Source organism: uncultured Rothia sp. (genome assembly GCF_963544205.1).
GTDB lineage: Bacteria > Actinomycetota > Actinomycetes > Actinomycetales > Micrococcaceae > Rothia.
The window spans coordinates 1-57671 of the sequence record NZ_CAUUDY010000005.1; the positions used below are offsets into that span (position 1 = coordinate 1).

The 57671-nt window shown below is 59.6% G+C and carries 41 protein-coding genes and 3 tRNA genes (1 of these 44 running past the window's edge); 11 read left to right on the forward strand and 33 right to left on the reverse strand.

The features are described from left to right. Positions 1-192: 192 nt before the first annotated feature. The 10 genes from RWZ58_RS04030 to RWZ58_RS04075 form a co-directional block, all read right to left on the reverse strand. Positions 193-933, reverse strand: a complete 741-nt coding sequence (locus tag RWZ58_RS04030; RefSeq protein ID WP_239661576.1) for a sirohydrochlorin chelatase — start codon at positions 931-933, stop codon at positions 193-195. Between the two features lie 83 nt (positions 934-1016). Next, on the reverse strand, positions 1017-3701 hold the full coding sequence (locus tag RWZ58_RS04035; protein ID WP_314657592.1) for an HtaA domain-containing protein: 2685 nt from the start codon (positions 3699-3701) through the stop codon (positions 1017-1019). Positions 3702-3896: 195 nt separating this feature from the next. Beyond that, the gene (locus RWZ58_RS04040; protein WP_314657594.1) at positions 3897-5516 is read right to left on the reverse strand and encodes an enoyl-CoA hydratase; all 1620 of its coding nucleotides are present in this window, start codon (positions 5514-5516) and stop codon (positions 3897-3899) included. Between the two features lie 337 nt (positions 5517-5853). Further along, positions 5854-7683, reverse strand: coding sequence for a hypothetical protein (locus tag RWZ58_RS04045; protein WP_314657596.1), 1830 nt, complete (start codon positions 7681-7683; stop codon positions 5854-5856). 480 nt (positions 7684-8163) lie between these two features. Further along, the gene (locus RWZ58_RS04050) at positions 8164-9957 is read right to left on the reverse strand and encodes a propanediol dehydratase (RefSeq protein ID WP_314657598.1); all 1794 of its coding nucleotides are present in this window, start codon (positions 9955-9957) and stop codon (positions 8164-8166) included. Between the two features lie 298 nt (positions 9958-10255). Further along, positions 10256-12223 (reverse strand): adhesin, encoded by a 1968-nt coding sequence (locus RWZ58_RS04055; protein ID WP_314657600.1) that lies wholly within the window; start codon positions 12221-12223, stop codon positions 10256-10258. A gap of 553 nt (positions 12224-12776) precedes the next feature. Next, positions 12777-13784, reverse strand: a complete 1008-nt coding sequence (locus RWZ58_RS04060) for an NADP-dependent oxidoreductase (protein ID WP_314657602.1) — start codon at positions 13782-13784, stop codon at positions 12777-12779. A gap of 242 nt (positions 13785-14026) precedes the next feature. Further along, the gene (locus RWZ58_RS04065) at positions 14027-15820 is read right to left on the reverse strand and encodes an LPXTG cell wall anchor domain-containing protein (protein ID WP_314657604.1); all 1794 of its coding nucleotides are present in this window, start codon (positions 15818-15820) and stop codon (positions 14027-14029) included. A 537-nt stretch (positions 15821-16357) separates the two neighbouring features. After that, positions 16358-17158, reverse strand: coding sequence for an SDR family oxidoreductase (locus tag RWZ58_RS04070; RefSeq protein WP_303962118.1), 801 nt, complete (start codon positions 17156-17158; stop codon positions 16358-16360). Between the two features lie 138 nt (positions 17159-17296). Beyond that, positions 17297-17611 (reverse strand): penicillin-binding protein, encoded by a 315-nt coding sequence (locus RWZ58_RS04075; RefSeq protein WP_296546439.1) that lies wholly within the window; start codon positions 17609-17611, stop codon positions 17297-17299. A 202-nt stretch (positions 17612-17813) separates the two neighbouring features. Here RWZ58_RS04075 and RWZ58_RS04080 point away from each other — a divergent pair, with 202 nt between their 5' ends. From RWZ58_RS04080 to RWZ58_RS04095, 4 genes are all read left to right on the forward strand, one after another. Next, positions 17814-18128 (forward strand): hypothetical protein, encoded by a 315-nt coding sequence (locus RWZ58_RS04080; RefSeq protein ID WP_314657606.1) that lies wholly within the window; start codon positions 17814-17816, stop codon positions 18126-18128. A gap of 19 nt (positions 18129-18147) precedes the next feature. Beyond that, positions 18148-20880, forward strand: a complete 2733-nt coding sequence (gene valS, locus RWZ58_RS04085; RefSeq protein ID WP_314657607.1) for a valine--tRNA ligase — start codon at positions 18148-18150, stop codon at positions 20878-20880. Positions 20881-21646: 766 nt separating this feature from the next. Continuing rightward, complete coding sequence (locus tag RWZ58_RS04090) at positions 21647-21853, forward strand: hypothetical protein (protein WP_314657608.1); 207 nt, start codon at positions 21647-21649, stop codon at positions 21851-21853. 277 nt (positions 21854-22130) lie between these two features. Continuing rightward, positions 22131-23696: an LssY C-terminal domain-containing protein gene (locus tag RWZ58_RS04095; protein ID WP_314657609.1), complete on the forward strand. Its 1566-nt coding sequence runs from the start codon at positions 22131-22133 to the stop codon at positions 23694-23696. A gap of 141 nt (positions 23697-23837) precedes the next feature. Here RWZ58_RS04095 and RWZ58_RS04100 read toward each other — a convergent pair whose 3' ends face one another. The 9 genes from RWZ58_RS04100 to RWZ58_RS04140 all read right to left on the reverse strand — a co-directional run bounded on the left by RWZ58_RS04100 (position 23838) and on the right by RWZ58_RS04140 (position 31583). After that, entirely contained in the window at positions 23838-24479 is a 642-nt protein-coding gene (locus RWZ58_RS04100; RefSeq protein ID WP_314657610.1) for a DsbA family protein, read from the reverse strand. A 185-nt stretch (positions 24480-24664) separates the two neighbouring features. Further along, the gene (clpX, locus tag RWZ58_RS04105) at positions 24665-26032 is read right to left on the reverse strand and encodes an ATP-dependent Clp protease ATP-binding subunit ClpX (protein ID WP_314657612.1); all 1368 of its coding nucleotides are present in this window, start codon (positions 26030-26032) and stop codon (positions 24665-24667) included. Positions 26033-26387: 355 nt separating this feature from the next. After that, positions 26388-27077, reverse strand: a complete 690-nt coding sequence (locus RWZ58_RS04110; RefSeq protein ID WP_399549467.1) for an ATP-dependent Clp protease proteolytic subunit — start codon at positions 27075-27077, stop codon at positions 26388-26390. A gap of 5 nt (positions 27078-27082) precedes the next feature. Then, a complete protein-coding gene (locus RWZ58_RS04115; protein ID WP_005505718.1) occupies positions 27083-27736 on the reverse strand; it encodes an ATP-dependent Clp protease proteolytic subunit in 654 nt (217 codons plus the stop codon). A 341-nt stretch (positions 27737-28077) separates the two neighbouring features. Continuing rightward, positions 28078-29379 (reverse strand): trigger factor, encoded by a 1302-nt coding sequence (gene tig, locus RWZ58_RS04120; RefSeq protein WP_314657615.1) that lies wholly within the window; start codon positions 29377-29379, stop codon positions 28078-28080. Positions 29380-29486: 107 nt separating this feature from the next. Next, positions 29487-29561: transfer RNA gene (locus tag RWZ58_RS04125), tRNA-Pro, on the reverse strand. 391 nt (positions 29562-29952) lie between these two features. Then, positions 29953-30026, reverse strand: a tRNA-Gly gene (locus RWZ58_RS04130). A 62-nt stretch (positions 30027-30088) separates the two neighbouring features. Next, positions 30089-30973, reverse strand: a complete 885-nt coding sequence (locus tag RWZ58_RS04135) for a DNA-formamidopyrimidine glycosylase family protein (RefSeq protein WP_314657618.1) — start codon at positions 30971-30973, stop codon at positions 30089-30091. Between the two features lie 118 nt (positions 30974-31091). Further along, on the reverse strand, positions 31092-31583 hold the full coding sequence (locus tag RWZ58_RS04140) for a ribose-5-phosphate isomerase (protein ID WP_005505713.1): 492 nt from the start codon (positions 31581-31583) through the stop codon (positions 31092-31094). Between the two features lie 375 nt (positions 31584-31958). On the opposite strand from RWZ58_RS04140, the gene pepN reads away from it, so the two are divergent. Both pepN and RWZ58_RS04150 read left to right on the forward strand, forming a co-directional pair. Then, complete coding sequence (pepN, locus tag RWZ58_RS04145) at positions 31959-34508, forward strand: aminopeptidase N (protein ID WP_314657620.1); 2550 nt, start codon at positions 31959-31961, stop codon at positions 34506-34508. Between the two features lie 211 nt (positions 34509-34719). Then, complete coding sequence (locus RWZ58_RS04150) at positions 34720-35877, forward strand: SGNH/GDSL hydrolase family protein (RefSeq protein ID WP_314657622.1); 1158 nt, start codon at positions 34720-34722, stop codon at positions 35875-35877. A 132-nt stretch (positions 35878-36009) separates the two neighbouring features. On the opposite strand, the gene RWZ58_RS04155 is transcribed toward RWZ58_RS04150, so the two are convergent. Continuing rightward, entirely contained in the window at positions 36010-36615 is a 606-nt protein-coding gene (locus RWZ58_RS04155; protein ID WP_313969281.1) for a peptidase, read from the reverse strand. Between the two features lie 274 nt (positions 36616-36889). Next, positions 36890-37738 carry a hypothetical protein gene (locus RWZ58_RS04160; protein WP_049327793.1) on the reverse strand — a complete coding sequence of 283 codons (849 nt, stop codon included), beginning with the start codon at positions 37736-37738 and terminating at the stop codon, positions 36890-36892. Between the two features lie 206 nt (positions 37739-37944). On the opposite strand from RWZ58_RS04160, the gene RWZ58_RS04165 reads away from it, so the two are divergent. Continuing rightward, positions 37945-38853, forward strand: a complete 909-nt coding sequence (locus RWZ58_RS04165; RefSeq protein ID WP_314657625.1) for an acyl-CoA thioesterase II — start codon at positions 37945-37947, stop codon at positions 38851-38853. Positions 38854-39004: 151 nt separating this feature from the next. On the opposite strand, the gene RWZ58_RS04170 is transcribed toward RWZ58_RS04165, so the two are convergent. Together RWZ58_RS04170 and ettA are read right to left on the reverse strand one after the other, a co-directional pair. Beyond that, the gene (locus RWZ58_RS04170; RefSeq protein ID WP_314657627.1) at positions 39005-39580 is read right to left on the reverse strand and encodes a DUF308 domain-containing protein; all 576 of its coding nucleotides are present in this window, start codon (positions 39578-39580) and stop codon (positions 39005-39007) included. A 258-nt stretch (positions 39581-39838) separates the two neighbouring features. Then, complete coding sequence (gene ettA / locus RWZ58_RS04175) at positions 39839-41518, reverse strand: energy-dependent translational throttle protein EttA (protein WP_314657629.1); 1680 nt, start codon at positions 41516-41518, stop codon at positions 39839-39841. Positions 41519-41611: 93 nt separating this feature from the next. Between ettA and RWZ58_RS04180 the strand changes: the two genes are divergently transcribed. Further along, positions 41612-42034, forward strand: a complete 423-nt coding sequence (locus RWZ58_RS04180; RefSeq protein WP_314657631.1) for an MmcQ/YjbR family DNA-binding protein — start codon at positions 41612-41614, stop codon at positions 42032-42034. Between the two features lie 698 nt (positions 42035-42732). Here RWZ58_RS04180 and RWZ58_RS04185 read toward each other — a convergent pair. From RWZ58_RS04185 to ffh, 8 genes are all read right to left on the reverse strand, one after another. Then, positions 42733-43020, reverse strand: coding sequence for an antibiotic biosynthesis monooxygenase family protein (locus RWZ58_RS04185; RefSeq protein ID WP_314657633.1), 288 nt, complete (start codon positions 43018-43020; stop codon positions 42733-42735). 209 nt (positions 43021-43229) lie between these two features. Continuing rightward, entirely contained in the window at positions 43230-44162 is a 933-nt protein-coding gene (gene trmD, locus RWZ58_RS04190) for a tRNA (guanosine(37)-N1)-methyltransferase TrmD (protein WP_314657635.1), read from the reverse strand. 3 nt (positions 44163-44165) lie between these two features. Next, positions 44166-44804, reverse strand: a complete 639-nt coding sequence (rimM, locus tag RWZ58_RS04195) for a ribosome maturation factor RimM (RefSeq protein ID WP_314657638.1) — start codon at positions 44802-44804, stop codon at positions 44166-44168. A gap of 178 nt (positions 44805-44982) precedes the next feature. Then, complete coding sequence (locus RWZ58_RS04200) at positions 44983-45228, reverse strand: RNA-binding protein (protein WP_005505691.1); 246 nt, start codon at positions 45226-45228, stop codon at positions 44983-44985. A 2-nt stretch (positions 45229-45230) separates the two neighbouring features. Then, a complete protein-coding gene (rpsP, locus tag RWZ58_RS04205; RefSeq protein WP_049358453.1) occupies positions 45231-45653 on the reverse strand; it encodes a 30S ribosomal protein S16 in 423 nt (140 codons plus the stop codon). A 272-nt stretch (positions 45654-45925) separates the two neighbouring features. Continuing rightward, a complete protein-coding gene (locus tag RWZ58_RS04210) occupies positions 45926-46411 on the reverse strand; it encodes an NUDIX hydrolase (protein WP_303937102.1) in 486 nt (161 codons plus the stop codon). 12 nt (positions 46412-46423) lie between these two features. Beyond that, positions 46424-49267 carry a hypothetical protein gene (locus RWZ58_RS04215; protein ID WP_314657641.1) on the reverse strand — a complete coding sequence of 948 codons (2844 nt, stop codon included), beginning with the start codon at positions 49265-49267 and terminating at the stop codon, positions 46424-46426. 115 nt (positions 49268-49382) lie between these two features. Further along, complete coding sequence (ffh, locus tag RWZ58_RS04220; RefSeq protein ID WP_049342095.1) at positions 49383-50963, reverse strand: signal recognition particle protein; 1581 nt, start codon at positions 50961-50963, stop codon at positions 49383-49385. 327 nt (positions 50964-51290) lie between these two features. On the opposite strand from ffh, the gene RWZ58_RS04225 reads away from it, so the two are divergent. After that, a tRNA-Leu gene (locus RWZ58_RS04225) sits at positions 51291-51373 on the forward strand. 210 nt (positions 51374-51583) lie between these two features. Here RWZ58_RS04225 and pyk read toward each other — a convergent pair. Further along, entirely contained in the window at positions 51584-53047 is a 1464-nt protein-coding gene (gene pyk / locus RWZ58_RS04230; protein WP_314657644.1) for a pyruvate kinase, read from the reverse strand. Positions 53048-53569: 522 nt separating this feature from the next. Between pyk and RWZ58_RS04235 the strand changes: the two genes are divergently transcribed. Then, positions 53570-54142: a flavodoxin domain-containing protein gene (locus RWZ58_RS04235; RefSeq protein WP_049354549.1), complete on the forward strand. Its 573-nt coding sequence runs from the start codon at positions 53570-53572 to the stop codon at positions 54140-54142. Positions 54143-54766: 624 nt separating this feature from the next. Beyond that, the gene (locus RWZ58_RS04240) at positions 54767-56650 is read left to right on the forward strand and encodes a GH25 family lysozyme (RefSeq protein WP_314657646.1); all 1884 of its coding nucleotides are present in this window, start codon (positions 54767-54769) and stop codon (positions 56648-56650) included. A 935-nt stretch (positions 56651-57585) separates the two neighbouring features. Here the strand turns inward: RWZ58_RS04240 and adhP are convergent. Continuing rightward, a protein-coding gene (gene adhP, locus RWZ58_RS04245; RefSeq protein ID WP_080974471.1) for an alcohol dehydrogenase AdhP crosses the window boundary here: on the reverse strand, positions 57586-57671 show its 3' end. The gene runs 955 nt beyond the window's last position; 86 of the gene's 1041 nt are visible here — the last part of the coding sequence; its start codon lies off the right edge, out of view; the stop codon is at positions 57586-57588.

Here is a 57671-nt window from a genome sequence, read left to right on the forward strand (position 1 = left end):
CAAGGTCTACCCCGTAGAGGTCCGCGACGGCGACGTCTACCTCAAGACCGCCTAAACGCTCAACACTTCTCTCTCAAAGACAGCAACACAAAAACCTCGGGAACATAACGTCCCGAGGTTTTTTGTATGGGTTTTCAGAAGCCTCTCATCAGGCGAGTGAACAGCGAGCGCACTAGCCTGATTTTAAGTCATCTAGGCGGCATCCAGCTGCGCAATAGCGGCATCCATGCGGTCAATAAAGCACTCCGCCACCACGGCAGCAGAAGCGCCACCCTGCGCGTTCACCAGCGGCGCGGCAACCTTCACCGGCACACCGGTCGACTCAGCATCACGGCGCATCTTACCGGCGAAGAACCCCTCCGCCAGCAGGTAGGTCGCGGCAAACTTAGGCTGATGCTCAGCAACCACCTCGTGGAACTTCGGATCAATCGCGGCAACGAAGCCGTGATGCACCGGGGTGTTCAGTTCCTCAGCCAGCAGCTCAGCGGCACGGCTCATGTCCGCACGACCATCAGCACGAGAAGAACCGGCAGCACCCTGAACCACAGGGCCGTCGCCGGGAGTCCAGCCAGCTTCCTCCAAACGGGCGCGGGTCAGCGCGGCAAGGCGCGCATCCGGGCCCAGAGACTCACCAATACTAATACGCTCAATACCGCTATTGCGTGCGGCACGGCGCAAATCCACCTGAGTGTGGAAGCCAGTCGACAGCAGAATCGGCACAATAACGCAGGGCTCATCATTGGGCAGAGAGGCTGCGGCATCATCAACGCTGGGAGATTCCACATCCACATATGCGGCGTGGATACGGTACTCCACGCCGTCGTTACGCTGGGCAAGCAGGAACTTAATCTGCTCACGAATCAGCGTGATAGCCTCGCGACCGGCGACCGAGTCGGTGCCGTGCGAGGTTGCGATTACATTCAGAATAGTCATATTTCCATTGTATGAAAGGAACACCCCGCTCCCCCACTCATGAACACGAGTGGCGAAGCGGGGTGTTGCACGAAGGCTAAATCTTAGCTCTTGCGGCGGCGAGCCACGACCAGTGCGGTACCTGCAGCCAGGGTGATAGCACCAGCTGCTGCGGCGAACATAGCGCCGGATGCGCCGGTCTGTGCCAGCTTCGAGGAGGAGCTACCGGAGGTCGAGGAACCACCTGCGGAAGAACCACCGTTAGAGGAACCGCCGTTGGAGCCACCCTTGTGGCCGGCTGCGTTCTGGTCAGCGGTGCTGCTCTCAGAAGCGGAAGCGCTCGCGGATGCAGACTCGCTTGCAGAAGCGCTCGCGGACGCGGATGCACTCGCAGATGCAGACTCGCTAGCCGATGCGGTCACCGATGCACTGCTGGAGCTGCTTGCGGAGCTCGATGCACTTGCAGAAGCGCTCGAAGAAGCAGATGCACTAGCAGACGCGGATGCGGACTCGCTCGCCGAGGGGGTCACGGCGGGAACGCTCGGAACCGCGGTCGGGGATACGCTCACCGATGCGCTCGGAGTTGCAGAAGCACTCGGGGCAGCAGAAGGCGCCACGGACGCGGTCGGCAGAGATGGCGAGGTGGGCGCTTCCGAAGGCGCTGCGGTGGGTTCTGCGGTCTTGGTGGGTTCTGCAGTTACCGAGGGCTCAGCAGAAGGCGTGACAGTCGGTGCCACGGTGGGCTCCGCGGTGGGAGCAACGGTCGGCTCAGCAGAGGGTGCCTCGGTGGGCGCGACGGTCGGCTCAGCGGGCTTAGTGGGCTCTGCGGTCGGTGCCTCGGTCGGAGCAACAGTCGGCTCCGCAGTCACGGTAGGCTCAGCAGAAGGCGCGACAGTCGGCTCAGCAGTCGGTGCCACGGTCGGAGCTACGGTGGGAGCAACGGTAGGCTCAGCAGACTTGGTGGGCTCGGGTGCCGGGGTCGGTGCCGAGTTCGCTGCCAGGCGGTTCAGCCACAGCTGATCCTCGTAGGTGTTCGGGTTCTCGAAGCTGGTCGGGTAGATGATATCGCCGTTGGGCAGTTCGAGAGCATTGTAGCCGCCGCTCTTGTCGGTCTTGCGCATCGAGGAGAGCACCACCTCGTTCACCTTGTTCAGGGTCTCGTCCATGAACACCAGGCGGGAGCCGGATGCGTCCACCACAACCACGTTGCCCGCACGGGTCAGGAACATGGTGGCGACCTCGGTCTTCTCGAAGCCCTCAAGAGTTGCGGACTCGCGGACCACGCTGAAAGTGCCGTTCTCGTACTTGAGGATCTGCACCTTACCGCCGTACCAGTTGTTCCAACGGTAAATGTAGCCCTTGGGGCTGACCAGGGTCGAGGGCAGGGCGGTGGTGTACCCCTCGGGCGAAGAGTTCGGAACCAGGGACACGCCGTTGCTGCTCAGGTGCAGCAGGTGGCCCTTCTGGACCACGTTCTCGCCAGACGCATCGTAGATGGAGGTCGAGGGCGCGTACACGAAGCTGCCGTCGGGCAGCGGTGCGAGGGTCACGGTGTTGTTGGAGAACGAGTCGCCGTAGTACTCGTCGAGCGAGTAGGCGTTCACAACCTGCGGGTCGATTGAGTCGGGCTTCGGCAGAGCCTGCGAGGTTGCCTTGCCGGATGCGTCAATGATGGTGAGCTTGCCGCCGCCCTGGCCGTCAATGCTGACGATACCCCAGGTGTTGTTGGCGGGGTTGTAGCCGATTGCCTTGACGGTGGTGGTGCCGAGGTCTGCGTTGGAGTAGGTGCCGGAGGAGACGAGCTTACCCTCAGCGGTCACGGTGTACAGCTCGGGCTTGTTGGTCTCGCTGCCGATGACGAGCATGCGGTTGCCGTCAGCGTCCACAGCGAAAACGCCCTTGATCGCCTTCAGCACGCCGGTGTCGGTCATCTTCAGGTTGGAACTGGTCAGCACGGTGTAGGTGGTGTCACCGCTGAAGCTCGGGGGTGCCACGTGAACGATGTGGTTCTTGCCCAGACGTGCGGTGTTCTGGGGCAGGTTCACGCCCGCGCCGGTGTTGTAGGACTCGGCGACGCTGTAGGCGCTCTTGGGGGTGTTTGCTGCGTTACCGGTGTAGGAGATGCTCAGCGGGTCGAGGCTGGCGCCTTCGTTGTAGAAGTCGGAGAAGGCGTGGTTACCGTCGGCGGTCAGGTTCGCGGAGATGCCGCTGATGCTGACTACGCCGTCCTTCTCGCTCTGCTTGGCGGTGCCGGTGCTCAGGGTCGCCATCTTGACTTCCACGGGGCCCTCGAACTTGCCGGAGGCGTAGTTCTTGGTGCGCACGGTCATGTAGAGGGAGCCGGTGCCGTCCGCGAGGTTCAGTTCCACGCGGGGGTTGGAGAAGGTGAGGTTCAGGGCGCAACCGGTTTCGGGGTCCTGGCCTTCAGCGCAGTGGCCGGTGAACCAGAGGCGACCGGCAGCCTGCAGGGTGACCTGCTTGCCGTCTTCGGAGACGGTGGTGGAGGTCGGGGTGAAGGTGAACTGCTTTGCGTTTGCGTCCCAGGCTGCGCCGTCGGTCATTTCGCGGGGCATACCGTTGTAGGACAGGAAGGAGGCGCGCACACCCCAGCCGAAGGATGCGCTGGTGCTTGCCTGGTCGCCAGCTGCGGCGTTCTGCGCGGCAACGTTCTGGGCAGCGATATTAATGTTCTCGGCGAGAACGGGTGCCAGGGGCAGGGCGACAGCGCCAGCGACGGCGAGGGCGCAGGCTCCCTTGGAGAGGCGGGTGCCAGATGTGAAAATCTTCATTGGTGTGTATCCATGCTATCGACATTGTTAGGACAGGCTTACTATATCGATAGAGTGAGTATTTCTCAAGATACACACCAAGTGAACCGTTTTATGACAAAGCACCTCACAGCACACTGACGGGGTAAAACGCCTACCCCACACCAGCACATCTCAACAGGCAACAGGGGCTGCTACTCTCCCACCCCTACGCGACTAATCCTTCTTCGAGGTGTGCATACGTGACATGCCCAGGGCACCAAGAATCAGGCCGCCACCCAGGGTCACCAAAATCGGCAGAAGGGGCGAGCTCTTATCCAGGTTGCGGGTAATCTGTGCCTCCGACGCCTTCACACCATTCGGCGATCCGGGCTCGGTACGCACCTGCGAAGAGGACCCGTTGAGAATCGCGGCACGGCGAGACTGAGCCGCCGAATCGGTGCCGGAAGGCAGATTAGACTCGGGGGTTGCCACCTGAACAGGCTGCGCCTCCTCAGTGCGGTACCCCAACGCCGAAGAAGACGCAGCGTCAGAGCCGGCGCGAGGAACAGAAATCGTGGCGTCGTTCGTGCCCGGAGCCATAGCGGTATCAGCCTGGATTCCGCGGGTCTTACTCTTAGCCTCCACAGCGGGTGCCTTCGCGCCGGATGCACCCGTAGCCTCAGCAGTAGCCGAAGGAGACGCAGAAGGCGCCGCAACAGGCTTCCCCTCGTTCTTAGCCGAAGAACCAGACGACACTCCACCATTCTCAGCAGACGCCTGGGTCACCGTAAAACGCACCGTATTGAGCTGAAGGTTACCGTCACCGGAAGCGTCAAAAGCCGCCACCAAGTAGGTCCTACCAATCTGCAGGGACGCACCGGGCACACCAATCACAGCATCGAAAACACCCGCAGAAATGGATTCCGGGCCAACATGCACAATGGCGAGCGCGTCACCCACAGTATTACCGTTGGAGTCGATTTCCATGACAATCAGGTCGTAGCCCTTATCGTTCTGGGGGAAGTTCGTGACATGGACCGTGACGGGCTTCGTGTCATCCTGGGAGTTGCCCTGCGAATCCTGAATAGACATGTGCGCCTTGCCATCGCGCTGGTTCATCGGGTCGTACACGCTGGTGTCTTCGGAGACAACGTACTGGCCAGAAGCGTGGTTCTGCGAGTTATCTACGGTACGGCGAACCGTGTCAGTGGCGGTGGGTGACGTAGCGGTGGGTGAAGGCAGATTCACCGTTTCGGGGGTCGGCTGAGCAGTCGCCTCGCCGTTTTCTGCTTCTTCACGCTCAATATCAACCGGCGGCTCGGTGGGCTTTGCCTTACCGTTGCGCGGATCAGTGGTCTCGACCAGGCGGTTCCCCTGCTCGGTCACAAAAAAATCGTAAGAGGCGCCGTGGGCGGCATCTTCCAGAACAATCACGTACACGACGTTCGAGTCCGACGCGGGGCTCATCAGAAGGCGAAGCTCCCCCTCCTTAGTGCCTTCAGACAGGGTCGGGCTCTCCAGGACGGAACCGCCGTACTCACCGGAAGGGGTGTAGAAGTTCACGTCAACCAGAACGCTGGAAGCCTCCAGCCCCTCAGGGAAGCCTGTCCAGCGCAGAAGGTAGCCACCATCCTTGAGCTGCGCCTTCATAGTGATTTTGGAGGCGGCACCCTGACCCCCGGAGTTCTGTTCAGATTGATCCGGGGTGGCGTTCAGGGTCGTGGTTTTCTGCACGGCAGAGTGCGTCGTGACGGGTGCCTCCGTCGCGACAGAGGGTACAACAAGCCCGCACTGAAGCCCCGCAACCAAAACGGTTGCGGTGACAATACGATGCTTCGCTGAATAAATACTCATGCAATGCGTCTTTTCATGGTGGAAATGTGCGCGCTACTGCTCGTTCTTCACGTGCTACACGGAGCCCATCGGAGCGTCATGCTTCCGGATTCGTCGTACCGTGCTCCGCTTCGTATTTCAGGTGGTGAAGACCTGACAATAGCTCGCATCTATTTATCGGTTATTTCAACCCTATCACGAACCTTAAGATTTATTCACTCGTGGGTAGAGTTTTTTTGAACACCCTGAACGCACGACTCGCCCCCGCTATCTACATCTGCAGATAGCGGGGGCGAGCATTCCTCATGAAACGAAAAACATACTATACAGAGCTGGTAAAAAACGCCTGATTAGCGCATTAGCCACCCAAGAAACCGCGGCGGTGAGCCATCCAGGCGGCACCAACCACCAGCGCCAAACCGACACCACCAAGAGCCCAGAAAGCTACACCGTGCTGAGCAACCTCTTCGCTAGCAGGAGCCGCAGTGGAAACCGCAGCCTTCACGCCCCCCTGGCGGTCAGTACTCGGGTTAGAGTACACCTGAACAGCATTCGAGTTCGCAGAAGCAGAACGGTTATTAGTTTCCGAATGGACGACGGGCGTAAAGCCCTTATTGCCGTTACCAGAATTTGCCGAAGCTACTTTTTCCTCATCCGTCAGAGCGTCCAGGTTCGCAGCAACAGCGATAGACGCCGGATCAGAACCCGAGCTGTACACCGAAACCTGGTTAGTGCGGGTCGGCTCGAAAGCCGAACGCGGGGTCATCGTGCGTGCCTGAGCCAAAGTCTGCAGAGCCTGACGCTGACGCTCAGCCTTCGCCTCCTGCGCCTTGGACATGGCGTTCACCGCATCCAGGGTGGAGCGGGGCGCACTCATGGCAGACTGGCTGGAGCCCGACTGGGTTGCATCCGAATGGGTAGAGACGGCGCTAGTAGCGGCGGAGGGGCTACCCTGAGTGCCGCCGGTTGACTCAGCCGCGTTGGCGCTGGGCGTGAGCGATGCGCTCGCATCCTGGCGGGGCAGCTCATCCTTCTTCGAGGAGGTTGCATCACCGGCCGCCTCGCTACTGACCTTGAAACGCACCGAAACAACTTCTTCGGCATAGTCAGTGTCGTCGGAACGTACCAGGTAGGCGGTGTACACCGAGCCGGTCTTCAGCAAAGAACCGGGCATGCCGATCTCTTCCTTGAAGGCGCCATTCACGATGCGGTCAGAGCTGATGTGGGTAATAGACAGCGCATCACCCTTGTGGTTGCCACTCATATCGGTTTCAACCACGATCAGGTCGTAGCCAGCCGCGTTCGCGGGCACGCGCTCCGCGCTGATAGTGACCGGCTTGGTTTCCTTATCGGAGCGAACCTCAGCATACGCAACCTTCAGTTCCGCAGCACTCAGAGTCTGGGTATCACGCGAAGAGGTGGAACCGCCGGGGACCTGCTCCAGCTTCTGGGTGTGGATGTCGAGATTCGGGTTTTCAGCGGACTCAGAGGGAACCTCGGTCTTAACCTTGTCCTTGCTGCCCTTCTGGTCTGCAGACTGCTGATTTTTCTGCTCCTCTTCGCGGAGCTTATCCAGCGTCTTCAGCTCGTCAATGGTGGGCACCTGGTGGGCGTTTTCGTTCTTGTCCACCATCACCTCGTCAGAGTCGTCCTCCACCGGGATAGTGTGCGGCACGAGGGAGCCCTCAGAGATCATGAATTCGCCGTAGCCCGCATCGGAGGTCGCCAGGTCCATGGCGCTCATGGAGTAGTAGCCTTCCTGGGGCATCTGCGGCATTTCGAAGGTGACGAGCATCGAGCCGTCGTCAGCACGCTCAACCTGCATGGCGGACGGCTCGTAGGTGTCAGTTCCGAGCACCGTGCCGGTGGTGCCGTAGTACTGCACTACCAGGTACACCTTGGAGGCGTCACCCACGTAGCCGCCTTCGTAGAGGGGCGCGAGCTTAATGGTTGCCTGACCGTCCTTAATGGACTGCACGCGAATCTCGATGGTGTCGATTTCAAGTTCGAGGTCTTCGTAGGGGCATCTCGAATCAAATTCGCTATTAATCAGAGAAGACAGGCAATCATTCACATTAATTGCTTCAGCCTCCACTGCGGAGGCGCTAGGAAGCACAAAAGCGCCTGCACCTAGAGCGGCAACAAGCGAAAAAGCATGAATGCGTTTCGGAAGTCGAGTGATAGTCATGTGTGCCATTTCGATCGATGTAGGCGCAAAGCGTGGACTAGGGACGGCTCACCACAAGCCCGGTGTTTCTATCCAAGTATTTGCGCACCAGTACGTCGGTTACACCCTAGCCTAACACGGATATTGCACTAAATGTTGTATTGCATTCATGCGCTAAAACTTTATGTCGCAATAATTGCCGAAATAAAAGGGAATTAAATACTTTACTGAGATATAAATAACGTAAAATTCGAATGCCATAAAATATTCCCAGCAGTGCACTAAAAGATTTTTTTACACCGTCCCAAGGCGCGACAGAACCACTGTATAACAGGGCCACTATAGAACTGAGCCGCTGTATAACAGAGCCAACGCCCGGGCACACAGAAGGCGCCCCACCAAACACGCACCCACACGGCACGCACTCGGTAGAGCGCCTCCCACTCAACAACTCCCCTACAGAGAGCCACGCTTCACAGCACAAAGCAGCAGATAGCCGAACTACTCAGCCCCCAGCTCCTCAACACCCTCAAGGCGACGACGATACACATTCACCGCCACAGCAGTACCCACAAAGGCAACCGAACCCAGCAGAGCAATACTCAGCGGCAAAGTACCCTCCGGCAGCGGACCGTTATCCTGAGCACTCGCCTCCAGCTTGGAACCAGAAGAATCACCGCGCGACTTCGAGCTACGCGTATAGAAACTACCCGAACCGGCAGTACCCGCATTCTCCTGCGGCGAAGCAACAGTTACCGTCTCCCCCTCAAGAGACTGATAACCCAGCAGGTTCACCACGGTACGACCCGGTAGCATCACCGCATAACCAGACATCACCATCGTCGAAGGAACCACCGCAGTCTCAGCCACAGAACTACGAGCCTGCGCGGTAATCGCACGAGCAGACTGCTGCGCCTGCACAATATACCCCAGAGCGCTATCCACCGACGGAATCTTAGCAACCGAATCAGTCACCAAATCCTGAGCGTCCGCCGAGGCATCTGAAGAGTCCACAGCGTTCACACGGCCCGAAGGAGCCGAAGGGCTCACGCGCTGATTCACATCAGAAATAATCGGGCTCACCGGGCGAACAGTAGTATTCGCAGGCTTCGGAGCCGAATCAACAGGAACCGCACGCTGAATCACGCTCACACCAAAAGCACTGGTTGCCATGAGCTTCAGCTCCTCGGTGGAGTCACCACCCACCACAACCACGCGGTAACGCTTACCCGCATGCAAGGAGGTTCCGGGCACCTTCAAATCAGCAGAGAAGGAAGCGTCGGTCACCTGCTGCGGGCTCACGTGAGTGGTCGCCAGCGGCGAACCCACCGCACCGCCATCGGCGGGCATTTCAAAGACCATCACGTCATAACCCAGGCCGCTCTCCGCCACGTTCCTAGCGCGCACGCTAATCGGCTGCAGCTCATCCGAGCCGCGCAGTTCTGCGGTGGAAATTTCCAGGGTCGCCTCGCGAGTCTCCGCGGGAGCCTGATTGGAGCGGGAGTGCACCAGCAGACGATCCTCGGTCACCTCAGCGGGCGCCGCATCATCGGACGCAGAAGCACTAGCCGAATCAGAGGCGCTAGCGGATGCGCTCGCAGAAGGACGCGCCAAAGCGCTCTGCGATGCGGACGGTGCCACAGAAGGTGCCGGAGCAACCGTCGGGCGCGGACTATCCTTCGCGGTGCTCGGGGATGCGCTGGGGCTCAGGGACACCTCGGGAGCGGGGTTCGCCTCCACACGGTTAGCGCGGGGAACACCGGGGGTGTCCGGGAAGAAAATGTTCTGGCGGCTCGCCAGGATTTCGTCAACGGTCACACCGTGCTCAGGCATGAACTCCACCGAAACGGTGTCATTGGTGCGCAGGTTCAGCACCTCAACCATGTACGGCTGCTCAACATTCAGGCGCTGGTGAATACTGACTTCCAGGGCACCCTCATCGTTCAGAGAGGCAGTCATCTGGGAGGCGGGCACAGTCATAGCCGCCACGGGACCGTCATCAACGGAAATAGCGACCAGGCGAACCTTTAGATTCTCCAGAGAGGTTACGCCGGTCAGCGACAGCAGGGTGTAGTCCTTGCTCTGAGCAACCAAGTCCAGGGTAATGTCGTGGCTAACCACATCGGTGGCAACGGCGATGGGAAGTTCAGGCTTAGGAGACTGCTGAGTCTGCGCGTGAGCGGCAGATGCAAAGGTTGCGGGGGCCAGAGTTGCAGGCGCGACGGAGCCGCCCAAACCGAGGGCAGCAGACGCTACTAGCGCCGCGCCGCGAGCAGTTCGCTGCGTGGAAAACATGGTCACCTATTTTCGTGAGTGAGTGCGATGAATCGTCGTATGACTCCTGCGCCCAAAGGTCGGAAGTAGGCGCAGAATAACGGTTCTCTGATATCGGTGACCGGAGGCGCTTCACAGCGACTCCCCACCTCGGGGTGAGCGAGGTGGTAAAGAGTGATAGTACCGTCTATGACAGCACTCTAAATTATAGGTATAACCTTAGAAAAAGTTAAAGATGTAGGGACGCCCGAATCTTGCATTTCGGACGTCCCTACATCTATGTGCATATTTTGCCTAGTGGGGCAATAATTGCTCCGCTTTAGCGGCGAGAATTGAGCTGCATCTCACTACGGCGACGGCGGCTCAAACGCATACCGGCAAGCAACGACAGCGATCCGGCTGCGCTAATGACCAGCATATTGGAGGCGCCGGTAGCCGCCAGCTGCTCACGCTTCTGCTGGGTACCGGCGGTAGCCTTCTGACCGCCAGATGCCTGTGCTTCAACCTTCTGAGCAGAAGCATTCTGAACGGGGGCGCTCTCCCCTGCCTTCTGCTCGGTGGCGGAGGCCTGATCAGTCACGGGAGCAAACTCGGTAGAAGCAGATTCGACAGATACAGATTCGGTGGACTCAGCAGGTGCCGAGGCATCAGCTGCAGGAGCCTCAGCCGCAGGTACATCCGCCGCAGGTACATCCGCCGCAGGTGCATCCTGCTCAGGGGTTGCGGGCGCGTTATCCACGCTATCGCGCGCAACCGTGAAGCCGCCGTTGACCATGCGCACGGTACCCTGCTCATCCTCCGCTACAGCACTCACGCGGTAGGTGGTGCCGGGCTTGAGTTCCGAGCCGGGAATCTGTACCTGGGCCGTGAAAGCGCCGGAGGCGTCAATCTCAGAAACATCAGCCGAAGCAATCACACCACCGGTTGCTACGCCGTATTCGTCGACAGCATTAACCATCAGGTGCACCGAGTTAACGCCGGTGAAGCCTTCGCCGCGCAGGGTCAGAGTCTTCGTGGAATCGCTTTCGGGAACTACGGTTTCTTCTACGTGCAGGCGGGCGGTCATCACAGGGTTAGCGGTGTTGTTGGTCTGTTCTTCGGTGGTGTTGTGGACGCGGTCAAAGACGGTGTTGCGCGGCAGGCTGTAGTGGCGGCGCGGGTCATCCTCGGGCAGTACGTGGTCGAACTGCTCGACGGGGCTCACGGCAACTGCCTGCTCAGGCTGAACGCTCGGGGCACCCTGGTCGGACTGAGTCTGCTCAGCCTGGGCAACCTGCTCGGGCTGCGCCTCCTCTTCAACCTGTGCCTGCTCCGCCATTGCGCGCTCAGCGGTGGCAACCGGAGCGGAGCCGTGCTGTACATTCCAACCATTCATGAAGGGAACCTCAACTTCCTGGGCGGTGTAACCATTAGCAGCAGAGGGTGCAACCTCAACACTCAGCACGTAACGCAGGTTCTCGTGGACACCCTGCACTTCTTCCAACATGGATCCGGGTACTTCAATGCCATCCAGGAGGGTGCCGTTCACGACGTCGGCACGTGCGGGAGAAACAGCCAGCAGCATACGGTTACCCTGGCTATCCAGGGCGTAGACGTAGGTCATCACTTCGAAAGCCTGCGCCTCACCCAGACCGGTAACCTTGTAGACCACCAGGTTCTTCTCCTGCGGGATTTCCATCTGACCCGAGAGGATCTGAACATTGAGCGGCTCGTCCTGGGTATTGGTGGGCAGCACTTCCAGGGGTGCGGAGGAGTTATAGGAGGGATCCTCGGTTGCGTAGCCCTTGGCAGGGTCAACCACGGCGGTTGCCACGACGTACTGCTGGTCGGGGTCGAGGGTACCTGCGGGCAGGGTCAGCTGGGTGCTGAAGCGGCCACCTTCTACATCAAGCTCAGGCACTAGGGTCATCGTCACTGCGGAACCACGGCCCAGCGCGTAGAGGGGATACTGGCGGTACTCGCTGACGTACACCGCCACACCGTACCGCTCAACAGGACCACCAGTGAAGCCTTCACCACTGACGGTGATGCTCTGGGAGCGTGCGGGGTTAATGACAACGCCCTGCTCTACGTACACCTGAGGGGAATTCTGGGCAGCAACGTTTTCGATGGGGGTTGCGTTTGCCTCGGAGGGAGGGTTATCGGGTTCCACCGTAGTCGGTGAAGCCATTCCGCCGGTATTCTGCACCTGCACATCTGCGTGCGCAGCACCAACACCGGTGACCGAGAGGACGGAAGCAGCAATAGCAGCTGTTGCTCGGGTTTTTGAGTGAGCGGGTTCGGGCATGGGACACACCTTTTCTGTGAGTGTGAACGATACCCTCCGGAGGGTGCCACGGATCGAAGCTGGACGGGTGCCTCTTCGGGTTTGAATGTTATAACGTACGGACTAGTCATAACGTTCATGTAGTGGTGGAAGTTGCTGCGAAGGGAATCGCTCTATTTATCGGTAATTCCACACTAACAATACTTTTCTTGTTATTGCTGTAAATACGCTATGCATCCTCATTATTTTCCTGTGCAATAACCCACACAGAATATTTTTTACCCTCCAGAACGGCATCAAGGGCACTCAAACTGCATGGACTAGGCGAAATTTTTAAACTCTCCCTTGAAGTTCAGGGTTTTATTGCATGCATATGCAGTTTTAATGGATTTGAGATAAAGATATTCTGCACATTCATGCATTTAATTTATTTCTTTTAAGTGAAAAAATCGCAGGTCACACTGCTTTTACACATACATTCTCTAAAAGAGTGCATACCAATAACCACACGCCAAATAACATGCGCACAATCATTCCGCCGCACCACCCCCCATCACCCTCAGTAATAAACTCCCTATGAATCGGTAATACGAACGACTCTCTTGCCGCGCGTATGACCAGACTTCAAATCGCGGTAGGCTGCACGGACGTCCTCAATCGTGAATCCATACACCCGCTCCAAGCGGATTGACACCTTCCCCCTGGTAACCAGTTCAGCTAGAACCTCGAAATCTCCGCGCTCCGAGTGGCGGGGGCCGGTAAACTGCGCTCCCCTAATCATGACCTTGGGCGAAGGAACGAGAGTTCCAATATCTTTACCCTTCAGACCCAGCGAGAATGCCAAGCTGACGTAGTCGCCACCATAGCAGTCCAGGAACTTCGTCACGCGGCCTTCAGCAGCCTTAAGCACACGCTCCCTAACGCCCTCACCGTAGGCAACCGGAACAGCACCCAGCGACCTAACAAATTCGGCATTCGCAGCCCCCGCGATTCCGACGACCCGTGCGCCGCGAGCCACCGCATACTGCACGGCGGTGGACCCAATTCCGCCCGAGGCTGCAGAGATGACCACAGTATCGCCCGCACCCACGCCAATATGGCGGAAGGCGCCTCCCACGGTCAGGGCCGCGACACCCATTGCAGCGGCATGGTCAAAATCAATGGAGGCGGGCTTAAGCGCAATATCACCGGTATTCACGCAAATTTCCGTAGCTAGAGACCCCCTCTTGGTACCCAGACCGGGGGCACTAACAATGGTTCCGAAGACCTCGTCACCCACATGGTAACCCGATACACCGTGCCCTACCTCAGTCACAGTGCCGGAGAAATCACGCCCCACTCCGCGAGGAAACTGTGCTTTCTTCGATTCAAACCAGCGGCGGGGGTTCCTGATTTTCATGACGCGCGAGAGCATCTTGAGCTGAGGAGAACCCTCAAAGATTTTATAGTCCACAGGATTCAGGCCGACCGCATGCACCGCAATCTTTACCTGCCCCTCGCCCGGACTCTCCTCCGGTACACTCACAAACTTCAGATTCTCCACCGACCCAAAGTGGTCGTACTGTACTGCCTGCACACCCATCGCCTCTCATTCCCCTCTTCCCAATTCGGGATACCCAAACCTGCAAGCTCAGGAAACCCACCACGGACAAATCTGCACCGGTTTGTCCGTCTCATGCGGTTATTACATTCCGCAAAATACCGCTTTGCACGTTGTTCCCACTGTTCTGAACACGCAGAAACGCCCTCGCGGTCTCCTAGGAATATTTTATTCCCAAAGAAACCACGAGGGCGTTTCATAAAACTCTATGCGAAGGATAAACCTTAGAGGCTGCGGCGGCGCAGGAGCATCAGTGCGGCACCAGCAATCAGAGCTGCAGCACCAACACCTGCAATACCTGCAACACCCTCAGCACCAGTGTGTGCCAGCTGCTGCTTCGAAGAGGAAGAAGAGGTCGAAGAAGAACCCTGGTAACCGGAGGTGCTCAGACCGTGGCCCTTCGAAGAGGTAGCAGCGGATGCGTTGCCAACCTTAGCCTTGGGTGCCTGAGAAGAAGGCATGCGGGTCTCGGTTACGACAACCGAACCGTCTTCGCGCATTTCAGCAGTGAAGACGCTGGTGGTGCCATCGCCGTTATCGCGAACGGTGGTGTTATCACCCTCGGTAGCTGCCGGCAGAGTCGGAGCCGGGTGGTCTGCGTCGCTCACAACAGCGGTGGTGACTGCCACCTGGTGTACCAGACCGTTGGGGTCGCTGGTTGCCACCATTGCGTAAGCAAAACCGGGCTGCAGACGCTCGGACAGGATGCTGACCTTCGCGCGGAAGGTGCCCTCCATAATTTCGGAAGCGGGCACATCGTAGGTTGCCAGAGCCTCACCGGTGATGTTGCCGTTAGCATCCAGGCGGTAGATGTTGATCTGAACGCCCTGAGCAACAGACTCGTGGGTGAAGCCGGAACCATTAATGGTCAGAACGTTGTACTGGTCGTTCGGATCCAGGGAAGCATCCTCGGTGGTGAGGGTTGCGTTCTCGGGTGCCGCGGGAGCCTCGGGAGCGGGGGTCTCAGTCTGCTCAGGTGCCGGGGTGTCAGTCTTGGGGGCTTCCGGAGCAGGAGTTTCTTCCTTGGGTGCCTCAGTCTTGGGAGCCTCGGGTGCCGGGGTCTCTTCGGTCTTCGGGGTCTCCGGTGCCGGGGTTACGGGAGCGGGAGTCTCGTCAGCCTTGGGGGTCTCAGTCTTAGGAGCCTCAGGAGCGGGGGTCTCTTCGGTCTTCGGAGCCTCGGGAGAGGTGGACTCGGTGACCTTGAAGGAGGAGAGAGCTACGAGCTTCTGTTCAGGCTGACCCTGCGGGTTGCTGACAGCAACCAGAGCGTAGGATGCGCCGGCAGGCAGCTTGCTTGCTTCAACGGTGAAGGCGGTCTTGAAGGAGCCGTCCTGAATCTGGTCTGCAGACACGGAAACGGTTGCGATGGCATCGCCGGTGACCTGGTTGTTTGCATCCAGTGCGTAGATGCTGACCTGAACGCCGGGGCCGACCTTCTCACCGTAGAAGCCGGTTGCAACAACGCTCACGGTGTTGAACTGTGCGTCGCCGGGGAAATGAGCGTTCTCAATAACGACGGAGGGGTCAGCCTGTTTTGCCTCGGGGGCGGGGGTTGCCGGGGTGGTGGGCTCCGGGGTTGCAGGAGCAGGGGTCTCAGCCTTAGGAGCCTCTGCCTTGGGGGTTTCTGCCTTGGGAGCCTCGGTCTTAGGTGCTTCGGTAGCCTCTGCCTTGGGAGCTTCGGTTGCTTCAGCCTTAGGTGCTTCAGCCTTGGGAGCCTCAGCCTTAGGTGCTTCAGCCTTAGGTGCTTCAGCCTTAGGTGCTTCAGTTGCCTCAGCCTTGGGGGCTTCGGTTGCCTCAGCCTTAGGTGCCTCGGTCTTGGGAGCTTCAGCCTTGGGGGTCTCGGTTGCGTTGCCGCCAGGCAGGGAAGAAGTCTGAGCGGTTGCCTTCTGGTCGACAACCTGCTGTTGCTGATCAGCGGGTGCTTCTGCCGCGAAAGTTGCCGGGATTGCTGCCACGGAACCGGCAGTAAAAGCTGCCGCTGCTGCGATCTTGTAAACGCGACGGGTAGTCTTCGACATTTTTCCTCGATCTCTGAATTATCGGTGTTGAACCTACCGTGGTGCGCCCCCGTCTTTGAAGGTGCAGTAGGCCCATACATGGGTGTGACTGCTAAAAGGCTAGCATTCGACCCTGGACGTTTACACTGCTTATCACTATCTTTGCATAACTGTAATGAAATCGTTATAAAACTACCCCTTAAGTTGAGGTTTAATACAGACCAATTAGGGGATTTCATGGTCATCTATTGACACACGAGGGCATAGAACCCTGTCTTTTGATTGCATTTGAAGAAAATATAGGGTTTTCCGTAGGTAATTTTGGTGCATCATTTTCACTTTAGTGAACCTTAAAGTCTCACGTACCACTTTATAGTTACCTCAAGCTCCCCTTCATGCCTCTCCCCTGCCCTCAAAGGCCCTCAATCACCTTCAGACATGCCCTCAATGTGCGCTCTGAGAACGCAGAGAAATGCCCCGCCCGCATCCAACTTACGCGGATGCAGGCGGGGCTACCAAAGCCTCGCTGAGGATCAAGCGTCACGGCGTGCCGCGAGTTTAGCTTTCCTTGCGGATCACCTTGAACTGGCTCGGCTGAGCCACTGGGCGAATCGTGATGCGGTCCAGGTTCACGTGGTGCGGAACGTTCAACGCAAAGGTCACGGTCTGCGCCACGTCCTCAGCGGTCAGGGGCTTTTCAACGCCCGCGTAGACGCGCTCGGCGGCTTCCTTGGAACCCAGACGGTTCAGAGAGAACTCCTCGGTGTGCACCATGCCCGGGCAGATCTCAATCACGCGAATATTATTCTCTGCCTCTTCCAGGCGGAGCGCCTCGGTCAGGCCGCGAGCGCCGAACTTCGCCGCATTGTATCCGGCACCGCCCTCGTAGCCGTGCTCGGCAGCGGTGGAGGTCAGGTTCAGAATCGTGCCGTGGCCGTTCTGTCGCAGCGCCTCCGCGAAAGCGCGCACCATGTGCAGAATGCCAAGCACATTCATCTGATACATCTTCAGATAGTCATCAGGCTTACCCTCTGCAACCTTGTCCACACCGATAGCGCCGCCAGCAATATTGACCAGGGCATCAATGGTGCCCTGCTCTTCCAGAATCTGCTCGGCCACGAACTGCACGGACTGCTCGTCGGTCACATCGCAGGTCACCGGGTGAGCACCGGTCTCCGCGTAGAGGGTGTAGAGGCGGTCGGTGCGACGAGCTAGAGCATAGACGGTCCAGCCGCTCGCCACGAGCTGCTGTACGGTGGCTCGGCCAATACCGCTGGATGCGCCGGTCACCACGGCAACTTTGCCGTCACCGGTATGGGGCAGGAAAGGAGATGCAGGAATGTGGGTGTTCTCAGTCATACTTTAATCCTAGTAGAGTGATGCCCGCGGGTGCTCTGTTCGAGCAGACTCGCGGGCATATATTTTGAAATTTTCGATAGTGAGACAGTGCCGGCAACGCCGCCGTTCGGGGTGAACAGTACAGGCGCTATCACCCTGCTACTTGCGGCGGCGCGGCAGACCCCAGCGGCTCCTGCCGCCGTCACGGAATCCGAGGCGATGCTCAAAATACACGGGCGAGCTACTACCGGTCTTAATCGTGTCCGGAGGGACCGTACCCTCACGCGCAGACAGCAGATAAAGAACCGCAGCGCCGGGCATGAACACAATCAGGGGCAGTACGAAACGCATGCGTGCCTCACCGTAACCGCTACGCACCGTCAAATGCCAGACGCACAACGCCACCAGCACCAGGTGCAGTATCAGCAGAACAGTTTCAGGCGTACCCAAACCAAAAATACTTAGAGAACTCATTGGCCGCTCCTCAAAGGTCGTGTACTTTCAGTCTACGCCGCACCCGCGCCCCTGAGAAGGATTCGTGAGCTGTTGATAGGCAAGATTTTCGCGCCTACACTGCAGGTAACCGAGGCAGGATATGAGGGGTCATCTCCCCCATTGCCTTTCCGCCGAGTTTTCCGCTGAATCGCCGATTACTCCTCGTATAGGGAATCTCCACATGACAGCAACACCGCACCAGCGCATCGCCGCGCTACACGAGCAGCGCCGAGCGCTCCAGCAGCGGGCGCGCACTATCCGCGCCACCACCGGAACCCCCTACAGTTCCGAAGTTCACCTGCTGCTCGGTCAGAGCTACCTCGACCCCGCCAGCTGGCAAGAACTCACCGCCTCCAGCGGGGTCCGCGCCGCAGTACGCAGGGCACAAGTTGTGCGCCGGTACAAGCCCCTCCTGGCACGTCTAGAAGCCGCCATCGACCAGTACGAACAGCGCGGTACAGCACAGAATTCCCCTGGAGCTGAGAGAACGCCGTGAATATGAGAAAATAGCCGTTATGGCTGAAAACATTTTGGGCTCAGACTCGCCCGTACAGATTAACGTTCCCGACCGCCCCGCCCTCGAAGGCCTCGAAGAGAAGCTCTCGCAGCGCTGGGCCGATGAGAAGACCTACGCATTCGACGAGAACACCACTCGCGAACAGGTCTACTCCATTGACACCCCGCCGCCGACCGCATCCGGCTCCCTGCACGTGGGTCACATGTTCTCCTACACCCAGACCGACGTCATTGCACGCTACCAGCGCATGACCGGCAAGAACGTGTTCTACCCCCTCGGCTGGGATGACAACGGCCTGCCCACCGAACGCCGCGTTCAGAACTACTACGGCGTTCTCTGCGACCCCTCCGTGGCAGACAACGAATCCTTCCGCGACCTGATCACCTGGAAGGCAGACGGCACCCCCAAGCCCGACCGCAGCCAGGCAAAGTGGCCGCGCATCTCCCGCAACAACTTCATTGAACTCTGTGAAGAACTCGCGGTTGAAGACGAGAAGGTCTTCGAAAACCTCTTCACCGCCCTGGGTCTGTCCGTTGACTGGTCGCGCACCTACCGCACCATCGACGCGCACTCCCGCAAGGTCTCCCAGCTCGCCTTCCTGAAGGACCTGGAAGCAGGCAACGCCTACATGGCAGAAGCACCGACCATGTGGGACGTCACCTTCCGCACCGCAGTGGCACAGGCTGAGCTGGAAGATAAGGAACGCCCCGGCGCGTACCACCGCATCAGCTTCCACCGCCCCAACGGCGAGAAGGTCTGGATTGAGACCACCCGCCCCGAGCTGCTGCCCTCCTGTGTGGCTCTCGTGGCGCACCCGGACGACGAGCGTTACAAGCCGCTGTTCGGCACCACCGTCACCTCCCCGCTGTTCGGCGTTGAGGTCGAAATCAAGGCGCACCCGCTGGCACAGCCCGATAAGGGTGCCGGTATCGCCATGATTTGTACCTTCGGTGACACCACCGACGTCACCTGGTGGCGTGAACTGCAGCTGGACACCCGCGCCCTCATCGGTCGCGACGGCCGCTTCTCCCGCGAAACCCCCGAGTGGATCACCTCCGCTGAGGGTCGCGAGCGCTACGAGCGCATGGCTGGCGCCACCGTCTTCACCGCACAGAAGACCGTCGTGGAAATGCTGGTTGAGGCCGGCGAAATGGACGGCGACCCCAAGCCGATTACCCACCCCGTGAAGTTCTACGAGAAGGGTGACAAACCCCTCGAAATTGTGGCTTCCCGCCAGTGGTACATCCGCAACGGTGGCCGTGACGCTGCACGCCGTGAGAAGCTCATCGAGCGCGGCCGCGAAATCAACTGGTACCCCTCCTTCATGCGTAGCCGCTACGAGAACTGGGTTGAGGGTCTGAACGGCGACTGGCTGATTTCTCGCCAGCGTTTCTTCGGTGTCCCCTTCCCCGTCTGGTACCCGCTGGACGCTGAGGGCGAGCCGGACTACGAGAACCCGATTCTGCCCTCTGAGGACATGCTGCCGGTTGATCCCGCATCGCAGGCTGCTCCCGGTTACACCGAGGATCAGCGCGGCGTAGCGGGCGGCTTCATCGCCGACCCGGACGTTCTGGACACCTGGGCCACCTCCTCCCTGACCCCGCAGATTGCAACCGGTTGGGGCGTGAACCCGGACCTGCACGCAAAGACCTTCCCCATGGATCTGCGCCCGCAGGGTCACGACATCATCCGCACCTGGCTGTTCTCCACCGCCGTACGCTCCGAGACTCTGGCTTCCTCCGTGCCGTGGTACAACACCGCGCTCTCCGGCTGGATTCTCGACCCGGACCGCAAGAAGATGTCCAAGTCCAAGGGCAACGTCGTGGTCCCGAACGAGGTTCTGGAGAAGTACGGTTCGGACGCTGTGCGCTACTGGGCGGCTTCCGCTCGCCTGGGTGCTGACACCGCCTACGACGAAGGCCAGATGAAGATTGGCCGCCGCCTTGCGATTAAGCTGCTGAACGCATCCAAGTTCGTGCTGAACCTGGGCGCTACCGAGAAGTCCGTGATTACTTCTCAGGCTCAGGGCCGCGTGCTCATCAACGCCCTGGACCGCTCCCTGCTGGCTCGCCTGGCGTACCTGATTGAAGAGGCAACCGCAGCATTCGAGAAGTACGAGTACGCTCGTGCTCTGCAGATTTGCGAGAGCTTCTTCTGGTCCTTCACCGACGACTTCGTCGAGCTGATTAAGGACCGCGCGTACGGTGCTCGCGGCGAAGAGGAGCAGGCTTCCGTTCTTGCCGCGCTGGCAACCACCCTGGATGCCCTGCTACGTCTGTTCGCTCCCTTCCTGCCGTTCGTGACCGAAGAGATTTGGTCCTGGTGGCGTGCAGGTAGCGTACACCGCGCCGAGTGGCCGCAGGCACTGCCCATCCTGGAGGGCACCCTGCTGGCTGAGTACTCCGCTCAGAACCCGACTGCTGGCATCTCTGCTCAGTGGGTCCTGGCGGACGCTGACCCGGCTCAGATTGAGTCGCTGAAGCAGATCCTGCCGGATGTTGCTGAGGCTCTGGGCGGTCTGCGTAAGGCTAAGAGCGACGCGAAGGTTAAGCAGCGCACCGAGGTTGAGTCCGCTACTATTGCGGCTCCTCAGGCTCAGCTGGATCGCATTGCCGCTGGCTTGGCTGACCTGAAGGCTGCCGGTAACGCTCGTGAGCTGTCCCTTGTGGCAGCTGAGGGCGAGCTGGAGGTTCGCGACGTTGTGCTCGTTGTTGAAGAGGCAGCTGAGTAATCGAATCTAGCGTTCATCGCTTCATGTCGCATCGCTGAATGTTACAGCGCGATGCGGCATTGAGGACGGGGCGGTACCGATTGACGGTACCGCCCCGTTTTCTGTGTCTGCGGTTCGTTGGTTTCTGCAGACAAGGCCCCGGAGAGCATGCTACTCGACTGCACACGGTGCTTTGCAGGGTGCTTTTACGACTCTGACTAGAGGCTTTACACATTCAGCAGCCGCGGGTGCCTGCGCCCATCCGAGAGAACCTTCACTATCCCCTCCCCCAGCGATGTGGGATTTAGCCCGCTACTCTGTGGGTAATTGTGGGATTTTCAACCCCTTTTTCTGTTCATCAATGTGCAAAGAGCATAATCAACCTTATGAGATTGACTGTCACTTTATGTATGATTGTTGATGCGAGGGTTTTACCATCAGGAACAACCCTCTATTCAACTTCAGCAACGAACAAATCACCGGTACGAGCAAAGACATACCCCGACCAACCGCACGACAGTAAACCACCCCCGTCAGGCGCAGCGATGCATCCTGACTCTGACCCGCGCCAAAGTAGGCGCACCCGTATTACCCCATGAATTCACACTCTTCATCTTCCGGATTACCGCAAGAGCCTCATGCGAGGCAGAGCTCAGTTAGCTCACCGTCAGGAGCGCAAGCAAACATCTCTCCCGATCAGCTTCAGCACTATCACACGAGCCTGAACGAATACATCAGCCAGGCACGTGAGCACGCCCAGGCGCTGCGTGCCAGCTACACCAACGAGGTGTACGAGCTGTGGCATCAGCACATTTCCACCAGTGCTGCCGCCGATGAGGCGAGCATCGCCTCCGGTTTGTTGACCGCTCAGCAGCTTGAGGAACTGACCCGCAAGTGGGTGCGCCTCATGCGTGAGAGCCGCGACATGCTGCATCACGAAAGCACTATTGCTGCGGCACGTGCCGCGGTTGAGGCTAAGCCCCTCCCCGAGTAGGAATCCCCACTGCAGGGACTCCCTGCACAGTACATGTCTACTTTGGGAAGGTACGAATAGGGCTAGCACTCCCCCTATTTCTTCTGTTGTTCATTTCTCCCGTTATTCAACGCATTTTCAGCTCACGCTCCGCGCGTTGAAACAGCCCGTGATTCCGCGGCGGGGCTATCGAGCCAAGCGATTAAGCCCTGCCCGGAACGGACGCATCTGGCAACCCGCCCCTTGCTATAGTTATGTGATATTCAAAGAGCCTAACTATGTTGCAGAAAGGGCGGGAATGTCCCACCAAAAACGCGTCCTACGGCCTATACGTAGCGATGTTGCTCCCCCAGTCACCTCGCCACCGGTCTACCGTGGTGATATTGACACGCGCGGTGCGGCGCAGGACCTCGTCCCGCGTAGCTTCTGGGTTAATTTCTGGGATACTCTCTTCTTTATCTTCGCCGGCGTCGCCGCCCTCGTGCTGACCTTCATGATTCTGGCGAATACGGTCGGCCACTCATGGTGGGGTTTTCCCATTGCGATTATCTTCTGGGCGGTCACCGCGTACCTGACGCTACCGCGTTTTCATGCCATCATGACCCGCATCTACGTGCCCGACTATTTCATTGGGCGCACCCGCACCCCGGACGGTCTGCTCGGCGACCCGGTCAATATCGGCCTGATTGGTACCGAGGAGCAGATTCACCAGGTCATGCAGGATGCAGGCTGGACCCGTGCTGACGACGTCACCCTCGTCTCCTCCTGGAAGATTATTCTTTCCACCATCACCCGCCGTTCCTACGCGGAGGCGCCGGTCTCCCCGCTGAAAATTTTCGGCAAGACGCAGGCTTTCGCCTACCAGAAGGAAGTGGACGGCAACCCCGAGAAACGCCACCACGTGCGCTTCTGGAAGACTCCGGACGGCTGGCTGTTGCCGGGTGGTCACCAGGTGGATTGGCTGGCGGCGGGCACCTACGACTCCGGTGTGGGTTTCAGCTTCTTCACCCTGCAGGTCACGCACCGCATTGACGCTGACACTGACTTCGAGCGCGACTACATTGTGGAGTCCATCCAGTACGCTCACCCGGAAACCCGCGTTGAGATTCTGCACGATTTTTCCTCCGGCTACCACGCCCGCAACGGTGGCGGCGACACGATTCGTACCGACGGTGCGCTGCCGGTGGTCATTCTCAACAATGAGGGCCTGGAGCCGCAGGAGCAAGAAGAAATTCACCTCTCCAGCGCTCACGACCTGGCGTACCGCATGCCGCTGAGCCTGCTGGTCGGTTCGGGTATGCTCATCGCCGTGACCCTCGCCGATATTGTCAACAGCGTCATTCTGGCGCTCAGCCGCCCGGCACTTCGCGCCAAGCTGCTGGAGGAAGGCTCCGGCAACGATCTTGAGTTGTTGAACCTCTTCGACCAGGTGGATAGCGACGTGCTGCTGACCATTACCGGTACGGTGCTGGTGGGGTTTGTGGCGATTTATTCGGCGGTGCACCTGTTCCTGCTGTGGAGCACCCTGCGCGGCTCGTCGAAGGCTCGCCGACTGGCTCTGCTGTTGACGGCGCTGAACTTCGCGGCGATTACCGGCGGCGTGCTGTGGGGGCACCAGTCCCTGCCGCTGTCCACGATTTTCTTCCAGCTGGGCGTTGCCGTGTTTGCGATGCTGGCGTTCACCTCGGATGCGGCGGTTCAGTACACGGCGACCCGCACCTTCCACATGCGAGATACGAAGATTGTGCAGCGGGCAACGCACCCGAAGGTTCTGGAGCACAGGGCACAGCGCAAGGCGAAGAAAGCACAGCATGCGCAGCAGACACGCAAGGCTACTGCTGCGAGCCGTAGCCACCGTGCGTAGCCTGCTAGCCCTCAGCGCGACATAGTGAATAGAAAAGTACCGCCCGGTCAGTTCATGACCGGGCGGTACTTTTATGCTCTGCGACCTCAGACTCTACCGAGCCTCAGCGCACTGCAGGGCTCTCAGCGCGCTGCAGGGTTCTTAGGCTTCGCCGTCCTCACCGTGGAAAATCGGGCCCACGTTACGGGGGCGCTTGAGCTCAAAGAAGCCGGGGTAGGAAGCCAGCGCCAGGGCGCCGTCGAAGAGCTTACCTGCCTCTTCACCAGCGGGGCTCGGGGAAATGACCGGGCCGAAGAACGCGGTGCCGTTAATGGAAATCAGCGGAACACCCACGTCGGTGCCGCCCACGGTCTCCAGGGCGAGGTCCAGGGATGCGCGCATCTGCTCATCGTACTGGTCGGTGAAGGCTACGTCCGCCAGCTCTGCGGGCAGGTTGACCTCCTCCAGCGCCTTGACAATCGCGTCGCGGTAGGAATCAGCCTTGTTGCTGTTGTGGTGAATCTGCTCGCCCAGAGCGTCGTAGAGGGGCTTGATGACCTCGTTACCGTGCAGCTCACGCACAGCGGTAATGAGGCGGGTCGGCGCCCAGGACTGGTCCATCATTGCCTGGTAGTCGGCGGGCAGCTCGCGGCCCTGGTTGTGCATGGACAGGGAGAAGGGGCGCCAGGTCACCTCAACGTTGCGGACCTTCTGCACCTCACCAATCCAGCGGGAGGTAATCCAGCACCAGGGGCAAATCGGGTCGAACCAGAAATCAACCTGTGCGGGTGCATTCTCAGCCATGAGTGTTCCTCTCTCATACGGTTGCGCCAGCCGCTTCATGAGCCGGCGCTTATTCTTCGGTACACGCTCTTCAGCACACGCCCTTCAGCACATGCCAGCGAGCGGTACCTGCTAGTGAGCCGTCACCCCGTATAACCGGGGCGACGGCTTCTTTATTCCCTAGCCTGTCGGCTGGAAGTATTCGGTTATGCCGCCTGACGGTCCGCGTCCTTCAGGGAGGTGGCCTTCACCTCCCCCTTTACGGGGCGGGTGGTCTCGGCTTCGGGGTCGGGCGCCTGCAGTACGTAGCGGGGCTCCGCGCCGTTGAGCACGGTGTCCTCACCAATCACGATGGATACCACGTCCGTGCGGTCCGGGATGTCGAACATAATCGGCTGCAGAATCTGCTCCATCATGGAGCGCAGGCCGCGAGCACCGGTACCGCGTTCGGCGGCAAGGCGAGCAATAGCCGCGATTGCTGCGTCGTCGATGATTAGCTCCACACCGTCCAGGGCAAAGAGATGACGGTACTGCTTGAGCAGCGCGTTCTTCGGTTCGGTCAGCACGCGAGCCAGCTCTTCTTCGTTGAGCTCGCTCAAGGTGGAGATAACCGGCAGGCGACCAATCAGCTCGGGAATGATGCCGTAGTGCGCCAGGTCCTCGGGCATAATCTGGTCCAGCGGGTTCTTCACGGAACCGCCCAGTTCGGCGCCGAAACCGATGCCGCCGGCACCCACGCGGGCCGCGATGCGGTCGTCAATATTATCGAAGGCACCAGCCACGATAAAGAGAATGTTCGAGGTATCAATCTCAATGTTCGCGTGCGCCGGGTGCTTGCGGCCACCCTCCGGGGGTACGGTCGCCACGGTACCCTCAATAATCTTCAGCAGCGCCTGCTGCACGCCCTCACCGGACACATCGCGGGTGATGGAGAGGTTCTCGCCACCCTTGCGGGCAATCTTGTCGATCTCGTCAATGTAGATGATGCCGCGCTGAGCCTTGGCAATATCGCCGTCAGCGGCGTTGATGAGGCGCAGCAGAATGTTCTCCACGTCGTCACCCACGTAGCCCGCCTCGGTGAGGGTGGTTGCGTCGACCAGGGCGAAGGGTACATCCAGCTTCTTCGCCAGCGTAGAAGCAAGGTAGGTTTTACCGCAGCCGGTCGGGCCGAGCATCAGAATATTGGACTTGCCCAGCTCCACCTGCTCCCCCGCGGTCGCCGAAAGAATGCGGGAGGTCAACACCGGGTTATCAATATCGTGGATACGCTTGTAGTGGTTGTACACCGCCACCGCCAGGGTGCGCTTCGCCGCGTCCTGACCGATGACGTAGTCGTTGAGGTAGCTGTAAATTTCGCGCGGAGTAGCCAGCTGAGGCGCGGGCGCAGCAGCGGGTGCTTTCACTTTCAGACGCTCTTCAGCGAGGATCTCTTCGCACAGCTCCACGCACTCGTCGCAGATGGAAACGTTCGGGCCGAGCACAATCTTAAAAACCTGCGCGCGCGTCTTCTTGCAGAAGGAGCATCGCATGCTGGCGTTGGGCTGTTCGGGAGGCACAATGATGTCTGTGGCCACGAAGATTCCCTTTCGATCGGCGTGGTGAAATCGGCGCAGAAGGGTCAGTGACCTGATGTCTGCGGTGATTTCTCAGGAGGGGCACCGGCGGGTGGTGGGCGCCCTGGTTTGAGTGAGAAAACGGTATGAAATACTCGAATTTTCTCCTTCTCTAAGGCTACCGGAGTTCACCCCGGAACTAAGAATTACGCGCCCCAAATGGACGGACTTACCGGGCATATGACAAAGCGCGTCTTTTATGACGGCGGCGGGCACAAAAAAGGGACGGCACCGCACCGTGCACCAGCCCAAAGGCTCACACACGGCGGATGCCGCCCCTCCCCCGAAAAATCGGGGTATTCCTCAAAACTAAAGTTTAGGTGTGGGAAATAGCGGTGTTGGTCGCAGGCTTACGCAGCTTACGAGACTCCAGCACCTTGTCGACCAGGCCGTACTCCATGGCAGCGGCCGCAGTCAGAATGTTGTCACGCTCGATGGAGCGGTCAACTTCCTCGTAGGTCTTGCCCGAGTGCAGTGCCAGGGTCTGTGCAGTCCACTCACGCATACGCATAACCTCGTTCGCGTGAATCTCAATGTCAGAAGCCTGACCGCCCTGCTGGCCGCTCAGAGCGGGCTGGTGAATCAGCACGCGAGCGTTCGGCAGTGCCAGACGTTTGCCGGGGGTACCGGCAGCCAGCAGAACCGCCGCAGCGGATGCCGCCTGGCCCAGGCACACGGTCTGAATCTCGGGGCGGATGAACTGCATCGTGTCGTAGATGGCGGTCATTGCGGTGAAGGAGCCGCCGGGCGAGTTGATGTACAGGGTGATGTCACGCTCGGGGTCCTGTGCCTCCAGAACCAGCAGCTGAGCCATGATGTCGTCAGCGGATGCGTCGTCCACCTGGGTGCCCAGGAAGATAATGCGGTCCTCGAACAGCTTCGCGTACGGGTCCTGACGCTTGTAACCGTAGGGGGTGCGCTCCTCGAAGCTGGGGAGCACGTAGCGGTTGCTCGGCATAGCCGGCGCCGAGGTGGTGATATCGTTCGGCAGGTAGTTCATGTGCATCTCCCTTATGCGTTCTTCGATTCGGGCAGCTTACCGGCGGTGGTCGCAATGTGGTCGAAGAAGCCATATTCCAGGCCTTCTTCCGCGTTGAACCAGTTGTCGCGGTCGTTATCCTTCAGGATGGTCTCGAGGCTCTTGCCGGTGCGCTCAGCGGTGATCTCTGCCAGGCGCTTCTTCATGTCCAGAATCAGCTCAGCCTGGGTGCGGATATCCGATGCGGTACCGCCAATACCGCCGAGGGGCTGGTGCATGAGGATGCGGGCGTTCGGAGTTGCGTAACGCTTGCCGATGGTACCTGCGGTGAGCAGGAACTGACCCATGGATGCTGCCATACCGGTCACCACGGTCACCACGTCGTTCGGGATAAGCTGCATGGTGTCGTAGATAGCCATACCAGCGGTCACGGAACCGCCGGGAGAGTTGATGTACAGGTAGATGTCTGCCTCGGGGTCTTCAGCCGAGAGCAGCAGCATCTGGGAGCAGATGAGGTTAGCGTTGGAGTCGCGCACCTCGGAGCCGAGCCAGATAATGCGCTCCTTCAGGAGGCTGTTGTAGACGTAATCTTCCTGGGCACCAACGATGGGGGTTGCCATAGACGGCGCGGGCGCCACGCCGGCTGCCTGGGAGGCGCCGATGGGCAGAGGCATGTAGCTGGACATTCTTCCTCTTCTTCTCTAATGGGTCTTCGCTGCATCTTTGCGCGATTTACGCGCCGGAGCTCACGCGAAAAGTTTCGTTGCTACTACCTTACCGATAGTTGCCCTCCCCCGCTTCCCTTCGCGTTGTTCGTTCGCCAGGGGGTGAAGCACAGCGCTCAGCATGTGCGGTACTGACGAGCCTGCATACGCGTTCGGGAACAAATCGGGGGTGATTCTGGGGATTAAAAGAGCCTCAGCGGGCACCCAACCGGTAACTCGGTGGATGCCCGCTGAGGCTACACGTTTCAAGCAATCAGCTCACCCTATTAGCGGGGCGGCTTCTTGCGGACCGTGGCGGGGATTTAGGCAGCTGCCTCTTCGCCCTCACCCAGGTACTTGGACAGGTCAACAACGTTGCCCTTGGTGTCCTTGACCACTGCGGTCTTCAGCACTGCGGCCAGAGCCTTGGAGCGGCGAACCTCGCCGACCAGTGCGCCAGCCTGGCCGGAGCCGTCCAGCATCTGTGCGAACTGGTTGGGATCCATGCCGTACTGGGAGCTCATGGTGATGATGTAGTTAATCATCTCAGCCTGGTCAACGGTCACTTCTTCCTTGTCCGCAACAGCGTCGAGAACCATCTCGTTCTTGAATGCGGTCTCGGTGTTGGCGCGAACCTCGGCGCGGTGCTCCTCGGTGTCGTGGCCAGCTTCAGCGTTGGGGTTGTTGAAGTGCTGCTCGAGCTGATCCTCGATAACCTTCTCGGGGACGGGAACCTCAACCAGCTCAACGAGCTTTGCGAGGACCTTGTCGCGTGCCTGGGTGCCCTGCTCGGCAACCTTAGCTTCTGCAACCTGCTTCTTGATGTCTTCCTTCAGCTCGTCGATGGTGTCGAACTCGGAAGCCAGCTGCGCGAACTCGTCGTCAGCTGCGGGCAGCTCGCGCTCCTTGACAGCGGAGAGCTTGACCTTGATGACAGCCTGCTCGCCTGCGTGCTCGCCACCGGAGAGCTTGGTCTCGAAGGTTGCGTCCTCGCCAGCGGACAGGCCGGTCAGAGCCTCGTCGATGCCGTCGAGCATGGTGCCGGAACCGATCTGGTAGGACAGGTCGTTTGCTGCGTCAACCTGCTCGCCGTCGATCTCAGCCGCGATGTCAATGGTCACGAAGTCCTTGTCAGCTGCGGGGCGCTCAACGGTCTTCAGGGTGCCGAAGCGCTCACGCAGAGCGTCCAGTGCCTGAACCTCGTCCTCAGCGGTGACCTCAACCTCGTCAACCTCAACCTCGAGGCCCTCGTAGTTGGGCAGCTCGATTTCGGGGCGAACGGTGACGGTAATGGTCAGCTTGACGTCTGCCTCACGGTTCTCGGTGGAGGGCTGGGACTGAACGTCCAGCTCGGGCTGTGCCAGGGGGGAGAGTTCGTTCTCGCCCAGTGCCTGTGCGTAGTAGTCGTTCAGAGCGTCGTTCAGGGATGCCTCGACGATGTAGTCGAAGCCCGCACGCTGCTCGATGAGCTGCTTGGGCAGCTTACCCTTGCGGAAGCCGGGAACGCTGATCTGACCCGAGAGGTTCTTGTAGGTGCGGTCCAGGTAGGGCTTGAATTCTGCGAAGGGAACCTCGACCTCAATCTTTGCGAGGGTCGGGTTGAGCTTCTCGACGGCGGTCTTCACGTCCGTGATCTCCTCATATAGTTTCGGTGCGGCACGAATCGTGTGTGCCGCGGTTGCTTAGTGGAAAGAGCGCCACGACTCTGTAGCGTCGCGGCAACCGTTTCACGTCGGGGCGACAGGATTCGAACCTGCGATCTCCTGCTCCCAAAGCAGGCGCGTTAGCCAAGCTACGCCACGCCCCGTGAAACCGACCGTGTTGCGCACTTGCGTGTTTAACACAGTCAGTGCCCTAGTTTACCTGTTTTCCCGCTAAATGCCCAACACAGCGGCTGGTGCGCGGTTTATTTCCACTGTGCGCGTACTCCCCTATCTCCCTTGGTTTTATAGGGTGTTTTGTGCGGATGTGCGGTGGAGGGGATGACGGGCTGGAGCGTACGGATTCCGAGCGCGCGAGGCAACAAATCCGCATGCGGAAGGGATTCCCGCAGATTTGTTCAAGACAGTTCTCGAGGGGATGACGGGCTGGAGGGCGAAAATCCCGAGCGCGCGAGGGAATGTATTTTCGCCCGGAAGCGATTCCCGTTCATCCCCGCAACGCAAAAGGCCCCGGCGCTTGCGCCGGAGCCTTTGAAGTGGAGGGGATGACGGGAATCGAACCCGCGTAATCAGTTTGGAAGACTGAGGCTTTACCATTAAGCTACATCCCCGAAAATGGAACTTGACCATAGTAGCGAGGTTCCATTTGTGCTGTCAAATATATGAGTAGCTTTTAGACCTGACAGCCGGGGCACCAGTAGAGTTTGCGGCCGGCGATTTCTTCCATGCGGATGGTGGTTCCGCAGCGGCGGCAGGGTTCGCCGTGGTGCATGTACACGTAGTTCGCATGCTCGGGCCACGCCTCGGTTTCGGGTACGCCGGGGCGGTCTTCCGGTTCGGTGGTGATGATGCGACCCACGCGCACGCCGATGACCAGCAGGTGCTTGTTGTCTTCCCAGAGTCGCTTCAGCTCCTCGTCGCTGAGGCTCTTGCCGGGGCGTAGCGGGTCGATTTCCTGGCGGTAGAGCGACTCGGCGCGGAAGATATTACCCACACCGGAGATAGCCGCCTGGTCCATCAGAATCACACCAATCGGGCGGGAACTCTTGCGTGCCGCGCGGTAGAACTGCTCGGGGTCGGCATCCGGGTTGAGCGGATCCGGGCCGAGCTTCGAGCGGACGGTACGGACCTCCTCCGGCGTGAGGGTACGGCAGATAGTCGGACCCACCAGGTCGGCCCAGCCGTGCTCCGAAACAATACGGCAACGCACGGTGCTCTTCGGTTCGGGCGGCCCGGCGTAGGGCTGCTCCTCCCCCGCCGCGTACTCCTTCTCACCGATCTTGCGGGGCGCACCAATGCTCGAGGCACCCGTGAACGTCTCGTCGCCACCGAAGCTCCAGTTACCGTAAATACCCAGGTGCACGTTCAGGGTCAGGTCGTTTTCGAAGGTCACGAACAGGTGCTTGCCGTGCGCGTACGCACCGGTGATGGTATGACCGTCCAGCAGGGCGGCACCCTCGGCGTAGCGGCCCTGCGGGGAGGAAACCTGCACGCGCTCGCCGGTGAAGACGTCGCTGATTTGGCGGGCGATACGGTGAATGGAGTGGCCTTCGGGCACGGGTCCTCCTCGAAAACTTATCGGCTAGAAATAGCGCGGATATAAACAGTACAGACTATCTGGAGTGTAGAGACGACTGAGGCGCATAGCCTGCACTATGCGCCTCAGATTTTAGAGTTTAGGCAGCGTCAATCTGCTTGCCGGCAATGTCGCCGGTCTGCTCGTACTCGGCCAGCTGGCCGATACGGCGTGCGTGACGCTCCTCGTTGGTCCAGGGGGTAGCCAGGAAGACCTTGATGATTTCCAGTGCTTCTTCCTTGCTGTGCTGGCGGCCGCCCACAGCAACGACCTGTGCGTTGTTGTGCTCGCGTGCCAGTGCCGCGGTGTCGTGGTTCCATGCCAGAGCCGCACGGATGCCATCGACCTTGTTCGCAGCCATCTGCTCGCCGTTGCCGCTACCGCCCAGCACAATACCGAGAGAGTCCAGGCCAGCCTCGCGGTCACGCTTCACGCCAAGTGCCGCGTTAATGCAGAACGAAGGGTAGTCATCCAGCGGGTCGTAGTCGGCGGGGCCGTGGTCAATCATCTCGTAGCCCGCAGCGGTGAGGGACTCAATCAGGTAGTGGCTCAGCTCGAGGCCAGCGTGGTCGGTCGCGATGTGTACGCGCATGGTACTCTCCTGGTGATTTTGTCTTGGTGACGTGCGAATGTGCGTTCGTGGGAGGCGCCGGTTCTCAGTTCTGAGCGCCGTTGCTAGAGTGCGCCGCGCATCCATCAGGTGGGATACGCTCCCCGTTTGGGTTTTTTCTGTCTTAACTGTATCGAATTCGCGCGGGTTCGGGTAATGGGGAGCCTTCTAGACCCCCACATATACGGTAGACTGTGGGATATGGCACTTTTTGGTGTCCAGGTTCTCCGCGCCCAAAATTAATGCCTCCAGCGCCACGTATGCAGCGTCGCAGGAGCCGCGCGCCTCGGGAACCAGCGCACCATGACAGGGCGTGTCAGCACGGCACGCTATTCACATCTAAGGAGAGGGAGCTTTATGCCCGGCCTGAACCTAACCCGCAATGAGGCAATCGAACGCGCATCCATTATTAAGCGCGTGCACTCGTACCGTATTGAACTCGACCTGCCGAAGGACAAAGACGTCTTCTCCTCGAAGGTTGAAATTCGCTTCGACGCTCAGGAAGGTGCCTCCACCTTCATTGACGCCATCACTTCCTCGGTCAAGTCCATTAACCTCAACGGCGAAGAGCTGAGCACCGACCTGGCGGACGGCGAGCGCATCCAGCTGCCGAACCTGGCGGCTGAGAACACCCTGGTCATTGATGCAGAGATGTTCTACACCAACACCGGTGAGGGTCTGCACCGTTTCGTGGATCCCGCCGACGGTGAGGTGTACCTGTACTCCCAGTTTGAGGTGCCGGATTCCCGCCGTGTGTTCCCGGTCTTTGAGCAGCCCGATCTGAAGGCTACTTTTGAGTTTATTGTGCGCGTGCCCTCGCACTGGGTGGTTGTGTCGAACCAGCCCGAGGTGAAGGTTGAGGACAAGGAGTGCGGTTGCGGCCGTGCGAAGACCTGGTTCTTCAAGCCGACCCCGCGCATGTCTTCGTACATTACCGCGATTGTGGCGGGCCCCTACGAGAAGGTCACCAGCGAGCTGACCAACTCTGAGGGCCGCGTGATTCCGCTGGGCGTGTACGCCCGTAAGTCCCTCATGCCGTTCGTTGACGCTGAGGACATGTTCGAGCTGACCCGTCAGGGCTTCGAGTTCTACGAGGAGCAGTTCAAGACCCCGTACCCGTTCGAGAAGTACGATCAACTGTTCGTGCCCGAGTTCAACGCCGGTGCGATGGAGAACGCTGGCTGCGTGACCTACCTGGAGACTTACGTCTTCCGTTCCAAGGTTGCGGAGGCTCTGCGTGAGCGCCGCGCTATCACCGTTCTGCACGAGCTGGCTCACATGTGGTTCGGCGACCTGGTCACCATGAAGTGGTGGAACGACCTGTGGCTGAACGAGTCCTTCGCTGAGTTCATGTCGACCCTGGCTGCGGCGGAGAACACCCGCTACGCCAAGGAGGCGTGGGCTACCTTCGCTGCTTCGGAGAAGACCTGGGCGTACCGCCAGGATCAGCTGTCTTCGACCCACCCGATTGTGGCTGAGATTCGCGACCTTGCCGATGTTCAGGTGAACTTCGACGGCATTACTTACGCGAAGGGCGCTTCGGTGCTGCGTCAGATGGTGGCGTGGGTTGGCCAGGAGAACTTCATGGCTGCTCTGAAGGTGTACTTCGATAAGCACAGTTGGGGCAACACCGTTCTGGATGACCTGCTGGTTGAGCTGGAGCGCACCTCCGGCCGTGACGTGCGTGCGTGGAGCGCTAAGTGGCTTGAGACCGCTGGCGTGAACACTCTTGCCGTTGAGGTTGAGAACGATGAGGCTGGTAACATTTCTTCGCTGGGTATTCGCCAGTCCTACGCTGAGGGCTTCGAGACCCTGCGCCCGCACCGTGCAGTGATTGGTTTCTACAACCTGGTCGATGGCAAGCTGACCCGTACCGACCGCATCGAGCTGGACATTGACGGCGAGCTGACCGTGGTTGAGGAGGCTCTCGGTAAGAAGCGCCCCGACCTGCTGCTGCTGAACGATGAGGACCTGGCGTACGCAAAGATTCGCCTGGATGAGCGTTCCATCGAGACCGCTATCAAGCACCTGGGTGACATTGATTCGTCCGTGGCTCGTGGTGTGGTTTGGGGTTCGCTCTGGGATACCGTGCGTGACGCTCAGATGCCGGCGCGTAAGTACGTTGACCTGGTGCTGAACAACATTGGCAAGGAGACCAACTCCACCGCCCTGCGCACCCAGATTAACAACCTGTCCGCTACCCTGCACTCCTTCGTGGCTCCCGAGGCTCGCGAGGAGACCCGCCACCGTGCCGCTGACCGCCTCTGGGAGCTGGCATGCGTCGCAGAGCCCGACTCGGATGCTCAGCTGCAGCTGCTGCAGGCGTTCATCAACCAGACCCGCACCGAGGACCAGTACAACAACGTGCAGCGCCTCTTCGAGGGTGAGCTGACCCTTGAGGGCCTGGACATTGACGCTGACCTGCGTTGGAACCTGGTGTGCCGCCTGGCTACCGGTGGCCGCTTCTCCGCCGAGCAGATTGCTGCGGAGCTGGAGAACGACAACACCGCGAACGGTCAGCAGTACGCTGCTCAGGCGTACGCGTCGATTCCGACCGCGGAGGCTAAGGCCGAGTACTGGAACAAGATCATGGTGACCGGCGAGCTGTCGAACATGATTCAGCGTTACGCTATTTCCGGTTTCAAGTCCGGCAAGCCCGAGCTGATTGCCCAGTACGATGAGCCGTACTTCGAGCAGATTGAGGGCATTTGGCGTTCGCGTTCGCACGAGATTTCCATGCAGATTATTGGTGGCATGTACCCGAGCGAGCCGACCGCTGAGCTGCTGGAGCGTACCGAGAAGTACCTGGCGTCTCTGCCTGAGGATGCTGCCGCTCTGTACCGCCAGATTGCGGAGGCACGCGACGGCGTGGCTCGTGCACTGAAGGTTCAGGCTGCTGACATCTAATAACGCTTATAAGCTGAGGCGGGTTTGTTGCCAGCCATCAGCTGTATAGGTTCCGATTCGTCCCCTTCTGCCCCATTTGCGGGGTGGGAGGGGACGTTTTGCATCACGAGTCTAAAATATTGTCACTGCGGTGCATATTTTTTGTCTTTTTCGTTTGAATATCCCTGAAAAGCTCTCTACTTGGGGTTGCACCTATCGTATACTGTTGTGCATGCCTTCTATCAAGTCTCCTATCGCGAAAGCTTCTCTGACCGGCGCAATCGTTGCTGTGGTTGCCGCCGGTTCCTTTGGCGCGTACTCCGCAGGAGGCTTCAACGCGCCCGGTGGCACTGCCGCTACCGCTGCCGCGGGCGCCAAGCCTGCCCAGTCGGCGCAGGAAAGCCCCAGCGAGTCTCCCTCCCCCGAGCCGACTCCGGAACCGACTACCCCGGCGCAGAAGATTGAACGCACCGCGCAGAACGCCTTCGGCAAGGAAGGCGCGCAGGCAACCGGTGAGATTCAGGCGCCGTTCTCAACCTCCGCCGATGCCGCAGACATGCTGGTTCAGCAGTTCAAGGGCGGCGTGGTCATGTACACCCCCAAGTACGGCCCGGTCGCGGTGGAAACTGGCGTCTACACGCACTGGTGGAAGCAACGCGAGTACAGTGACTTTGCCGGTTGGGAGGGCCTGCCGGTGAGCTGGCGTTCCGAGAACGGCGTTCTGTACACCAAGTTTGAGAAGGCTGAACTCTACTGGGATAAGGCGAACAGTCTGCCGCGTAACACCAACGTTCTGGGCGCTAAGGATGCCCTGGTGATTGGTGACTCGCAGGTGACCTCGACCTCCTGGGTTGGTTTGGGCTTGAAGCAGGCGGGTTTTGTGCCTTATCTGTTCCGTTGCGGCGGCGTGGGTTTTGTGACCGCCCGCGAGGGCGTGTGCCCCTCCTACTATCAGGGTGTGATGGGTGGCCGTTGGGCTCTGCCGAGTGGTAATCCCGGCATCATTTACCTGGATGCCTCCGGTAACGACATTTACATCCACGAGGATGAGACGAAGGCGCGCGAGCACGTGAACGCGCACCAGACTCAGGTCATTGAGCAGCTGCGACGCATGTACCCGTCGTCGAAGATTGTGTTCGGCGGCGTGGTGTCGATGAGCGAGGACGCGGCAACGGATAAGCAGGTGGCCCATAAGCGTCACGTGGCGAACGAGGTTGCGCGACAGGGTGCACGAGAGACCGGCGTGCTGTTCATGGACACCGCGGATTGGCAGACCATCTACCTGACTGAGGGTGACATGGCTGATGGTGTGCACCTGAAGGACGAGGCACAGTACAAGCTGGCGGCTCCCTTTGCGGCTCGTCTGCGTGAACTGCTCGGCACCGCCTAAATCAGCTGTGTAGAACATCGCTGACGCCGGACCTATAACGAAAATGAGGCGCCCGGAAGGATTCAATCCTTCCGGGCGCCTCATTCGTTTGAGTGGGTTACCCTCCGCAGCTCTACAGTTAGTGTGCGGGTTTTATGCCGCGATGCCTGCTCGGCGTTCCTTCGCCTCAGCCTTCTGGTGTGCCAGCACGCCCTCCGCAAGGCGACGCTTCTGACGCTCACGAGCAGCTTCCTTCTCGCGCTGTTCAGCAGCCCAAGCAACCGGGTCAATGTCGATTGCCTCGTAGTGCCATTCGCCAATGTAGTCACGAATCGGGGCAACCAAGGTCACGGGAATACCGCGGCGCAGGTACACCTCATGGTCGGTGTCTTCAAAAGCGTGGATAATGCGGTTGCCGTCAGCAATCAGGGACTCCAGAATGGAGTCCTTCCATGCGGGGCTATTGGAGCCATCGTTGCCGGGCTTAGCAAATACGTGCTTGGGTTCCAGACCTGCGCGGGCGATGAACTGGTTCAGCTCCTTCATGTAGGTGCCGTCTCGGCCGGTAATCACTACGACCTCTGCGCCGGTTTCTGCCGCGATTTCGCGAACACGGTCGGCAACTTCAACATTGACCGTGGCGTTGCGGATAGCCTTGAAGAATCGGCGGTTGCTGGCGAAGAAACCGGTCAGGTACTTGTCCATCTGATCTCGGTTACTGGCAAGGGTGCCGTCAATGTCGACTGCAATCAGATCCATAAAGGTCTCACTTTCGATCCGTACGGGAAGAATGCGCCTGGTGAGGGCGCGGCGGAAGATTCCCGTGCGGTGTGGCTGGTAAATCGGTGTGTCATAGACGCCCCGGTGAAGGGCGTAGTCTTTTTAGAATACCTTATTTGCGTAAAGTAATGTCCTATCGAATGTCATTATTACAACCACCCCGTTGATGTCATGTAGCATAAAAACGCTGGTGGCGTAGGCTAAGAGCCCACACCACCAGCGTCAAAAGACTAAAACTGTCTCAAGGAGAGAGTTAGAGCAGCGCACCGGATCCGCGGCGCACCAGCACCATGCCGGCGGGCGCCACGATGCGCAGCCACTCCTCCGAACCGACATGCGCCGCGAACAGCGGCAGATCGCCGGTGAAGCCTTCCGGAATGAAACCGAACACGCGCAGGGCGAATGCCGCACCGGTCGGCACAAGCACGGTATCAAACTCGGGCAGGTACTCCAGCACCATATCGGAGGACCAAATACGCGAGCGCACCGTAGAAAGCACAGCGGCGCCGGGATTCTCGGGCAGAGCGCGCTCTACCGCCTCCAGGCCCTCTGCGGTGGCGCGGTGGAACTCTTCGACCGGGACGGTGCCGACCTCGTACCAGCCGCTGATCGGGGCGGACTTACCCGCCCAGCTAGCGTTGACAGTCACCGGAGGCATGAACAGCACCAGCTGCGGGTTCTCCTCATGAGCCTGCTCTTCTGCCTGCTTCTGCAGACGCGCCAGACGATCCAGCAGCGCCTGCGCCTGAACGGTCATGTCCAGGGTGGAATCAGCCAACAGGTGCAGGGCACGCAGACCCATAATGACCGGGGTGTTCGAGGAGGCGTCCTCCGGCTCCAGGGAGCAGGCGAATACCGCCACCACGCGACCGCGTGCGGTCAGGCGGATTGCCGCATCGGGGTTGACCGCCAGGGCGCGAGAAATGTAGGTGGCAAGGTCCTTGACCACTGCGGCACCCTGGGCGCCGCCGGGCAGAATCAGGAAGGGCTCCTCCACACCTTCGTGGGGGTTGTACTTGAGCTCGATGGGTGCGGACGCGTTGTTCTGGTCGGGAGCGTTGTCCTGTGCGGTATCAGGGGTAGTTTCAGACGGCGTAGTCATTTCTGCTCCTTTTCGGCGTTAGCCTGCTCGGTGGCAAGTTGGTGGGTGATATATACGATGGTGTGTGAAATAGATGTTCCGGATCGATTGTCCGGGTCAATATTTCCTAGTCAGTGTTCCGAATCAACCTGTCGTGGTTGTCTCAGAGTATGCTCTCCCACTCTACGCCAGAAACCGGCTCATTGAAAACGTGCGAGAATAAAACCATGACCAAGCCCACTGTGACCCAAAACCTCATGCGGATGCTGGACCTCTCCCCCGTGGAGGCGGCGCCCGCCTCCTTCGGTAGCGATGAAGTGTCTACCGGTGTGACGCTCACCCGCGAGCAGCCGCGCACTTTCGGTGGTCAGGTTCTTGCCCAGTCAATCATTGCCGCCGACCGCACGGTGGAGGGCAAGGACATCCACTCGATTCACGCCTATTTTCTGCGCCCCGGCGATATTGAGCGTGAACTGTTCTTCGCCACTCAGCGCCTGAACGATAGCCGTTCCTTCTCGACCCGCCGCGTGCAGGTGTTCCAGGATGAGGCGCCCATGTTCTCGGCGATTATGTCTTTCCAGGCGGAGAGCCGCGGTCCGGAGCACACCGCGGTGACCATGCCGGAGGTTCCGGACCCCGAGTCCCTGCCGAAGGTGAGCGACTACCTGGGTGAGTTGCCGCATCCGGTGGCTCAGGCGGTCGCGTGGGAGCGTCCGATTGATATGCGCCACGTGGATGCGCCCCTGTACACTCAGCCGGATTCTTCCTCGACGGAGCCGCGTGCCTGCGTGTGGTTCAAGACCTTTGACCGTCTGGTGCATGCTGATGGTTCTGAGGCGTCGGAGGCGGAGCACCGCGCCGCTATCGCTTATGCTTCGGATTACTTGCCGCTGGAGCCCGCGCTGCGCCGTCACGGCAAGTTCTGGCTTGAGCCGGGTTTGAAGAGTGCCTCGCTGGATCACGCGATGTGGTTCCACCGCCCGGCACGTGCCGATGAGTGGCTGCTGTACGTGCTGGAGTCCCCGAGCGCACAGGGTGGTCGCATGCTCTCGCAGGGCTCGATTTTCAACCGCTCCGGCGAGCTGGTGGCAACCGTGGCGCAGGAAATGATGTTCCGCCTGCCGGAGTACCGATAGAGCAGAGTACCGCTAAAGCCGGAATACCGTTAGGGTTTCGGCACCGCAACAGCGTAAAACGTCAGAGCATACAGAAAGACCGTGTGAGGTGGTTGTCTCACACGGTCTTTCTTACGTTCTAGTGTACGGCCTAAACGCCGCTGGGAAGCTCTTATTTGGCTTCGACGTCAATCACACCGTCCGGGGAAATGTGCACGGTGCGCTGAGTGCGGCGGGAAACAAAGAAGTCACCCACAAACACGAGACCAGCCAGCAGCAGCACCAGAGCAATCAGCCACACGGCAACCGCTCCGAAGAACATCGGGAACAGCACCACGAGCAGACCCAGCACCAGGGCTCCGATAGCGGAGAACTGCAAGTGGCGTCCAGCGGCATAGCTCAGGTACTTCAGGCCCTGAGCGGTCATCAGACGGATCAGCGCCCAGGCAATCAGCCACACACCCACAATGGTCGGAATGTACGTCGCCTGAGCGCCCGCAGATGCGGTCAGCAGAATCAGACCAACGACCACGGTCAGGATGCCGTTGATCAGGTCCCAGCCGGTACGCGCCGGCTTCAGCGCACCGAAGTATCGGACCAGTTCAAACACGCCGCCGAGCAGCACAGCAAAGGAGAACACGAAACCCAGAACAGCCAGCGGGGTGGCGGGGTTGGCGAACATGTAGACTGCCGCAGCGACCAGCAGCAGACCGGTGACTAGGGACATCCAGTTATATTTTGAAAGCATGACACTCTACCCTTCGTATCAGACGTATTAGTTGTACACATCCATTAAACCGCTCATGTGAACTCCGCCATGGCGCGCCGGTCATGTCTGGGCGAACTATTTCTACCGGCGAACAGCCAACACGCGCCGGAACAACAGGTGAGATAGCGAGACATCGCGCCGCCCCTCCCCTAGCCGGCGCAGCAATCAGGCACAGCAAAGCCCCGCCTTCCCGTGCTTCAACAACACAGGAGGCGGGGCTCGCTACCGAACCAAACCCTATCGGGTCAGCTTGCGGTGCACCACACGGTGCGGCTTAGCGGCCTCAGGGCCGAGGCGCTCAATCTTGTTCTTCTCGTAGGACTCGAAGTTACCCTCGAACCAGTACCATTGATCCGGGTTCTCATCGGTGCCCTCCCACGCCAGGATGTGGGTTGCCACGCGGTCCAGGAACCAACGGTCGTGAGAGACGACCACTGCACAGCCGGGGAATTCCAGCAGCGCATTTTCCAGGGATGCGAGGGTCTCAACGTCCAGGTCGTTAGTGGGCTCGTCGAGCAGCAGCAGGTTACCGCCCTGCTTGAGGGTCAGCGCCAGGTTCAGGCGGTTACGCTCACCACCGGAGAGCACACCCGCCTTCTTCTGCTGGTCCGGGCCCTTGAAGCCGAACGCGGACACGTACGCACGCGAAGGCATTTCAACGTTGCCGACCTGGATGTAGTCCAGACCGTCAGAGACGACCTCCCAGAGGCTCTTCTCCGGGTCAATGTTCGAACGGTTCTGGTCAACGTACGAAATCTTCACGGTCTCGCCGACCTTCAGGGAGCCGCCGTCAAGGGGCTCCAGACCAACGATGGTCTTGAACAGGGTGGACTTACCCACACCGTTAGGACCAATCACACCCACAATACCGTTACGGGGCAGGGAGAAGGACAGACCGTTAATCAGGGAGCGGCCGTCGAAGCCCTTCTGCAGGTTCTCAGCCTCAATAACGACGTTGCCCAGGCGCGGTCCCGGAGGAATCTGAATCTCTTCGAAGTCAAGCTTGCGGGTCTTCTCAGCCTCCGCAGCCATCTCCTCGTAGCGTGCCAGACGAGCCTTCGACTTAGCCTGGCGGCCCTTAGCGTTGGAGCGGACCCAGTCCAGTTCCTCGCTCAGGCGCTTAGCGAGCTTAGCGTCCTTCTTGCCCTGAACCTCGAGGCGGGAGCGCTTCTTCTCCAGGTAGGTGGAGTAGTTACCCTCGTAGGGGTACAGGTTACCGCGGTCAACCTCAGCGATCCATTCTGCCACGTGGTCGAGGAAGTAACGGTCGTGGGTAATCGCGATGACGGCACCCTCGTAGGACTGCAGGTGCTGCTCCAGCCAGAGCACGGACTCTGCGTCCAGGTGGTTGGTGGGCTCGTCGAGCAGCAGCAGGTCGGGCTTCTGCAGCAGCAGCTTGCACAGTGCCACGCGGCGGCGCTCACCACCGGAGAGGTGGGTGACGGGCATGTCAGCGGGCGGGCAGCGCAGCGCCTCCATTGCCTGCTCCAGCTGGGAGTCCAGGTCCCATGCGTTAGCGGCGTCAATAGCTTCCTGCAGCTGACCCATTTCCTCCATGAGGGCGTCGAAGTCAGCGTCCGGCTCAGCCATCAGAGCGGAAATCTCGTTGAAGCGGTCCAGCTTGGACTTAATCTCGCCCACACCCTCTTCAACGTTGCCCAGAACGGTCTTCTCTTCGTTCAGCGGCGGCTCCTGCATGAGGATACCCACGGTGTAACCGGGGGTCAGGCGTGCCTCACCGTTGGAGGGCTGGTCGAGGCCAGCCATAATCTTCAGGATGGTCGACTTACCCGCACCGTTCGGACCAACCATACCGATCTTGGCGCCGGGGAAGAACGACATCGTCACGTCGTTAAGGATGACCTTGTCGCCCACAGTCTTGCGGGCCTTGATCATCTGATAAATAAATTCAGCCATAGTTACCTATTTTAGCGTGGATTTGCCGGGCAGTACGAGAGTTTTTGGTTGCGTGCTAGGCGGGGTACCGTGCGGGGCACTAGACTCGAAGCTATGAGCACAAACCCCTCCCCTAAACTTCAACTTCTGCGACCCGAGGACCTGGAGCAGACCCTGCACCGCCTCGCGCTCGCCATGCCGCTGGCAACCTCCGACCAGCCGTTCGGACCCGAGCACACGGTGTACAGGGTGGGCGGCAAGATGTTCGCCATGTACACGGAGGGTATCGGCTACCCCATTGTGAACCTGAAGACCGATCCGGAAGAGTCGGAGGTACTGCGGCGCATCTACCCGAGCATCATTCCGGCGTGGCACATGAATAAGCGGCACTGGATTTCTGTGGGCGCCGGCGAGGGTGTCACCGAGCGGGTGCTGGAGGAGCTGGTCGAGGATGCGTACCTGCGCGTCATGTACTCGCTGCCCAAGGCAAAGCGGCCCATCGAGTTCCGCGAGCGCCCGGTACCCGAAAAGCACTAGGCTAAAACTACCAGGTGGGAATAATCCGCCAGAATTTTCGTCGTTAAACAGCGGAGCGGGTGAGCTTCGGTCCGGACCACCGAATTGCCCACCCGCTAAGCAAAGCACTTTTCTATCCGCGGCTGGGAGAGTCATCAACCACAATGAACGCTCGAACCACCAAGCTCCCATCCCATATATTGCGGGGTCCAGTACCATGCACCACTTGTGTGAATACGTGATAGTTGAGTCGGCTCCCTTGCCAGACCTCCTTATGCAGAGGAGGTTCTCACACGGGTGCGCTGAATATCCCCTTGAGTGACTCGGCTGTCTCATGCGATACAGCCGAGAGGAGATTGCTGTCCTCGCCCGAACTACCGACACGGGCGAAGCGTGCTCTCGGGACTAATAATAACCTTTTTGCATCAAAGTGTCACTTTCGGATTGAAGGATTTTGGAGGTATTCATTGACCATATTTCAGGTGTTTTATAGCGCCTAACCCACATATCCAATCACAACGAAATACCTACAGGTTTTAAACCCCGAAAAATCAAGGAGGGGCCGCATCAAACCTTCCTTATATCGCCTCCACATGGGCTAATACCCACTTAAAGCAATATTTAGAAAAGTCAGTGCGACCCCTCAATATATGAGATAAATTCTTCATCTCACATGGGCTTCAGCCATAAATCCGGTCAGACGCAGACAAACACAGATGTTAGTCGTCGAACTCCACCTTCTCGAAGCTCATGGTGCCATCAGCGTGAGAGACAACAGTGTTCGGGTCACGCTCACGACGAGCCGCCGCGTACGCATCGTGGCTTGCCTCATCAACCCAGCGGGTCACCACAAAGTAGTCGCCACCCTCATCCAGGGGGCGCCACAGCTCAAAACCCTCAAAGCCGGGGAAAGAGTCAGCAATGTGGCGGGCAGTAGCGAAGCGCTTCTCCAGCTCAGCCTGGTTGTCGCCAACGACAGCAAGACGGTGAACCTTAACAACGGACATGTGTCCTCCTTCTGTTGAGTACGTGCTTTCAACGATGAAAGCGTATTACCACCCCGCGCCACCTATAGGTAGGCTATGTTCTTAGCGAGGTTACCCTCAGAATAACGGTTCGCGGGCACAAAAAATAGGGGTCAGCGCCAACTAACAGTTATATGACGCTAACCCCCATTCAGAGGATTACGAGGCGCTCGCGAGCACCCGTTCGAAGCCTAGGAATTTGCCTCGGGCTGGGTGGTATCAGCAGGAGTAGATTCACCCTGAGGCGCGCTATCGGCAGGAGCTGCGGGACTCTTCTTCGCCTTCTTCTGAGCCGCCTTTGCCGGGTTCGCAAAATGCACCCCGCGCTCAGCCAAGAAACGGCGGTCCTTCTTATCCCACTGCTCCACCGGGTACGCCTCCAGCAGGTCCGGGCGGCGCTCCAAGGTGCGCTCAATCTGACGGTCACGACGCCAACGCGCAATCGCACCATGATTACCCGACAGCAACACCTCTGGCACCTCACGGTCACGCCACACGGCGGGCTTCGTGTACACCGGGTACTCCAGCAGACCACCCGTATGCGACTCCTCCTCCAGGGAGGCGGGGTTACCCATCGCACCGGGAATCAGGCGGGTGATCGCCTCAATCATTGCCATGACCGCAACCTCACCACCGTAAAGCACGTAATCGCCCAAGGACACGGGCATCACGCGGAAGCCCTCCTGAGCCCAGTCCAGCACACGCTCGTCGATACCCTCATAGCGCGCCGGGGCGAAGACAATATGCTTCTCCTCCGCCAGCTCGTACGCCATCGCCTGATCAAACACGGCACCCGCCGGGGACGGGACAATCAGCAGCGGGCGGGTATCGGCGGGGGCATCAGCGGCGGGCTCGGTACCCTCAGCATCGCCTTCAGTAGTTGCCTTTAGCGGGGAGGCGGCAAGCACCTCGTCCAGGGCCAGGCCCCATGGCTCGGGCTTCATGACCATGCCCGCGCCACCGCCGTACGGGGTGTCATCCACCGTGCGGTGACGGTCAAACGTGTACTCGCGCAGGTCGTGCAGGTGCAGGTCCACCAGGCCCTTCTCACGCGCCTTACCCAGCAGGGACAGCTTTAGCGGTTCCAGGTACTCGGGGAAAATCGTGACCACATCGTAGCGCACGGACTACTCCCCCGCCTGCTCAGCATCCTCGACCAGGTCAATCAGACCCGCAGGAGGAGTCAACAGCACAAAGCCGGGCTCGTCCTCGGTCGAGGGAACCACCTCGGGCACAATCTCCTCAACAAAAGGAATCATAATCTCTTCACCCGCGCCGGAGGCAAGACGCGGCGAACGAGCCAGCTTAATCAGTAGCAAATCCTGAACCGGCATGGTCTGCAGACCGGTCACCTTACCCAGCGGCTTGCCCACAGCCGGGTTATCCACGGGGCTCTCACCCTCGGGCACGTCCGCGAGCAGGTACACGGGCAGGTTCACCAGCTCCTGCTCGTAGAAGCCCTCTTCGTCGCCCTCATCCTCGGGCACCTCGTACACCAGGCGGCTGCCACGCAGCTCCTCAGCCTGGTTGCGGGTGGTCACCTCATCAAAACGGACCACCAGAATCTTCTTGTTCCAGCGGGCACCGGCAACCGTCAGCTCACCGGTAGGCGCCACCGAAGCGGCAGCAGAGCCAGGCTTGAAATTCTCGATACCGAGCACCTCACCGCGGGCAAAACGCTCCTGCGGGGCATCAGTAAAGAGCTGAACCGTCACCTCACCACGAATACCGTGCGGCTTACCGATACGAGCCACCACAACCTGCATAATTTTCCTCCGCTGGATACAAGCTAAAAACCTACGCCGCGCACGTGCACGGCTCCCACTATTCTACCGGGCGCTCCGGACGGGCGCATTCTGCCGCCAGCCCCGCTCACAGGCCCCGGGTACGCGAACGCCCCCGCCTCCGGAAAACCGGAAACGGGGGCGCTTCAAACGTTACGAGCTAGCGTCGCTTCTTGTCGGTGTCGATAATGTCGATACGCATCGGCTCGCCATCAGAAATAGCGTCCATCACCAGACGGATGCTCTTGGCGGTACGACCGGACCTGCCGATAACTCGGCCCAGGTCATCCGGATGCACGCGAACCTCAAGGGTCTCACGGTGACGCTGAGTGCGCAGGCGCACCTTCACGTCCTCCGGACGATCGACAATCCCTCGAACCAGGTGTTCGAGTGCGTCAGCCAACATGATTACTCAGCTGCTTCCTCAGCCTCAGCCTCGGGTGCTGCTTCCTCAGCAGCCTCTTCAGCCTTCTCAGCCTTGGGGGTGATAGCCTCGGGCAGGATCACGGAACCCTTTTCGGGAACAACGAACTCAGCCTTAGCCTCGACGGGCAGAACCTTGGACTCTGCCTTCTCGCCCTTGAATGCAGCCCAGTCGCCCGAGAGCTTCAGCAGAGCCAGAACCTGCTCGGTCGGCTGAGCGCCGACGGAGAGCCAGTACTGAGCACGCTCAGAGTTGATCTCGATACGCGAGGGGTGCTCGGTCGGGTGGTAAATACCGATCTCTTCGATGGTCTTACCGTCGCGCTTGACGCGCGAATCAGCGACCACAACGCGGTAACGAGGATCGCGGATCTTACCCATACGCTTGAGACGAATCTTAACAGCCACTTTAGTGGTTACTCCTGTTTCATAATTTGGTGCGAGGCACACGGTTCAGCACCCGTGGGGCGGGCCATTCACGGCGCCTCTATGGACACAACGGCGCGCGAAGAGAGGGGTCGCGCGTCGCCGGGTACTCAGCTAGGGTATCAGAGCCCAAGATTTTAAGCTAGCGACACGGAAAAATAATTGCCGCAGGCACCGAACATCACTTTTAAACAGCGTTCTGTGCTCGGTTTAGACTCAAATAGCTGCCCCGGCGATCCCCTCACCGATGAGCTCTAGTCGAGGTTGCTCATTTCCAGAGTCTCCCCCGTCTCCAAGGCGCGGTAGCACTCGCGCAGGCGATCCACCATCGACGGGCGCACATAGCCGTCCAGGTTCTCCGGAGCCACCCACTCGTAGGTCACCAGCTCGGCGTCCTGCAGGGTAATCTTCGTATCCGCCGCAATCACGCCGCCGTCATACATGTAGTAGGTCGAATCGCCCCACACGCCCAGCGACAGGCCGTGGAAAATCAGCAGCACGCGACCCAGCTTCAGGTCCAGGCCCAGCTCCTCCACAATCTCACGCTCGCAACCGGGCTTGGGGGCCTCGCCCGCCTCCACGGTGCCGCCGGGAAGAATCCAGCCGTCCTTATAGTTCGGCTTCACCAGCAGCATCTCGCCGCGTTCATTACGAATCAGCGCGCCCGCCGCCAAACGGCGCGTGGGGAGGGTCGCGATAAAAGCCTTCAGCTCTTCATCGCTCAGATAGGAATCCTTCATGGCTTCTTTCCTTTAGCGGTCGGTTTTCTTCGCAGCACGCTGCCTGATGCTACGCACTATACCCAGGGCACGCTCACGCAGTCCAGAGGGTGCCTGATCCGTGGACGGGGCGGTATCCTCCATCGTGCGGTAGTGGCCCTCACGTAGGTCATCAATGAGAGTGCGCTTGGTCGGGGGCTGCTCACCGGTGGTATCCCCCGGATGCACCAGCTCAGCATCCGCCACCGGGCGGGCATGCTTCTTCAGCTGAGTCTGCTCGAAAGAACGCAGAACCGTCGGAATCAGAGCCGACTCGACCGTAGCGTTCAACGCAAAGAGCGCGGCGGCCACCGAGAACTTGCGGCTCGCCTTACCCCGCGCGCGGCGGCGGCGCGCCACATTTGCCAGGGTCAGGGCGATAGCGCTCTGAGCCGTCACATCCGCGCCCAGGACAAGACCCACGCGGCGGGTCTTCGCACGAATCTGCTCCGGGGTCAGGCGCTTGCGGCGCGAACGCGGAGCGGGATCCTGAGTGGATGAACTCTGCGCGGATGAACTCTGCGGTGCGGGGCTCTGGGACTTCGGAGCCTGGGGCTCGGCATCCTGCGATGAGTTCGGCGCAGGTTCATCGCCCGCCGCGGCATCGTTCTGATGCGCAAGGTCCTGATGAGTGAGGTCCTGATGCGCGAGCGCGGCAGAGCCCTCGGGGGCCTGCTGGCTCACCGTTGCTTCGTGCGATGCCTGCTCCTCGTTCAGTGCCGAGTCAGCCTCGTGCAGGGCACTGTCAAGAGACAGGTAGCCCTCCTCAGTCTCCACGAAGGAATCCGGTGCAGAACCCTCCGGCGAACCCATGTGCGTGTACTCGTAGGGGATGTGCGCGTTGTTGAGAGCGTCCATCCACTCGGCGAGGGTCACGCGGCGACCGGTCGCAACGAGGCGGTAGCTACGGTCCAGGGGCGAAGTGTAGCCGCCCGGGTAGGGCTCGATTTCCTCGTCGGCCTCGAAGGAAGCATCCTCTGCATCACCGGGCTCAACCGCATCATGGTCAGGGGCGAGTGCCTCGGCAACGGAGTTATCCAGGGGGAAGGTAACGTCCACAGCTTCAGCTGCCTGCGCATCAGTAGCTTCAGCCTCAGCTGATTCAGCAGAACCGGCAGGCTGTGCGAGCTCCTCATCCTCGTTACCGAAGACACGCGCCGTGCTAATCGACGCCACATCAAAACCGGTGGTCGGAACCAGCGCCAGCTCGGTAGGAACATCCAGCAGCTGCAGTACCGACTCCAGCGCCAGGGTGTTGCTCGTATCGCGCAGGTACGCGTTCAGGCGGCGACCGGTAATGGAATCAGCCTCCACACCAAACATCGCCATGACATTAGCGATGCCCTGCTCTATTTCTTCCTCATCGGATCCGAAAATCTTCGAGCCCGAAAGCTCCGGGGCGCTACCGGGAAGCTCCGAGAGCAAATCCTCCAGCACGCCGCCGAAGCGGGCGACTTCCTCACGGCTGAGGGCACGGTTCAGGCGCTTAGGCACGCGCTGCCAGGTGAACTCCTCCACGATGTTCTCGTAGGGTTCACCGAACGCCTCCAGGTACCACTCCTCATCGGAGTAGGGTTCGCGGGCGGGCTCCTCGTAGACCACCAGGTGTTGCTGGTTCGCGTTGCCCTCAGCAATCAGAGCGTTGCAGTTCAGCAGGCCCAGCAGAGCCATGAGGTCCACCGGGTCGGCAGAAATGAGGGTCCACTCCCCCGCCGGCGCGGCAACAACCTGCCGGGTACCGGCAGGAAGGTATGCCAAAAGAAGCCCGGTAATCATGTCGATGGGCAGGTCAACGAGCATGGCGGCGTCGCCGTCCACCAGGAACTCCAGCTCCCCCTGTCCGCCGGGCAGTTCCTCCCACACGGTCGCCTCGCCCTCCAGGGCGGCACCGGTGACCGGCAGCTGCTCCACCAGCTGAGCCACGTAATCCTCAACGGGGGTACCCACGTGCAGGTGGCCGTCAGCGACCTCCAGCACGTTCATGTAGCCCTCATCATCCACGGCGCACAGCACGTAGAGCTGCACCTGATGCTCACCCATCTCGTAGGCAATCAGCTCCGGGGATGCGGCGGTCGCCTCAATGAGGGCGGCAATCAGCTCCTCATCGGTGGTGGAGCGAGCCATGATGCGGCGGCGCTGAATCTTCTCCTCCAGCTCCATGGTCTGCTCGATGCGCTCGTTGCGCTGCTTCTCGGCGGTGCGCTCCTCATCCTGGGCGCGCAGGTACTCGGGGCTATCCGACTCGCCACTACCGGCGGGTGCGGGTGCATCCTCCCACATGCCGGTGAGCTTATCGACGGTCCACTCTTCGCTCTCCAGGGCGGCGGCGAGGCGGTCAACCTTCGTGCGGTCGTTCCAGGCGCGCTGCGTATCGGGGTCCTCCGCCTTCACCTCATCGTGCATGCTGCGGGCTTCACGAATGAGGTTCAGAATAGTTGCGGCAACGTCGTCAACGGCGGGGTCGTCGCTCTCACTGGAGTAGACGAGGTCGCCCGCCAGTTCGGCGGAGTGCTCCCCGTACTCGAGGGCGATACGCGCCCAGACGGGGGTGTACCCGGGAAGGATGCTCGAATCATTGTCGAAGCCGTCCGCAAAGTCGCCTGCGATGCCGTCTTCAAGATCGCCCGAAAGGTCGTCTTCAAGAACCTCTGCGGGAGCATCAGAGAAGCCCAGCGAGCCCTCCTCAACTACAGACTCCTCTACAGACTCAACCGCAGACTCGCCTGCAGGTTCCTCTACAGAATCATCAGCGAAGGCGCGCTGAGACCACGGCGTGACCTGCTCATTCAGCTGATCATCCGCGTTCTCTCGATCCCAATTCTGCTCGTTCTGAGCCATTGATACCTTCCCTTCACACCATTCATGCACCCAAACCGGGCACCATACCGGTACGGGTGCGCCCCGTCACCACGTGCGCACCCGTACCACCCCTTACCGGGGCTCATATTTGCTCTTACTGCAGGAACTTCTCAAAGCCCTTCGGCAGGTTCATGCTGGACAGATCCATCTCCTGGTTCTGAGCCTGCTGACCGAATGCAGCACCGGCGCGAGCCTGCTGCGCCTTAGCTGCTGCCGCCTCCTGCGCCGCACGCTTCTGCGGGTTGCCGGAGCGAGCCTTCTTCTTCTTGTTGTTGTTCTTCGCGTTCTTACGAGCGCCACCAGCCGCAGCCGCCATACCGGGCATCTGCATACCACCGGGCATGCCGGGCATCTTGCCCGAAGCGAGTTTCTTCATCATCTTCTGAGCCTGAGCGAAACGCTCCATCAGCTGGTTCACCTCAGACACGGTCACACCCGCACCCTTAGCGATACGGGCACGGCGAGAACCGTTAATGATGCGCGGAGCCACACGCTCGTGCGGGGTCATGGAGCGAACAATCGCCTCCACGCGGTCAATCTCGCGCTCGTCAAAAGCCTCAAGTTGCTGACGCATCTGAGCCGCACCGGGCATCATCATGAGCAGCTTCTTCATGGAACCGAGCTTACGAATCTGCTGCATCTGAGCCAGGAAGTCCTCAAAAGTGAAGTCTTCCTGATCGATGAACTTCTTCGCCATGCGGTCGGCTTCAGCCTTATCCCACTGAGCTTCAGCCTGCTCAATCAGGGTCAGGATGTCACCCATATCCAGGATGCGGCTCGCCATACGGTCCGGGTGGAACTGCTCAAAGTCAGTGACGTTCTCACCGGTGGACGCGAACATAATCGGCTTGCCGGTCACCGAAGCCACCGACAGAGCCGCACCACCGCGGGCGTCACCATCAAGCTTGGACAGGACCACACCGGTGAAGTCCACACCCTCGTTGAAGGCGTTAGCGGTGTTCACGGCGTCCTGACCGATCATCGCGTCGATGACGAACAGAACTTCGTGCGGCTCAATAGCGTCACGAATGTTACGTGCCTGCTGCATGAGCTCAGCGTCAACACCCAGACGACCCGCGGTATCGACAATCACCACGTCGTGGAGCTTAGCGCGAGCCTCAGCCACACCGTCACGTGCCACCTGCACGGGATCGCCGGTGGGTACGTCAAACTCGCTGGTCACACCGGGGTGCGGCGCGTACACGGGCACGCCCGCACGCTCACCAACGACCTTCAGCTGGGTCACCGCGTTGGGGCGCTGCAGGTCGGATGCAATCAGCATCGGGGTGTGGCCCTGGCCCTTCAGCCAGTGAGCCAGCTTGCCAGCCAGGGTGGTCTTACCGGCACCCTGCAGACCCGCCAGCATGATGATGGTCGGGCCGCTCTTCGCCATGTTGATGCGGCGGGTCGAACCGCCAAGGATGCTCACCAGCTCCTCGTTCACGATCTTCACGATCTGCTGGGAGGGGTTCAGCGCCTCGGAAACCTCCGCACCGAGAGCGCGTTCCTTCACGTGGGCGGTAAATTCGCGGACTACGGGGACGGCGACGTCAGCGTCGAGCAGGGCGCGGCGGATTTCGCGGACGGTTGCATCAATGTCTGCCTCGGAGAGGCGGCCCTTGCCGCGCAGGTTCTTAAAAGTTGCCGTCAAGCGGTCGGAGAGAGAATTGAACACGAGCCGTGATCACTTTCTTAACGTTGAGGTGGCCCCCAGCCGCGAAGGCGAACGGGGATGGTTAGTCAGTCTTTAAGGATACAGGATGCGCGCTTTCTCCCCCGCCTCCATCTGTGGATAAGCCGCGCCGGTTCACCCTCAGCTCAGGATTTACGCCGAGGATTTACACTGAGGGGCACCTGTAGCCGAGGCGCACCGGGAGCCCGATGGAAGCGTTCAGCACACGCTCCCCGCCCCGCCACAACGCTCCCAACACGTCAGATAGATTAGATTTTCTAGACAGCCTGGGTTAGAATTCTAAAGGTGTTACGCGTAAACGCGTGATACGCCCGAGTGGCGGAATTGGCAGACGCGCCTGACTCAAAATCAGGTTCTTCGGAGTGTGGGTTCGAGTCCCACCTCGGGCACCAACGCAAAAGCGGCGGGAAAGTTTCAAGCTTTCCCGCCGCTTTTCTGTATCCACTTATACACCTATCCGCGCATCAGATGGGGCAACTACACCAACACACAAAACCGCCGCCCGACCGTGAGAGTTTCACGACCGGGCGGCGGTCTCTATACACCGAGCGTACAGGCTGAGGATTACCCTCAGCTACGCATCGGAAAGAATGGTGAGCGGCCTAGCGCTTGACCTCGTTCTCCTCGTAAGGACGCAGAGTCTCGCGCTCGCCCTCAGCACCGTGGACGCGGTGTACCTGAACCATGTTGGTGGTACCTGCGCGACCTGCGGGAGCACCGGCAGCAACGACGACCAGGTCGCCGGCTTCTGCCAGACCGTTCTTCAGCAGGTACTCGTCCACGAAGTGGAACAGACCTTCCTGGTCGGTGATCATCTCAACCTGCTCAGCGTCAACGCCCCACAGCATGGACAGGAAGGAGCGAACCTTCGAGCTGGTGGTGAACGCGACGATCGGGGTCTCGGGACGCAGACGTGCCAGACGACGTGCGGAGTCACCGGACTGGGTGAAGGTTACGATGAGCTTTGCGTCCAGCTGGTCAGCAATGTTCACTGCTGCGCGGGTGATTGCGCCACCGCGGGTGCGGGGCTTGCGGTCCAGCTCGGGCACGCGGTACAGGCCGCCCTTTTCGGTGTCCTTGACGATTGCAGCCATAGCCTGCAGGGTCAGAATCGGGTACTTACCGACCGAGGTCTCACCGGAGAGCATAACTGCGTCCGCACCGTCGAGGATTGCGTTAGCGCAGTCAGAAACCTCTGCACGGGTGGGGACGGGGTTGTCGGTCATGGACTCGAGCACCTGGGTTGCCACAATGACGGGCTTTGCCCAGCGGCGTGCCATGTCGATAGCCTTCTTCTGGACGAGGGGAACCTCGGAGAAGGGCAGCTCAACACCAAGGTCACCACGAGCAACCATGATGCCGTCGAACTTGTCGATGATGTCCTGCAGGTTATCGACTGCCTGGGGCTTCTCAATCTTGGCGATGACGGGTACGCGGATACCCTCTTCTTCCATGATCTTGTGGACGGGGTCAACGTCTGCGCCGGTACGAACGAAGGAGAGTGCAATGATGTCTGCACCCATCTTCAGAGCGAAGCGCAGGTCGTTCGCGTCCTTCTCGGTCAGCGCGGGCAGGGAGACTGCTGCGCCGGGCAGGTTGATGCCCTTGTTGTTGGAGATGGGGCCACCGACGACCACGCGGGTGCGAACGCGGGTGGGAGTTACCTCAATAGCTTCGAGGCGAATCTTGCCATCGTCGAGCAGGAGCTTGTCGCCGAGCTTTACGTCGCCGGGCAGGCCCTTGTAGGTAGTGCCACAGATTTCTGCGGTACCTTCAACGTCTTCGGAGGTGATGGTGAAGTCTGCGCCGGGCTCAAGGTATTCCTTGCCGTTTGCGAAACGCTCGAGGCGAATCTTGGGGCCCTGCAAGTCGGCGAGGATAGCAACGTCCTTACCGAGCTTTGCAGACTCTTCACGGATGGTGTTGTAGCGTGCCTGGTGCTCGGCGTGGTCACCGTGGCTCATGTTCAGACGGGCGACGTTCAGGCCAGCCTTGATTGCCTCGGAGATCTTCTCGGGGGACTCGATTGCCGGACCGATGGTTGCAACGATTTTTGCGCGCCTCATGTACCTAACCTTTGTGTGTTGTTTTGTGTGACCACTGTGGGTTCACACTGATTTTCAGGGGAAGACTGACGTCAAATTCCCAATTATTCCCACGCGTTCTAACAGGTAGCCACATGCCGGATGCGTGGGACTCTTTCTCAATTATAGGGGTTTTACACCCTCTTGGGTATGCTTCTCCCAACTCTTTCCACCGAAGAAATTGTGTTTCACGTCGCATTTTGAACATCACCCCCTCCCCATCGAGCACACCACAGAAAGCCGGTTTTTACCCCCATCACCCCCACCTCGCCCGGAAAGTAAATTAGGGTGCTTTTTACCTATAGATAGCCAGCGCTGCGCAATATTTAGTCACACTCGAGAACCTTCGATCGTATTTCAAAAACATAGAGACACTCAGAGTGGGCTATGAGAAGATAGATAGGGCGTCCAAGAGCTAGGCGATTTCACATTTTCGCGCGCCTAGCCTATATTGGAACCCATAATTAGTATTTGAAATGCGAAATATATCTGGAAGGTTCACAGATGACTACTCGCGTGCTGATTATCTTCGGCTCCACCTACGGCTACACCGAACAGTACGCCACCTGGCTGGCAGAAGATCTGCGTGCACTCCCGCAGGCTCCCGAAGTTGAGACTGTCCCCGCCTCCAAGGTCACCCCCGAGCAGGCAGAGGCATTCGACGCCTTCGTGATTGCCGGCAGCGACTACGGTGGATTCCTCAACGGTGCACCGGCACTTCGCAAGAAGATTCTGCCGATTATTGCCCCCAAGAAGAACCGCACCGCGTTCTTCACTGTCTCCTTCACCGGTGAATACTCGAAGAAGCTGCTCGACAAGGCCGTCGCCAAGAGCTACACCCCCGAACTGACCGAAGGTCGCCCCGTCTACCACCTGCGTGGCGGCATCGACTTCGACAAGATTTCGCTGGCTCACAAGACCGCTCTGAAGGGTCCCGTGCGCGCATGGCTCATGGCAAACCCGCACCCGAACGAAGGTATTCAGCAGATGCTCGAATGCTACAAGACCGGCAAGGCTGAGTACATCGATCGCGAGACCCTCAAGCCGCTGATTGAGGACATCGCCAAGTTCCTCTAAATCCTTCGGGAAACATAAGCTTTCGCCTCTTCCCACCCGCTCTTTCAGCCGGACATTAGAACCTGAAAGAGCGGGCGGGAAGAGTCGAGAAAAACGTGCCGACAGGCACCATATACGTGGTCGATGACTCTTCATCTCTCCTGCATCGACCATGAAACTCCGGGTACCGGTGCGAGGCCGCGCCAAATTACAGTATCCGGAACATGAGGGGTGGGTCTTTGTGTGTGCGGCCCACCCCTTTCCTTATGCCCAAAAGCCAAAGCCCCGGCAGCGTAGCCTCCGACAGAGCAGTCCACAGAGTGAAATTCTCAACGCCCCGGCGTGTCGCACACCTAAAATTTTTCACAAAAACTGAGTCCATAAATGCACCGACAAGCCGCAAAACCAAATAGGTCCCCCCAAAGACGCCGATTTACTGTGCACTCCGTGAAAAATATGCCACCAGAAAGGCGCCTCCAAAACATTGCGCACAGCAGTGCAGATACCGTAGGCTGTTAGCTGTGTCCACCGGTTGACACAACAACAGTTGATATACCCCAATAGTCAACTACCCACATATTCGCTCGTAAGCCCGAACACACAAGGCTACATCGACACATCCACCTCTCAAATACAGGCAAAACTATGAAGAAACTCCAGACTGCCGCGCGCTCTGCGGCAGCCCGCTCCATCATGGCGTCCGCAGGTGCACTCTCCCTGGTCGCCGCCTCTCTCACCTCTGTTCCTGCAGCCTTTGCAGCTCCCAGCGCGAGCGCAGCGGCAGAGGTCAACACCAACGCATCCTACGAGGAGCTCACCTACGCCCCCGCCCCGGATGCGTCCCTCGTCGAACGCTCCAACCCCGCCATGGGCGCGGGCGAGCGTGAACGCCTGGGCACCACCAACGCACGCACCGGCGCAACCTCCCCCGCCTCGACCGCAACCCTGAGCGGTATTTCCGCGACCCAGAGCTCCGCGCAGAGTCTGGGAGCAGGTCGGGGTCTGGCAACCGGTCAGTCCCTGGCTCAGGGCCGATCCGCATGGACCCCCACCGGCGGTACCCTCGGCATGGACGTCTCCTCGCATCAGCGGAACGTGGACTGGGCGAGCGCCTACGCCGCAGGTTCCCGCTTCGCCTACGTGAAGGCGACCGAGGGTAGCTACTACACCAACCCCTACTTCGCTCAGCAGTACAACGGTTCGGCACAGGTCGGCATGGTGCGCGGCGCCTACCACTTCGCAAACCCCCGCACTTCCTCGGGTGCCGATCAAGCACGCTACTTCGTGCAGAACGGTGGTAGCTGGAGCGCCGACGGCAAGACCCTGCCCGGCCTGCTGGACATCGAGTTCAACCCCTACCCCGCCTACGGCAACACCTGCTACAACATGACCCCGGCGCAGCTGACCGCATGGACCCGCGACTTCGTGGACACCTACCGTTCGCTGACCGGACGCAACCCGATGGTGTACACCGCGACCTCCTGGTGGTCACACTGCGTGGGTTCGCAGCAGTTCGGCTCTCTGCCGCTGCACCTGGCGAGCTACTCGACCGTGGTCGGTGCAATTCCGGCAGGATGGAGCGGCTACGACATTTGGCAGTTCACTGACTCGGGCCCGTTCGTGGGTGACTCGAACTTCTTCCCCGGCACCGTGAACGATCTGAAGGTTCTGGCAAAGAACCCCAACGCGGTGCACCGCAACTGGTCGAACGGTCAGGATTCGAACGTGGTGACCACCGCGACCGGCTCCATTGACATTCGCACCGGCATCGGCGACTACTGGAACCGCAACCGCTCCTTCTACGGCGACCCGATCGGCACCGAGTACACCCTCGGCAACGGCGTGTACGCGCAGAAGTTCACCAACGGCAAGACCATCTACTGGACGGACTCCCACGGCTCGCACTGGCTGGTCACCAACGGCGGCCTGGACCACAAGTTCCGCTCTGATATTGCGCGATTCCGCGGTCTGACCACCAACGAGGAAACCCGCTCCGACACCATCGCGGTCTCCTTCGCCAATGGTGAGGGCGCCTACTGGTCCAACGCGTACGGCACCCACATCATCAACGAGCGCGGCGCCATTTACGCGACCTGGCGCGCAGCTGGCATGACGGGCGTACCCACCACTGACGAGCAGAACCTGGGCAACGGCATCATCAAGCAGGAATTCACCGGCAGCACCACCTACGTGTGGTCCGCACAGACCGGTACCCACCGTATGCACACCGGCGGCGCGTTCTACCACCGCTTCCTGCAGCACCGCGGCACCTGGGGCGCCCCGGTGACCGACGAGACTACCACCTCCACGGGTGCTCAGATTCAGTTCGCCTCCGGCAAGGTACTGCTCTGGTCGGATGCGTACGGTGCCTACGAAACCAACGGTAACGGCGCAATCTTCAAGCACTGGGAGAAGAACACCGCCCGCTACGGTGCGGCACGCGGCGACGAATCCTACGTAAACGGCGTGTACTACATGGACTTTGAGCGCGGCACGATCCGCTGGACCGCACAGCGTGGAATCTACTAAAGAGCGCGGCATCTACTCATAGCGCGGCAACTGCTCAACCATAAAACGCGCATACAAAAACGAGGGGCACCTGGCAGAGGTGCCCCTCGTCTTGTGCTACAGGGCGCATCTTCTGAACAACACAAAAATCAAGATGCGCCCTGCAGCGGGTGGGTTACCGAGTGAGTAGAGAACCCGGCCATGTTACCCGTGCCGGCAGGTAAATTTAGCCGTGGCGGTAAGAGTCGCCACGAAGTCATGCAATGTCCTAAAAGCTCCGGATCAGTGTGGCGGACATAATCCCCATTGACTATGTCCGTGGGGCCCACACTAATCGTTGGTGAGACCTTACCCCGAAGGTGTCTAGAGGAGCGCCTGACCGGAAGTAAGGACTCAACGGTGAATAACGGCACGGTACGAAGATGCTGAAATTCACCCGGGTATGGCGTTCCGTAAGAAGGAATCGATATCTAGGAGGGCCGAAACCTTCACGCGTCATATCCCGTTACATATAGGGTAGGTGCAGGAGGCCGCGAAACTCATCTTTTCCGGAAATATTACAATTCAATCAGTGGTTGAATGTTTTTGTCAAAAAAATGCATTTTGAGATATATAGATGTCAAATATAGTGCATTATTGAATTAGTTTAGTGTAGTTTTTGAGATAATCCACCGGATATTTCAAAATAAATTCCCGCGTATATTACGTTTAGGTGCATTGCACTCACAGAGGTTTTCAGTTCCTTACGATAACGGCTCTCAAAAACTCGGCTACTCTGCAACACCGCATTAAAAACACTAAGGCGCACCCCGCGTCGTATGCACAGCAGAAAGAGTACCCCTACTCCCCCGCCACACGGGATGCGCCTTAGGCGCTATAACCATCGAAACTACCGGCAGAGCCTCAGCCGAGTGAGACCTTGAAGCCCTGCCGGGCGCCTCGAACCATCCGCTAGCTTAGAGGCTAGCGAAGTCCAGAACCATACGGCCGGTAATCTTACCTGCCGCCATTTCCTCGAAGACAGCCGGTGCCTCGTCAACCT

What these genes read in the sequence shown, in the direction of transcription:
- RWZ58_RS04030 (WP_239661576.1), bottom strand. Translation starts at nt 933, where the DNA reads ATGACTATTCTGAATGTAATCGCAACCTCGCACGGCACCGACTCGGTC.
- RWZ58_RS04035 (WP_314657592.1), bottom strand. Translation starts at nt 3,701, where the DNA reads ATGAAGATTTTCACATCTGGCACCCGCCTCTCCAAGGGAGCCTGCGCC.
- RWZ58_RS04040 (WP_314657594.1), bottom strand. Translation starts at nt 5,516, where the DNA reads ATGAGTATTTATTCAGCGAAGCATCGTATTGTCACCGCAACCGTTTTG.
- RWZ58_RS04045 (WP_314657596.1), bottom strand. Translation starts at nt 7,683, where the DNA reads ATGACTATCACTCGACTTCCGAAACGCATTCATGCTTTTTCGCTTGTT.
- RWZ58_RS04050 (WP_314657598.1), bottom strand. Translation starts at nt 9,957, where the DNA reads ATGTTTTCCACGCAGCGAACTGCTCGCGGCGCGGCGCTAGTAGCGTCT.
- RWZ58_RS04055 (WP_314657600.1), bottom strand. Translation starts at nt 12,223, where the DNA reads ATGCCCGAACCCGCTCACTCAAAAACCCGAGCAACAGCTGCTATTGCT.
- RWZ58_RS04060 (WP_314657602.1), bottom strand. Translation starts at nt 13,784, where the DNA reads ATGGGTGTGCAGGCAGTACAGTACGACCACTTTGGGTCGGTGGAGAAT.
- RWZ58_RS04065 (WP_314657604.1), bottom strand. Translation starts at nt 15,820, where the DNA reads ATGTCGAAGACTACCCGTCGCGTTTACAAGATCGCAGCAGCGGCAGCT.
- RWZ58_RS04070 (WP_303962118.1), bottom strand. Translation starts at nt 17,158, where the DNA reads ATGACTGAGAACACCCACATTCCTGCATCTCCTTTCCTGCCCCATACC.
- RWZ58_RS04075 (WP_296546439.1), bottom strand. Translation starts at nt 17,611, where the DNA reads ATGAGTTCTCTAAGTATTTTTGGTTTGGGTACGCCTGAAACTGTTCTG.
- RWZ58_RS04080 (WP_314657606.1), top strand. Translation starts at nt 17,814, where the DNA reads ATGACAGCAACACCGCACCAGCGCATCGCCGCGCTACACGAGCAGCGC.
- valS (WP_314657607.1), top strand. Translation starts at nt 18,148, where the DNA reads ATGGCTGAAAACATTTTGGGCTCAGACTCGCCCGTACAGATTAACGTT.
- RWZ58_RS04095 (WP_314657609.1), top strand. Translation starts at nt 22,131, where the DNA reads ATGTCCCACCAAAAACGCGTCCTACGGCCTATACGTAGCGATGTTGCT.
- RWZ58_RS04100 (WP_314657610.1), bottom strand. Translation starts at nt 24,479, where the DNA reads ATGGCTGAGAATGCACCCGCACAGGTTGATTTCTGGTTCGACCCGATT.
- RWZ58_RS04110 (WP_399549467.1), bottom strand. Translation starts at nt 27,077, where the DNA reads ATGCACATGAACTACCTGCCGAACGATATCACCACCTCGGCGCCGGCT.
- RWZ58_RS04115 (WP_005505718.1), bottom strand. Translation starts at nt 27,736, where the DNA reads ATGTCCAGCTACATGCCTCTGCCCATCGGCGCCTCCCAGGCAGCCGGC.
- RWZ58_RS04140 (WP_005505713.1), bottom strand. Translation starts at nt 31,583, where the DNA reads ATGCGCGTACACATCGCGACCGACCACGCTGGCCTCGAGCTGAGCCAC.
- pepN (WP_314657620.1), top strand. Translation starts at nt 31,959, where the DNA reads ATGCCCGGCCTGAACCTAACCCGCAATGAGGCAATCGAACGCGCATCC.
- RWZ58_RS04150 (WP_314657622.1), top strand. Translation starts at nt 34,720, where the DNA reads ATGCCTTCTATCAAGTCTCCTATCGCGAAAGCTTCTCTGACCGGCGCA.
- RWZ58_RS04155 (WP_313969281.1), bottom strand. Translation starts at nt 36,615, where the DNA reads ATGGATCTGATTGCAGTCGACATTGACGGCACCCTTGCCAGTAACCGA.
- RWZ58_RS04160 (WP_049327793.1), bottom strand. Translation starts at nt 37,738, where the DNA reads ATGACTACGCCGTCTGAAACTACCCCTGATACCGCACAGGACAACGCT.
- RWZ58_RS04165 (WP_314657625.1), top strand. Translation starts at nt 37,945, where the DNA reads ATGACCAAGCCCACTGTGACCCAAAACCTCATGCGGATGCTGGACCTC.
- RWZ58_RS04170 (WP_314657627.1), bottom strand. Translation starts at nt 39,580, where the DNA reads ATGCTTTCAAAATATAACTGGATGTCCCTAGTCACCGGTCTGCTGCTG.
- ettA (WP_314657629.1), bottom strand. Translation starts at nt 41,518, where the DNA reads ATGGCTGAATTTATTTATCAGATGATCAAGGCCCGCAAGACTGTGGGC.
- RWZ58_RS04180 (WP_314657631.1), top strand. Translation starts at nt 41,612, where the DNA reads ATGAGCACAAACCCCTCCCCTAAACTTCAACTTCTGCGACCCGAGGAC.
- RWZ58_RS04185 (WP_314657633.1), bottom strand. Translation starts at nt 43,020, where the DNA reads ATGTCCGTTGTTAAGGTTCACCGTCTTGCTGTCGTTGGCGACAACCAG.
- rimM (WP_314657638.1), bottom strand. Translation starts at nt 44,804, where the DNA reads ATGCAGGTTGTGGTGGCTCGTATCGGTAAGCCGCACGGTATTCGTGGT.
- RWZ58_RS04200 (WP_005505691.1), bottom strand. Translation starts at nt 45,228, where the DNA reads ATGTTGGCTGACGCACTCGAACACCTGGTTCGAGGGATTGTCGATCGT.
- RWZ58_RS04210 (WP_303937102.1), bottom strand. Translation starts at nt 46,411, where the DNA reads ATGAAGGATTCCTATCTGAGCGATGAAGAGCTGAAGGCTTTTATCGCG.
- RWZ58_RS04215 (WP_314657641.1), bottom strand. Translation starts at nt 49,267, where the DNA reads ATGGCTCAGAACGAGCAGAATTGGGATCGAGAGAACGCGGATGATCAG.
- pyk (WP_314657644.1), bottom strand. Translation starts at nt 53,047, where the DNA reads ATGAGGCGCGCAAAAATCGTTGCAACCATCGGTCCGGCAATCGAGTCC.
- RWZ58_RS04235 (WP_049354549.1), top strand. Translation starts at nt 53,570, where the DNA reads ATGACTACTCGCGTGCTGATTATCTTCGGCTCCACCTACGGCTACACC.
- RWZ58_RS04240 (WP_314657646.1), top strand. Translation starts at nt 54,767, where the DNA reads ATGAAGAAACTCCAGACTGCCGCGCGCTCTGCGGCAGCCCGCTCCATC.